The following is a 51,654-nucleotide window of genomic DNA, read 5'->3' on the forward strand; positions in this document are numbered from 1 at the left end:
GTTCTCGCCAAAGAGAACCTGTCCGGCATCCGCCGCCTCGCGAATCGCCTCGACCGGAAAGGTCTTCGACACGGCCAGCAGGTCCACGGAGGCAGGATCGCGACCGCTGCGCGCGGCGGCGGCGTTCATGCGTTCGCGGATGGCCTGGAGTCGGGCGTGGATGTCGTTCATGCTTTGTTGAATGGAGAAAACGGAAGATGCGCCGTCTGCGCAACGTTTTTTCGTGCTCAACCATTCCATCCCACATGCAATCACGCCGCCATTTCATCCGCCAGTCCGCCGCCACGCTGTTCGCCGCCCCCTGGGTCACCACCGGTCTGCGGGCCGCCTCACCGAACGGCAAACTGCGCCACGCGGGCTTTGGAGCGAGCGGCATGAGTTTTGGCGACATGACCACCATGGCCAATCATCCGATGTGGGAGCTCGTCGCCGTGTGCGACGTGGACACGCGCAACTTCAAAAGGGTGCAGGAGAAGTGGCCTGACGTGAAGGTCTATCAGGACTGGCGCGTGATGCTCGACAAGGAAGCGAACAACATCGACAGTGTGAACGTTTCCACGCCCGACCACATGCACGGGATCATGGGCATCTCGGCGATGAACCTTGGGAAGCATCTCTACGGCCAGAAGCCGCTGGCGCAGAACCTGTGGGAGTGCCGCCAGCTCGTCGAGCGCGCACGCGCGAAGGGCGTGATGACGCAAATGGGCATTCAGGTTTCCTCGGACTTCTCCGAGCGCCTCGCTGTGGAACTCATTCACCTGGGTGCCATCGGCAAGGTCAAGGAAGCCCACACCTTCTCGCACAAGAAATGGGGCGACATGGAACTGCGTCCGCAGAAGAGCGATCCAATTCCTGCGGAACTCGACTGGGACGGCTGGCTCGGTGTTGCCTCCGAGCGCAGCTACATTCAGGGCTACGATCACCCGGGCAACTGGCGTAAGCGTCGTGACTTCGGCACCGGCACGCTCGGAGATATGGGCTGCCACATGTTCAGCGGCTGGTTCCGCTCGCTCGGCCTCGCCGCTCCGATCTCCGTGAAGTCCTCCGGCCCTGCGCCGAACAAGGACAACTGGGCCACCAATGCCGTCGTTGAATACACTTTCCTCGGCACCCAATACACTTACGGAGAGAGCATCAAGGTCACCTGGACCGACGGAGATGCGCGTCCGCCCGCCGAAGTGATGGCGCTCACCGGCGAAACCAAGTTCCCGCAGCAGGGCACGATCTACCTAGGCACCGACGGTGTCCTGCTGCACCCGCACGGTTCCACGCCGATGCTCTTCCCGCGAGACAAGTTCACGGGCTACAAGTATCCGAAACTCGAACCTCGCGAGCATCGCGCCGACTTCATCGACTGCTGCCTCCGCGGTGGCGACCAGAAGCCTTCCGCCAACTTCGACTACGCAGGACCGCTCACCGAGGCTGTGCTGCTCGGCTGCCTCGCCAGCGTCTTCCCGAATGAGCAACTCACCTGGGACGCTCCCAGCTTGAAGATCCCAAACAACGCCGAAGCCGACAAACTGGTGCGCCGCGAGTACCGCAAAGGCTGGGAGATTGTGTAGGACCGTTTACGGGGTGGGCGGCTAACGCCGTCCATCCTGAAACTTATTCCTCATCGTCGTCATCACGCACGGAGTTCACCGGACGTTTCTTCTTCACGGAGGAAATGTTCCGGTGCACCCAGACGCTCTGAACCATTCCCATCAGGAAAAGTGTGACGACGACGAAGGTGCCGCCGTAGCTGATGAAGGGCATCGGAAGGCCGATGACCGGCAGCATCACGAGGTTCATCCCGGCATTCTGGAAGGTGTGTACAAAAAACATCGCCACAACGCCGACGACGATGAGACGGCCGAGTTGGTCACGCGCGCAGAATGCGACAAACACGCTCTGCAGCAGCAGCAGCGCCATGCCTGAGAGCAGCAGCACCGAACCACGAAAACCAAACTCCTCGGCGATGACCCCGAAGATGAAGTCATTGATGGACTCATGAGGGAAGAAGGTGCGGTGAATGGAGGCCTGGTCGGGCACTTTTTTGGACTCAGGCCCCTTCCCTTCCAATCCCCCGGTGGCAACGGCGATCTGCAGATGCTTGGCCACCCAGCCTTCGTTTTGAAGGTCCACCTTGTCCAACTGGTTGGTGGCCATGTACCAGGTCGAGTTGATACGTGCCTGCTGGTAGGGCTTGAGCGCAAACACATAGACCAGCGGAACGACGCTGACGACGGCGAGAAGCATGGTGATCAGGTAACGAAATGGAATGCTACCCACGAGCATCATCGAGAGAAACACCGGGCCCCAGACGAGACCGGAGCCCAAGTCCTCCTTGATGACCATCAGGGCCGGCACGCCGGCAATCGCTCCGGCAGCGATGATACGCAGCCAGGGGCGGCGGAACACCGGAAGCATTCGCGGCAGTTCACCAAAGATCACCGCCAGAATGAGAATACCGGACATGATGGCGAACTGCGAGGGCTGCACCATCATGCCGCCCACACGAATCCACGCCTTGTTGCCGCCGATTTCCACACCGATGGCAAGCACCGCCACGAGACCGCCGATACCGGCAAGATACATGGGCACACAGGCCCAGCGCACCCATTTGTAGTCCAGCAACGATGCCGCAAAGAAGAATGGCAGACCGATCATCACCCAGCGGATTTGGTCGCGCCACTTGAACGCAAACTCAGCTTCATCCTTGTAGGAGGATGCATTGAAAATGGCATAGACGCCGAAGACAATGAGCCCTGTGATGTTGAGCACCAGCAGCCAATTCATGCCGAGGAATTTCTTGAAAAGCGGTGTCATGGAACGTGAAAACGAAGGTCAGTCGAGGTGCGGCACGGCATCGAGCAGCTTCTGGGTGTAATCGTGGCGCGGATTCTCGCAGATTTCGTCCGCGTCGCCCTGCTCGACAACTTTGCCATGATGCATGACGACGATGCGGTCGCTCATGTGACGCACCACGGCGAGATCGTGGGCGATGAACAGCAGCGTGAGCTGGAATTCCTCCTGCAGATCTTTGAGGAGGTTTAAAATCTGCGCCTGAACGCTGACATCCAGCGCACTCACCGGCTCGTCGCAGATGAGAAATTTCGGCCGCACAGCCAGCGAGCGCGCGATACCGATGCGTTGCCGCTGCCCCCCGCTGAATTCGTGCGGATAGCGCTGCAATGCATCCGCCGGCAGGCCCACTTTTTTGAGCAACTCTGCGGACACTTCTCGACGTTCTTCACGCGACTTCTCCTTGAAGTGAATCTGCAGCGGCTCGCCAAGAATCGACTCCACTGTCATGCGAGGGTTCAGGGAACCGATGGGATCCTGAAACACCATCTGCATTTCTTTGCGCAACGGACGGAACTCATTCTCCTCCATCTTCAGCAAATCCTGGTCACGATAGTGAACGCTGCCTCCCGTGACCGGAGTCAGCTTGAGAAGCGCCCGTGCCACGGTGGATTTGCCGCTGCCGCTCTCTCCAACCAGACCGACGGTGCTGCCTTCGGCGACGTCGAAGCTGACCTTGTCCACCGCCTTGATCACATCACCGGCACGACCAAACCAGCCCCCGCGGACGGGAAAGTGGATTTTGAGGTCTTGAACGCGAAGCAGCGACATCGTGGAAAGCACGAATTTTAGCACAGGTGGTGAAACGTGCGAAAGTTTCATTGCGCGAATGACTGAAAGTGTCAGCATTCGCCCCCAGATGAACGAACGCTATGAATTACTCGCCCCGATCGCCGAGGGAGGTCTGGGTACTGTTTTCAAGGCACGGGACAGGCAGCTGGGACGGGAAGTCGCCCTGAAGCGCATCCGGGCCGACAAAGCGGGTGACTATGGTTCCGCCGTGGAGTCCCTGATCCGCGAGGCGCAGCAGCAGTCACTCCTGCAGCACCCGAACATCGTCACCGTGCATGATGCCGGAGTGGATGACGACGGCGGGTTCATTGTCATGGAACTGGTCAAAGGCGAGGCGCTGGAGGACATCATTATGCGCGGTGCCCTGACGGCGGAGGATTTCGATTCTCTGGTCCGGCAGACGCTGGGCGGCATGATCGCCGCGCACGAGCAAGGAATCATCCACCTCGACCTGAAACCTGGGAACATCATGATCACCTGGCTGCCGAGCGGAGGCTTTCAGGTCAAGATCCTCGACTTCGGTCTGGCAAAGACCGCCAACCAACCGGTGCAGCAGGACACCGACTCCCAAGGCGCACTCCTTGGCTCGGTGCACTTCATGGCTCCGGAGCAGTTTGAACGCGCCGACGTCGATGTGCGGACGGACATCTATGCCTTGGGCTGCATCTTCTATTATGCACTGACGCAGAAATACCCCTTCAGCGGGGACACGATGCCGCAGGTCATGGTGGCCCATTTGTATCATCGCACCAAGCCGCTCGCCCCTCTGCGTCCTGATCTTCCGACGCACACCGTTCAATGGGTCGAATGGCTCATCAACCGTGTCCCAGCCAACCGTCCGGCCTCTGTGGCCGAGGCGCTGAAGGTTTACGAGGAAGGTGCGCCCCGGGGAGGCGCGGCCCCGGTTGCCGTCGTGGTCGAAGAAGCTCCTCAAACACCGAATCGTGCAATGACCGGCCCGATCGACGTCGGCACCAAAAAACTCATCACCAGCGCACCCGCCGGAACGACCTCCACACGTCTTGTCACCGGTGGTGGAGGCTCGCTCCCTGCCGTTCCTTCGCGGCCGGCCAAACCCGGGTTCCCCAAATGGGCCGCAGTGACCATTCCCTTTCTGGTCGTCCTCATTGGAGGATTTGCGGTGAAACGGTTTATCGAGCGCTCGCATGAGGCCGGACGCCAGCAGCGCTTTGCCGAAATCGCCGGTGCTGAACACGCCCAGGTGACGGATCTCGACATGCGCCTCCTGTTTGACTATCTCGAGAATCCCAAGACCACCGCGGCTGCTGCCCAGGCGCTCAGCCAGGTCGAAGGCGGTGACTACATCGACGCGATGCTCGTGCAGCATCTGGACGGAGCGAAGCACCCCATGGCCCGGGCCAATCTCGTCAAGGTCATCGGACTGCGCGGAATCGGCGGCACCTTTGCCCAGATTCTTCCGCTGGTGAAGGATGCGGACTCCAACGTGCGCCGTGCAGCGTGGACTGCGCTCGGGATAGTCGCAGGTCAGCAAGATTTGCCCAAATTGCTGGCCCAACTCCACGAAGTGCCTGCTAAGGAGGCTGACTTCGCAGAACAGGCCGCGGTGTCCGCCATTCAGACTCAGGGTGATCGTGATGCAGCCGTGGCCCCGGTCATTGCCGCCTATCGCAACGACAAGAGCAGCGAATCTGACCGGGCGCTCTTCCTCCACATCCTCGGCCGCGTCGCCGGAGCAGAATCGCTCAAGGTGATTCTCGAGGCCATCGCTGATCCGGATGTAGGTGTCCGCAGGGCTGCGCTCACCGCAGTCGCTCAATGGCCTGCATGTGATCCCCTGCCAGCCCTGACATCTCGCCTGCCGCGTGAGACGGACCCCGCCAGCCGCCTGCTGCTGCTGAACGCGGCCACGCAGCTTTGCTCGCAGTCCGGCACGCTGCCGCAGGCTGAGATCTTTGCGCAGGCAAAGCGCCTTCATGAAGCAGGCAAGGATGTGCGTGAAAAGGATCTCGCGCTCGCCGCCATCAGCCGAATCACCGATCCTGCTGCGGCGGCCTTTTTTGATGCACTCGCAGTGAGCGAACCTCAGCGCAAGGCGCAGGCTGAGGCGATCAGCAAGAGCATCAACGCCACCTTGGCCCGCGTTACCACAGTAGCCGACAACACGACGGCCTCTGCCGACAAGGCCGACTATCCCAAACTCGGTGGCATGGACCTCATGGCCGGTATTCTGGTGAACTGGCTCGACGAAGGCGACTGGGCGGCGTGGTTCCTCAAATTCGAACAGCCAGGAACGTATGAAATCGCGGTGCGTCAGGCGTCTGCTTCGCAACGGGAAGGTGCCTACGAAGTGGTCCTCGCCGGACAGAAACTGCGCGCAAGCGTGGTGCGCACCGGCAGTGCCCAGGAATTCAAATCATGCATTCTCGGCAACGTCGAAATCAAACAGCCCGGCATCTACCGTCTGCGAGTCGACGCAGTCGATATTCCCGAACGTGAGCAGCTTTTCCGCCTCAAGGCGATCGAACTGGTCAGGAAGTAACCGGCCCGGCTGGTGAAAGCTTCTTGCGATCAGACAGCGCACCTCCATCATGGCTGCTCTCCTATTGTCCCTTCCGATGCGAGCCAACCTCAAACTTCTCCTTTCCGGCCCGGCGCTGTTCGCCCTCTGCTCCTGCGGCATGATTCAGGCCATTTCGCCTGATTTTAAGATGCCAAAAATCCCGCTGCCGAAGTTGCGTATGCCCAGCATGAGCACCGTGGCCAAATACATTCCCGGCATGCCTGATCGGGACAAAGTGGATTCGGACGATCCCACCGTTCCCTTCAACTCGCGCGGCACGATCGGTTTCGGCCATACGATCAGGCTGGAAGTTTATGAAGGAGCGCGCAGCCCGGATCGGATCTATAGCGGCATTACCATGGTCAACACCGAAGGGCTCCTGCCTCTGGGAGAAGCAGGAACGGCCCGTGTCGGCGGCCAGCACCTGCCTCAGGTCGCGGAGGCCATCGCCACCGTCTTTCGTCTGGCGGGACGCAACACCCGGCCCATCACGGTGCAGATTATCTCCGTGGAAAACACCCCGGTCATCTCCATCAACGGTGATGTGCGCGAAGCCGAGTTTATTCCCGCCTTTGAAGACATGACCGTGCAGCAGGCCGTGACCGTCACCGGCGGACGCAAGCAAGGTTCCACTTCGCGCGGCATTTACATCTCCCGCGAGGGGCAGCGCAGCTTCTTCCGCTCGATCGAAGCTGCCGATCAAAAGTGGTCGCCACGCGCCGGCGACATCATCACATTGTCTCCAGACATCTGATTTCCCTGCCATGCTCGAATACACCGGTTCCGGTCCCGCTGCCGCACAGAGCCCCCTCTCTTCCCTGTTTCAAACCGCCGCCATCCTCCGCATCGGCACAGGTCTCGTGCTCATGATGCGCTACGGCATCAGTGCCGTGGAGCATGCCTACCAGTTCTTTTGGAATGAGCAGCCTTGGGCTTGGGTGCCTGCGTTTCATGAAGCGGGCATGCCCTACGCGCACCTTCTCGCCCCCTTTGTCGCAATCCTTATCGTCGGAGTTGCGCTCAGCTGGGTTCTCGGCTTCCTGACGCGCCTGTTTGCCTTTCTTTTCCTGCCCGTTGTCATCACCACCCTCGTCGTGCTGCAGAACGCCGGCTCCCCCAGGGTGGAGGCCGCCTGGCTCTACCTCATCATCACTGTGACACTGCTGCTGTTCGGTTCGGGCTCCGTATCGGTCGATCAACTCTTCCGGCTCGGCCAGGGCGGGCGGAAAAAACATCGCCTCTGATGGCCCGCATTCTCCGCAGCGCCGACGAGTCACCTGCCTCGAATGCGGTCGAACGCGTTCTCGCCATCGACCCCGCACTGCGCAAAACCGGCTGGGCCGTCGTCGAAAATGCGAGCGGCCAACTGCGGGCGGTTGAATGGGGCGTCATTCACAACAAACCCGCCTTGCTTCCCTCCGGATGCCTCGTCGCCATCCGTGCCGGGCTGAACGATGTCATCACCCGGCATGCGCCGACCGTGTGCGCCATTGAGTCAACGATCTTCGTGCAGAGCTACAAAACCGCCATTGTGCTCGGCACCGCACGCGGCGCCTGCCTGATCGCCGCCGCAGAACACGGCCTGCCCATTTACGAATATGCCCCTCGTGAGATCAAACAGGCCGCCGTCGGGCGTGGAGCCGCTCAAAAGGAGCAGGTGGCCTTCATGATCCGCGCCCAGTTGCGTCTGCGTGAGACGCCGGAGGCCGATGCCGCCGACGCGCTCGCCACTGCCATTACTCATTTCCAGAACAGCGCCGCCGCGCGTGCGACGGAGCGTGAGGCACGACGGGTATAGTCCGGCTCAGGCGCGCTTTTTCTTCTTCGCAGGCGGTGCGCTGTGGCCGTTCGAACCGTTGAGCTTCAGCTTTCCGTTTTTGGCATCACGCTCCACCTTTTCCAGCTTGCGCAGCAGCTTCGGCCACTGCTTTTCATCCACGATGAACCCCACACAGCGGTCTGTGCCACAGCGGCAGGGATGCTCGTCCCAGGTGTCCACGTCGAAGCCGTAGTTATAGGTCAGTTCTTCGCCCGCCTTGATGTCGCGCAGGGAGTAAATCCAGATGCGACCGCGGATGATGAAAGCCTCGCAGTTGGGATCACACGAATGATTGATGTAGCGCGCGGGGTTGCGCCCCTTGGCCCCGTCGATGTCATAGCGCTGGTTCAGCGTGAACACGTAAACAGCCGCGCAGCCGGTTTTTTTCGACTTGTCGATCAGAGCGTCACCTCGCCGCGCTGACTCTGCCTTGGTGATCTTTTCCCCCGTGTACTCGATGATGGGCACATCGTTGGGAATGTCACAGCGGGCGAAGATGCCTCGGTTGTGGATGGAGGAGGAGCGTACGGTCCAGTAACGTTTCGTGGGGGCTTGGGGCATGAGGAGAAGCTGACTGCAAAAAAGGGAGCGCATGAAGTGTGCCGGGTGCCACCAATGTCAAGGAACGAGGGCCATTGTTTCGCTGTAGCGTCCTCCGGTGCGAGAACACCACTTTCCGGTTGCCGCTGCGTCCCCCGGTGCCTTATTGCGCGCCCTTCAACCGCCCGTCCTCTCATGCTCGAATTCTTCCGCCGCCATCGTGGCGCCTTCCTCATCACCCTGACGATCATCATCATCCTCTCCTTCTCCGTGTGGGGCGGCTGGCGCAAAAGCAGCGGGTATGAAAAGAAGGCTCAGATCACCGATGTTGCCGTTACCGTCTTTGGCAAGGATTACACCATCGGCGATGTCCAGCGCGCTCAGCGCTCCTTGCAGTTCGCCCAGTATTACATGCAGTCCTATGAACTGCCTTCTATGCTCATGATGCTGTCCTCTGACGGCGGCTTCGGCGGTGGTGGACTCAACACCCTCACCAACCTATTCGTGGCACGCCACCTGATGGAAGAGCTCGGCGTCCGCCCCAGCGACGAAGAAGCCCGCGCCGCCCTGGAAAAGCTCCCTGCCCTGCAGGACAACGGCAAGTTCGACGTCTCCCGCGGTCAGATGCTGGAAGAAAACGCCAACTCCATGGGTTTCGAATCCGCCGACCTGCTCGGCATCATGAAAGACACCATCGGCCTGCAGAAGCTGCAGGACATCGTGGCCAAAAACTACGTGGCTTCTCCTCTAGCCGCCGAAAAGCAGTACGCAAGCAGCTACCAGACCTTCAAAGGCTCCAAGATCACCTTCGAGACCGAAGCCTTCAAAAAGGCCGCATCCGTCACCGACGAGGAGATCAAAAAGTACTACGAGGAGAACAAGGAGAACTACAAGACCGTCGAAAAGCGTGCGGTTAGCTACGTCCTGTTTGCGAATCCCAAGGAACTCGACAAAAAGCCCCTCGAAGAGCGCCAGAAGGAAACGAATGCGCAGGTCGAACGTGTGAACGCCTTCAACAAACTCACCGCCGGTGGCGTCAAGTTTGCCGAGGCCGCCAAGCAGACAAAAGAAAAGGTCGAATCCGTCCCTGCCTTTGCCATCGGAGAGCCCCCTGAAGCGCTCAAGACTGAAAACAACCTGATCGACCTTGTCTTCGCCCGTGACAAGGATTCAAAGAATCCTCCAGAAGCAGTCGAAGGAACTAACGGCTGGTATGTCTTCGACGTCACCAAGATCGAAGAGCCCAAGCAGCAGACGCTCGATCAGGTGAAGGACAAGATCAAAGACATCCTCCTCTCGCAAAAGGCGGATGAAAACCGCAGCAAGGCGGTGAATGAAGCCCGCCTCTTCCTCAGCGACGGCCTGAAGGCCGGCAAGAAGATCGACGCCCTCGTGAAGGAAAAGAAACTCACGCTCGAAGCATTGCCGGACATCGAAACTTCGAATCCCCCCCAGGATGTGCCAAACGCTTTCCTCATCGCACGCGAAGCCGCCAAAACACCCGTCGGAGGCATCTCCCATGCCGTGGACTTCGACAAAGGCACGATGCTCATCTACGTCAGCGCCAAGGAACTGCGCAAACGTCCGGACTCCGCCGAAGTGCGCCAAAGCCAGGTTGAATCCCTATCCCGTCAGGAGCGCATGGGCCTGTTCCACGCCTGGTTCGCCAAGCAGCAGGCCGCCGCCCGCATCGTCAGCAAACTCGGCGTCTCCTGATCCCCTCGTCCTGCTTCGACACGCATGAGCGACACGCCGGCCAACGTCGAAGACCTGTTTGACGACGCCAGCGGTCACGTTGCTCTCGGCGAACTGCCGGAGGCCATTGCGCTCTATCGCCGCTGTGTCGCGCTGCAGCCCGACCATTTTGAAGGCTGGCATGCCCTTGGCATGGCCCTGCTTCGCAACGGCGAGATCAAGGAGGCAATCGGTGCCGGTTTGATGGCCACGACGCTGCAACCCAACGATCTCCTCGCATGGACTGCCCTCTCGCAGATGTACGTCGCGAACAAGCAGATCGCCGAGGCCGAGGATGCCAAAGGCAAAGCCCGCATCCTCTCACTCGGTGGCAAGGTGGTTAAATAGACCTCCCGAAAAGATTCACTTCCGAGCATTCGGTCCAACAGCCTTCCCCAATCAGTATCGAGCAACCGCTCCTTTTCGCGCATACACCTTGCGCTGCTGCCAGGCCTTGTAATAACGCGTCCGCCCCTCCATCCACTGCTTCAGTCGATACCCTCGATAAATACCCAAAATCGGTCGCCCCACCCACTCGATGCATTGGGCCGAAGAGGACAGCCGCAGTTCAAAGGTCGCTGAGGGAGGAAAGAAGCCCCCCATCAGCGCAGGCCCAGTCGGACAGAGATAGTCGAAGCCATAGTACTCCTCCGCCACGTGCCGCACAATCTGGTCGATGCATTGTTTTAGGATCGGATTCCCCGCGCGGCAGACGAGGATGGCGTTGTAGATGCCGAGCGTACCCCGCCCGGTGACGTCCAGATCGCGGCAGAAGTACTCCTTGTCCTCCTCCAGCACGCTGAACCGAAATCCGTTCAAAGGGCGGAACTTGATGTCCAGATAAACGCCGCCGTGGATGTAGAGTGCGCAGTAACGCCAAAGGTCGGCCTTGTAAGCCCCCGGCACCAGAGCATCGAAGGCATCCACGACCTCGACGGGGAAATTCGCCTCAATGAAGGCACGGCAGTCCGCGTCATCGTAAAAGTGATGTTCGTAATCGGGATTGGCCGCCTTGAGCGCATCCACGCAGTCCCGCATCCGGGAAGAAAGAACTTTGGAGTGCCAAGTCTGGAAGAGTTTCTTGGGAATCATCGGTCAGGACCGCGGCACAGAAGCATTTTACCGCGATCCAGGCAAACGGGGGGACTCCAGAAGACCGTTGTCCGGCATGGTCATGCCCGTGCTGCGCCCGTACGGATAACTGCGTGACCGATGTTCACTTCGATGCCCCATTGGATCCACGGTCTCCCACGCGGCGTCAAACTTGGACCGCATTCCCGCAGTGCACCCCGTCAGCATCAAGCTGTAGCAAAGCAGTCCCAACAATCCGAGGTGGCAGAAGGCGTGCATGGCGCTCAGAAATACCCCTTCACCTTGAGCTTGCGACCGAAGATCTTGTCTCCCGCAGCCACATAGAGGATGTCGTGGTCCTTGCCCGCAAACTCGACGCTCACGATCTTGCCCATCGGATCCGGTTTGGCGATGATTCCCGCCAGTCGTCCCGCCGGGTCGAAGATTTGCACGCCGAGTTCGGTGGTGACAAAGAAGCGACCGTTTGCTTCGGTCGTCGAGCCATCGCCTGAGGCGCTTTCCTTGCCCACCGGCAGCCACATCGTCATGTAGGGCGCTCCGCCAGTCAGCGTGCCATCCTCTTCGATGCGCCAGGCCCAGACGTTCTTGCCGCCGTATTCGGAAACCACCAGTGTTCGCTCGTCGGGCGAGATCGTGATTCCATTCGGTTTGATCACGTGCCCTTCGTCTGCCACGACGTGCTTCTTGTCCTTCGTGATCAGATGGATGCGCTGCGTCGGTGTCTCGGTGAAATACAAATTGCCGTTCTTGCTGACGACGAGGTCGTTGCACTTCACGTCCGTGAGCAGCACCTCGACGTCGCCCTTCATCGTGATGGCGATGATGCGGCCTTCCTTGTTGTGACAGGCATAGAAGCGGCCATCCGGTCCGATCTGCAAACCGCTGATGCCCGGCAGGTTGTCGAGAAACAGGTCCGCCTTCCCCGTCGCCACATCCAGCTTGTAGATCCCCTTCCCGCCCTTCACGTCCGTGAAGAACAGATTGCCGTCCTTGTCACAGCACAGCCCGTCCGTGAACACATAACCACCCGCGACTTCCTTCCACGGTTCCCCGTCGATGAGATAATCGTGCAATGAAGTGTCTTGCGCCATCAACGGCGAGGACAGGAGGCAAAGGGCGGTTAGGAGGCGTTTCATGGTTCTGCTGAGTTCTTGGTTCTTAGTTCGTGGTTCTTGGTTTCCAGCAGCTCCCCGCGAACAACGAAGAACAAAGAACCAGGAACCAAGAACAGTTCGGTCACTTCTTCCACAGCCAGCGCAGCGTGTCCGGCAGCATTGAGCCGCCGTGCTTGCCGTTGTGCGTGCCTTCGCCGAGGACGAACTGGTAGTCGTAGCCCGCGAACTTCAGCGCGGCGGCCATGTCCTGGTTGGCGAGCGGCCAGTTGCCGAACTGGTTGTCGAGGTCGTTCTTGCCGTCCTGGAGGAAGATCTTGAGCGGCTTCTTGTCCGTCTTGCGGATCAGCGCGGGATACACATGACCGCCTCGGATGTTCGTAAAACTGCCGATGTGGCTGATCACCTTGCGGAACGCGTCGGGCCGCTCCCACGCCACGGTGAAGGCGCAGATGCCGCCGCTGCTGTTGCCGCAGATGCCGCGGCCTTCAGGATCGTCCGTCAGCTTGTAGCTCTTCGCCACTTCGGGGAGGATTTCCTCGATCAGGAAACGCGCATGCAGATCGCCCAGCGAGTCGTATTCAAAGCTGCGATTGCTGCGCGGCTTCCCCTTCGGATTCGAGGTCGGAAACACGCCCGGATTGATGAAGATGCCGATCGTCACCGGCATCTCGCCCTTGGCGATGAGATTGTCGAACACCACCGGCACGCGAAACGCCCCGTCCGCCTTCACAAAGCCGCCACCGTCGCAGAACACCATCACATTCGCCGGCTGTTCCGGTTTGTATTGCGCCGGCACGTAAACCCACCAGTCCCGTGTCGTGCCCGGATAAATCTTCGACTCCGTCCACGCCGGCATCTGCGTCACCTTCCCCTGCGGCACCCCTTCCTGCACCTGCGAATCAGGTCCGAGCACGTATTGATCATCCTGCGGAGCGGATTGAGCGAGACTGACGAGACATAACGAAAGAGCGGCGGCGGTGAGAAACTTCATGGGTCGAATCCGAACGAGGGAGCGGAAGGGCATCTTGCAGGCCTTGGCAATACGGCACAATAGGAAGAGAGAACTGCGTCACCGAAGCCATGCCAGGAAGCGGAGTCAGAATTCGTTCAAGTGGAAGACGAGTTCGATCCAGAGGTGTGCCAGCCGTGATGAGAGCAGGCAGGGGATGTTGATCTCCCCTTCCTTCTCCGCTAAACGGTCTGGGCGTCATGCCGAACCGCCAAACGACGTCCAGAATAGTCACACAGTGGATTTACCCTCTTATGCCGTTGCAAAGTCACATTTTTGTTGCCCAACAACGGCATAGGAGGGTAAAGCGACACCCCTGAGCGCCTCAACCCGTACTTTTCCGACAAAACCGTCGGCTATAAAGCCGCTGACAAACCTCACGATTTGGTAACCATCTTCACTGTTCGGCTAACAGCATGAGCGCCCTCCTACATCGGCTAGTCTGGCTATCTTTCGCATTGCTCTTGTCGTCCTGCATGACGGCTCGAAAGGATTCTCTTGCAGTTGCCTCTTGTTGCTCACCACTTCCCCTCAGCAAAATTGGAAAGGACTTGGGATTTGAGATGGAAGACCTTGGAATGCATCAATATCATTTCTTCAATGCACACTGTGAATTCGATTTGCTGGCCTCATCGGACACGATTCATCTGGTGGACGAATCCAGCGATAAATCGTCCGGCTTTTCACCGCTATGGACGTTGAGTGGCGACATCACCGAGCAAACGTTAAAGTCAAAACTGCGAACCTACCTTTGTGGAAACAAAGCCGAACAAAACGCTGGTGGCAACGGCTCGTAGCCGTCGGTCGCCTGAGCGGAGTCTTGTGCTCGGCGTCGCCACAGCTTAGACGTTATGATGGTTCAAGGCGCGAGATTTCTCCTTCACGCCACGTTCGTGATTCCCGAATGCGTTTCGTCCTTCTCTCCCTTCTCGGCTTCCCCATCCTCTCCGTCCGCGCAGCGGTCGATTTTTCTCATCAGATCGTGCCGATCCTCCGCGAACATTGCGCGGAGTGTCATGCGGGGGAGAAGAAGAAGGGTGGGTTCTCGTTCAATGATCGCACGTCTTTGATGGAAGGCGGGGAGGACGGGCCGGTCGTGATCGCGGGCAAGAGCGGGGAGAGTGCGATGATTCAGGCGATCCTGTCGAAAGATCCCGATGATCAGATGCCGCCGAAGGGCAAGCGCGTGCCGGCGGAGCAGATCGCGCTGCTGAAGGCGTGGATCGATTCGGGCATCACCTGGGAGGAAGAATTTGCTTTCAAGAAGCCGGCGTATGAGCCGCCGCTGAAACCGCGCTCTCCCGCACTGCCTGCGGCGGTGGACGGACGCACGCATCCGATCGATCGCATCCTGGATGCGTATCTCGCCGCGAAGAAGCAGCTGCGTCCGGCAGCGATTGACGATTCCACCTTCCTGCGCCGGGTTTACCTCGATCTCATCGGCCTGCTGCCGACGCCGGAGGAAGTGGCGGCCTTTGAAAAGGACCAGGCCGCTGACAAACGCACGCGCCTCGTCGAGGCGTTGCTCGCCCGTGACATCGACTACACGGAGCACTGGCTGACGTTCTGGAACGACCTGCTGCGCAACGATTACGGCGGCACGGGCTTCATCACCGGCGGGCGCAAGCAGATCAGCAACTGGCTGTATCATGCGCTGATCACGAACAAGCCCTTCGACCAGTTCGTGCGCGAGCTCATCGCGCCGCCCAACGACGAGAGCCGCGGCTTCATCGACGGCATCAAGTGGCGCGGCGATGTGAGCGCGGGGCAGACGGTGGAGATTCAGTTCGCGCAGAGCGTCTCGCAGTCGTTCCTCGGCATCAACATGAAGTGTGCGTCCTGCCACGACAGCTTCATTGACCGCTGGAAACTCAGCGAGGCCTACGGACTCGCGGCGATCTACTCGACACGACCGCTGGAGATCAGCCGCTGCGACAAACCCATCGGCGAGCAGGCGGTGGCGTCGTGGTTGTTCCCCGAGATCGGCCAGGTGGATGCCAAGGCCGCGCAGCCGGAGCGCCTGAAGCAGCTCGCCGCACTGATGACGCATCCGCAGAACGGCCGCACGACGCGCACGATCGTGAACCGCCTGTGGCAGCGCCTGATGGGACGCGGCATCGTGCATCCGGTGGACGCGATGCAGACGGAGCCGTGGAGTTCGGATTTGCTCGACTACCTCGCCACCTACCTCAGCGAAAACGGTTACGATTTGAAGAAGACACTCGCGCACATCGCCACCTCGCAGGCTTATCAATCGCATGCGCAAGTGGTGACGAAAGGTGCGGATGATCACGGTTACGTCTATGCCGGACCGCGCGCGAAGCGTCTCACGGCGGAGCAGTTTGTCGACGCCATCTGGCAGCTCACCGACGCCGCGCCGACGAAGATGGATGCCAGCGTGCTGCGTGGGAAAGTGGATCCCGCTTTGGCCAAGACCATCACCGTCAAAGGCCAGTGGATCTGGAGCGACAACCCGAAGCCCGCCGCGGGCGAAACGATCACGCTGCGCAAAACGATCAAGCTCGACGCCGATCCCACCAGCGCCAGCGCGGTGGTGACCTGCGACAACGGCTACACGCTCTACGTGAACAACAAGAAGATCAGCGAGGGCGACGACTGGACCAAGCTCGCCGCCGTGCCGTTGCAAACCGCGCTGCGCAAAGGCGCGAACTCGATCATCGCCATCGCCAAAAACGCGGGCAATGGTCCGAATGCGGCCGGCTTCTTCTTTGATGCCCGCGTGCGTGATAACGATGGCAAACACACCGAGATCTTCAGCGACGACACTTGGGAGTGGTCGGCCAAAATCCCCGGCGGCAAGGAAGGCCGAATGGCCGCTTTTGATCCGAAGGACTGGAAGAAAGCCACGGTGGTCAAGACGCTGGCCGTCTGGCAGAAGACCATCGACGCGCAGGCCCCTGCCCTGCTCGCGCAAGGCGCCGCCGCCAGCGGCAAGATGATCCGCGCCTCGCTCATTAAGGCCAACTTTCTCATGCGAACCCTCGGCCGTCCAAACCGCGATCAGATCGTCACCGAGCGTCCGAACGAACTCAGCACGTTGGAGGCAATCGATTTGGCGAACGGCAGTATTTTGGCCGGCACCATCGCCCAAGGCGCTAAACGCCTGCTGGAGACGGCGAAGGGTGATTTCATCACGCCTCTCTACCGCCACGCCCTGTCACGCGGTCCGACGAGTGCCGAACTCGCAACGGCGAAGGAGATCGTGGGTGCCAAGCCCACGCAGCAAGGACTCGAGGACCTGCTGTGGGCGGTTTGCATGCTGCCGGAGTTTCAGGTGGTGCGGTGAGCCCTCCCGTCACAGACAGCGATTCACTGCGCAGTCACCGAACCCCAGTGGAACAACCGCCTGATCACCGCAGCGGTCCTCGTGGGAGGCAGGGGCTCTTCGACGACGTCCACTTCCGCCCCCGGTTTCACCCAGCGGCATAAATGGATGATGTCGGACGACCCCATGCGCACACAGCCCCAGGAGACGGGCTTCTTCAGCCCCATTTCATCGGTGGTCCCGTGAATGTAGATGAGACGCTGAAAAGCGCGCGCATTACGGGGTTCCGTGCCACGCAGACGAATGATCCGAGTGACGATGGCATCACCGACCGTGGTGTTCGGTTTCAGGATCTCTCCGGTGGGTTTGCGAGAATAGAGCCGCATGCCTTTGGGCAGCCCCTGGCCAATGATGTCCACCACTTCGAGGCGGCCCAGCGGCGTCAGGTTGGAACGCAGCTTGTCGCCCAGTCCGAAACGCGAGGTGCTCACCGGATAACGCCTTTTCATCTTTTCCCCTTCATAGGTTTGCATTTTTTGATCGGGGATGCTGACCACCAGGCGCTGAGCTGGCACCTCTTTGACCGCCAGAGAGACTTTTTGACAGCCGCAGTCGCAGCGGGAACTGCTGCAGCTTGCGAGTGCGACCACAGACGGAAGCAGAAGAATCGCGGAAAACGTGACTGACGCACTCATGAATGTCACTTCAGGGCCCAGTAGAACTATGCCTGATAGTCGGCGCGAATTCAAGCAGCCCGCCCCAAACCTTGAACCGAACCGACTGCAAGATGCCGCCAACGCAGGGCGTTCACCCATCCCCCATTGACGCCGGTGCCGCCTCCCCTGCGAAAGGTATGAAAATCGCATTGAAGCGCGGCGCGTGCTCACGATGTTTTGTTTCCATCTTCCCCACCAAACCATGCATCACCGCCCCCGCCCCTCCTTCGGCTGTCTGTTTGCCGCTACCCTGGCCCTCACCGGAATCTCCCAAGCAAACGACTGGACGAACTGGCGCGGTCCGTTGCAGAACGGCGTGAGCCTCGAGCATTACACCGACGCCGGGAAGATCGATGAGAAGCCCGCCTGGACCTATGACGTCCACGCGCGTGGTACTGCGACGGTGTTTGATGGCAAGGTGATCCTGTGGAGCTATAAGGGCGAGACGACCGATCTCATCGAGCTGATCACATGCATGGATGCGAAGACGGGGAAGAAGTTGTGGGAGCACGAGATGCCCGACTACCTGAGCGACTCGATCTACAACCGCTATTCGATCGGCGCACCGACCGTGGATCCCGAGACAAAGCGCATCTATCTGGTGAGCAATGCAGGCCTCTTCTATTGCTGGGAGCTGGATGGCACGAAGGTGTTCGAAATTCCGATGATGGAAGATCTGGGCCGCATGACCTTCCCAAATGCGCGCGTCGGCAGCCCGGTGATCGAAGGTGATCTGGTCATCACCCACTTCATCTACTCCAATTGGGGCGCCGACGGCCCGGCGGCAGACCGCGCCTACGCCTTTGACAAAAAGACCGGGGAACTGGTCTGGTGGTCGCGCCCCGGCGTCGTGCCGCCCGTGGACAGCTCTTTTTCAACTCCGGTGTTGGAAACCCGCGATGGCAAACGCGTGATGTATTACGCAACCGGCTGCGGTCACCTCGTGTGCGTGAACGCACGCAACGGCGCGCCCTACTGGAAAATGCCAATCAGCAAGAACGGCGTGAACGCCTCGGTGGTGATCCACAATGGAACGCTGATCGCCATTCACGGTGACGAGAACATCGACAATTCCGAAAAGGGCCGCATGCTCTGCATCAAACTCCCGGAAAAGCTCACTGAGGCGGAAGGCCCCGAAAGCACTGTGCTAGATCCGGAGGTCGAAGTCTGGCGCCAGCCGCTCTCCGCCACCAGCAGTTCACCCGTGGCCGTGGGTGATGTGGTCTATCAGCTCGATGATGGCGCCACGCTCTATGCCATCAATTCCACCACGGGTGTCGAGATGTGGAAAAAGAAGCTCAGCAACGCCAACCTGCATTCCTCTCCGCTCTATGTGGACGGTCTTCTCTACATCCCGCTGATGGAAGGCAAGCTGGTGGTGCTGAAGCCTGGTGAGAAGGACGGCGAGATCGTTCAGGAGATCAAACTCGACGGCAGCTGCCTCGGTGCCCCGAGCGTGTGCGACGGCATGCTTTATGTGACCACCACGAACCATTTCTACGCCTTCCCCATTCCAAACAAAGGCATCAAGGTGGATGAAGCCCCCAAGGTCGAAGTGCCCGCCGCAGGCAAAGCCGTGGCGTTGCAGATCGTCCCAGCCGAGACGCTGCTCATGACGGGTGACAAACAGGCTTTCCGCATCCGCAGTGTCGATGCGAACGGCTTTGTGGTCGCGCGCGACATCCAAGGGGTGAAGTGGGAGAGCTTCATTCCTCCGACCGCCAAAGTTAAGGCAACGATGGACGCAAAGTTCAACGATAAGGGTGAACTCACCGCCGCCGCCGATGCCAAATCCAGCGCCGGTGCTTTCAAAGCCACCGCACCGGACGGACTCACCGGCACCATCCGCGGTCGCACACTGCGCAACCTGCCCATCAAGGAGGACTTCGAGAAATATGACCTGACGGTGGATCAGCCGGATGAGAAGATCAAATTCTCCTACCCGCCGCTACCATGGATCGGTGCACGCTTCAAATTCGATGTGCGTGAACTCAACGGCAACAAGGTCTTCGCAAAGACCTTTGACCGCCTCCTCTTCCAGCGCGCCACGGTGTTTGTCGGCGCCTCACATTTGTCCAACTACACGATGCAGGCGGACGTGATGACGGACGGCAGCGCCCGTTCCAAATCCGACATCGGTCTCGTGAACCAGCGCTATCTCATCTGCCTGCGTGGCAATGCAGGCAAGATGGAGGTCAGCTCCAATCTCGAACGTCTCAAACAGGAGGCGCCATTCAAGATGATCGCCAACACCTGGTATACTCTCAAAACCCGTGTCGATGTGGCCAAGGATGGCAGCGGTGTCATTCGTGCCAAAGCCTGGGACAAGGCGCAGCCCGAACCCGAGGCATGGACCATCGAAGTCAAAGTGCCACATGCGCATCCGAACGGCTCCCCGGGCATCTTTGGATTCACCCCGCTGAATCAGAAGCGCGTCTATCTCGACAATCTGAGCATCACTTCGAACAAATAAGTCAGCGTCATCATCTCACACCGTTTCCTTCTCGATCACATGACCACCAAACCCACCCTCATCCTCGCTGCGGCGCTCGTCGCCGCGGCATCGCTCCACGCCGCAGACTATCCGCAATGGGGCGGCGGCAACACCCGCAACATGGTTTCCGATGAAAAAGGACTGCCGACGGACTTTGATCCCGGCAAGAAGTACGGCCCCAAGGCCGCGCCAAAGATCGCCGGACGCCTCCGTCCGGACGCACAGGAGGCCAACAAGGGCCCCGGCGCGGAAGACATCGACATGAGCACCACAAAGAACTGCCTCTGGGTGGCCAAGCTAGGCTCCCAGACCTATGGAACACCGATGATCGCCGGCGGTCAGGTTTATGTGGGCACCAACAACGAGTCTCCGCGCGATCCCAAGCACATCGGTGACCGCGGCATCATGATGGTCTTCGACGAGTATACCGGCCAGTTCAAATGGCAGGTCGTCTCCCCGAAGATGGGCAGCGGCAAGGTCAATGACTGGGAATATCTCGGCATCTGCGCCAGTCCGACCATCGTCGGCGACAAGGCCTACGTGCCGAGCAATCGCTGCCAGATTCTCTGCATCGACATCAATGGCATGTCGAATGGCAATCAGGGCATGCAGGACGAGGCCTCGTTCATGGCCCCGCTCGACAAAGACGGCAAACCCACCGCTCCCATCACGCCCGGCAACACCGATGCCGACATCCTCTGGGTGTATGACATGTACAAGGAGCTTGGCGTGTTCCAGCACAACGCCACCGCGGGTTATCCTCTCGTCGTGGACGGCAAGGTCTTCGTGCCCACCTGCAACGGTGTGGACTGGACCCACACCAACATTCCTTCGCCGAACTCCCCCAGTTTCATCATGCTTGATGCCGAAACCGGTGAACTGCTCGGAGAACAGGATCATGTGGCCTCCGAGCGCGTGCTGCACTGCTCCTGGTCCTCCCCGAATTCTCTCATGGTCAACGGCAAGCTTCAGGTCATCTTCGCCGCTGGCGACGGCTGGGTTTACTCGATGGCGCCTGAGACGCACAAAGACGCTGAAGGCCTCGACATCCTCAATGAATTCTGGCGCTACGACGCCAACCCTCCCGAGTATCGCAAGAACTCAGCCGGAGAACCCATCAAGTACGTTGAGTACGACGGCCCCAGCGAAATCATCGCCACACCCTCCATCGCCGACGGCCTCATCTATGTTCCCATCGGACAGGATCCTGAGCATGGCGAAGGTGTCGGCTGCCTGAGCTGCATCGATCCCAAAATGAGCGGTGACATCTCCGGCAAGGCTGTGTGGACCTTCAAAGGCATCGAGCGCACCATCTCCACACCTGCCATCAAGGACGGTCTCGTCTACGCAGCCGACTACACCGGTCGCGTGTTCTGCCTAGATGCCAAGACCGGCAAGGAATACTGGAAGTTCGACACCAAAGGCCACATCTGGGCCAGCCCGGTCGTCGCTGATGGCAAAGTCTGGATCGGCAACGAAGAAGGCGAACTCTTCATCCTCGCAGAGGGCAAGGAGCTCAAGGAAATCAAAACCATCGAGTTCCCCTCCCCGCTCCTCAGCAGCGTCGTTGCCGCCAACGGTGCGCTCTACGTCACCACCCACACGCACCTCTACTGTTTCAAGGAAGGCGCCAAGACTCCTGAGGCCAAGTAGGCGTTCCTGACATATCTCGACGAATCACGAGGCGGACCTGTCATGGGTCCGCCTTTTTCGTGGCAATCACGCCGCCACCATCTCTTCGCGATGCTTCCAGCGCTTTTCGTGCGTCACCAGTGTGTTGAAGAAATCCTCTTCTTTCTTCGGTTCGAACGACGGATCGAGAGGAAGGCTCAGCTTGAGTTCCAGTCCACGTGGCTCGAGATGACGCGCCTCGGCGAGGCCGCCATGGAGATGCATTGTGACATAGCATGCCATCATGTTCACCCCGAAGTCATCCGGTTTGCGACTGCGGGTGTAGAAGGGATCAAAAAGATTCACGGGTTTGTCCTTCCCCTCCCATGCGCCCGTGTCGCGCACATACATCACCACTTGTGACTGACCTCTGGCATCCTTCCGAACCATGGCGCTGATTTGAATGCTGTCCCCCGGGCTGAGATGCGTGAGCTCCTCCATGAAAATGAGCCTCCACATCTGGCGGAAGCGCGGGCCATGAACCATGAGCGGCGGCAGATTCGGATCGATCTCGATGTCCACGTTCAGGTTCTTTTCACCGAGCTCCGCCGAGAACACATCAATCATCTCTCCCAGCACCGTGGTGAGATTGCATTGATCGGCCCGGTTCACCCGTTTGGCGTGGGAGGCCTCGGCCAAACGTGCCAGCAAGGACTGGATGCGTTCGAGCTGTGACTGCGCCTGACTCTGCACCTCAAGCCAGAATGAGGGATCCCGCGGATGCGCGCCCCCAATCTCCTCCATCAATTTCATCGGAGCCAGATCAATGAAGGCACGGACGACGGTCAGAGCGTTGCGCAGATGATGATTCAAACCTTCCGCCAGAATGCCCAGACCCGAAACCTTGTCGGCGGAGAGCATGTTGCGCACCGTGTCCGCCTTTTCTGCCAGCAGACGTTCGCGTTCGATCATCGCATGATAGTAGTCCAGCGCATGCTTGATCACCACGCTCAGCTCGTCGGGGTCCCAAGGCTTGTGCAAATAACGAAAGCAGCGGCCGGAGTTCACGGCATCCACGGCGGCCTGGTAGTCGGTGTAGGCGGTGACGAGGATGCGGACGAGGTTGGGATTGAGCTTCTTCGCGTGCTCCATGAGCTCCACGCCGGTGTGGCCGGGCATCCGCTGATCAGTGAGAAGCAGTCCGATACGTGGTCCATACTGCTGGAGAACGCTGAAGCCGTCCTTCGCATTGGTGGCGGTGTGGATGGTATACTCGTCCCCGAAGATCTCCTTGAAGTAATGCAACGCCTTCTCCTCGTCATCGACGTAGAGGATGTGATAGGGCGAAAGCTTCTGGCAGGACATGGATTCAGGCGCTGGCGGGTTTCTTCAGAGAGAGGATGAACTGGGTGTGGCTGCCCACGGCGGTGTCGATCTTCACCTCACCGCCCATCTGCTGGATGAGGCGGAAGCAGATGCTGAGGCCCATGCCCATGCCCTGCCCCACTTCCTTGGTGGTGAAAAAGGGATCGAAGACCTTCGAAAGATGTTCCTTCGGAATGCCGCTGCCGTTGTCTCGCACGATCAAGTCGATGCCGCTGTCGGTCTCATGGCAACGCAGGCGAATGGTGGGAGTGTCACGACCGACGAGGGCGTCGAGGCTGTTCTGTATGAAGTTCAGGAGGATCTGAATGAGGGAGTTTTCATCGCCGTGCACCATCACCCCCTCGGGGATCTCATCCTCAAGCGTGACCCCGCGGTCGCTGATCTCCTTCGCCAGCAGACGCAGGGCCTTGCGCGAGGTTTCGTAAAGGTCCACCGGACGGCAGCCGCGGTTCTCCGGATGCGCGAAGGTACGCAGATCGGAGACGATGGCCGCAACGCGGTCGATCCCCTCGCCGATGTCGGCAGCGATGCGATTGAAGGATTCCGCCACATCCGGTGGCAGATTTTTGCCCTTCTTCTTCAGCAGGAAGACGGCGGACTTCACGTAGTTCAGCGGATTGTTGATCTCATGCACGATCCCTGCCCCAAGACGGCCGATGGACGCCAGCTTCTCGCTCTGGGCGAGCTGGGCCTCCGTCTCGCGCAGGCGGTTCAGCGTGGCGACGAGTTCATCGTTCCGTTCTGCAAGCTCCTCACGTTGGTCCTCCACCTTGCACCGGCTGGCAAACTCCCGCACGCGGATGGCATGATGCTGGCGGCTGCCGATGTATAGCACGACGCAGTTCAGCAGGATGAAGCCTGTGTTGTTCACAAAGATGCCCAGCGTCCGCGGATCGGCGCCTTTCCCTAAGTTGGGGAGGGTGCAGGCAAAGTAGGCCAGCAGCACTAGGCCGAGCGTGATGCCGATCTCGCGGAAGGTCCAATGGAACACGAAGGCGGTGGCCACGATGCAGAGCGTGAGCCCGGCATAGTAGCCGGAACCCGGATCTCCGCTGATGAACATCATCAGACAGATCATCAGCGTGGGTAGAAGCGGCAGGATGATCGGATAAGCCCGGCAATACCTCCGGCCCAGCGATCCGTTTAGCGCCAGCAGCAGAGGCACGCAGCTGGCGGCGCAGGCCAGTCGAAGAATCAGGAACTCCAATTTCCGCTCCGGGTAGGCCATCCAGTCGAGAAACCAGCACAGGGGTACCAGGATCATCACAAACCACGCACCCAAGCGGGCATTGCGCAGGTTCAGCTCCAGTTGCTCCTGCTCAAAACGATCCGATTTCGGCAAAACAGCCCCTGATTCGCCTGCGGCAGGGCGAACGTTTCTAGGGGAGGTCAGCGGTGAGCCGACTTCTGCTAGGGCTGCTATAGACATAACTTTTGTATTTTTAATAATTAACCACAGCTGCCAGCCCCGTCAATCAGCGCATTTTACAGTTTTCTGACAACTTGTCCCACTTCCCGCGATCGAAAACACACCCCCGCTTGGCAGTCGCCTCCCTCTTGCCATGGTGCCTCCGCTCATGCGTGTCCTCATCGCCATCGACAAATTCAAAGGCTCCCTCCCGGCCCCCGTGGCGGCCCAAACCATCGCGTCGATCCTCGGACCGTTGGGACTGGAATGTGATCCTTGCCCCATCGCCGACGGCGGCGAGGGCACTGCGGAAGCCGTGATCGCCGCATTAAGGGGCGAATGGTGTGTGGCTGCGACCTTTGATGCCCAAAACCGCCCGGTCACCACCCGCTATGGGCTCGTTCAGGATGGAGACCGCCTCGAAGCCATCATGGAAATGAGTGCGGCGTCGGGATTGGCGATGGTCAGCGATCTTCCGCTCGATCCGGCCTCCGCCACCACTCACGGCACCGGTTTGATGATGCTCGACGCCCTCGATCGCGGTGCCAGCCGCCTCGTCATCGGAATCGGCGGCAGCGCCACGAACGACGCCGGCATTGGCATGGCTGCCGCGCTGGGTTTTCGCTTCCTTGATGCACAAGGACAACCGCTGGAGCCGATCATCGCCCACATGGACCGCCTCGCCAAAATCGAACGCCCGGAGCGCCTGTTCCCGGAAATCCTCGTCGCCTGTGATGTAACCAATCCCCTGCTCGGTCCGCACGGCTGCACCCGTGTTTACGGACCACAGAAGGGCGTGACGGACTTCGAGTTCTTCGAATCCCGCCTCGAACGCCTCGCCCAAATCGTAGAGCGCGACCTCGGAGTCGATCATCGCGACGTGCCCGGTGCCGGAGCCGCGGGCGGGCTTGGCTTTGGCCTGATGAGCTTCTGCGGAGCCAGACTCACCAGCGGCTTCGACCTGATCGCCGATCTCGTCCACCTTCGCGACCGCATCGCCGCCGCCGACCTCGTCATCACCGGCGAGGGCAGGCTCGACGCGCAGACGCTTCACGGCAAAGGCCCCATGGGCGTCGCCGACATGGCGCGCGAGCTTGGAAAACCCGTCGCCGCCTTCGCCGGAGCCATCGAGGCCGAAGAGCAGCTCCGCACCCGCTTTGACCTCCTCTGTGCCATCAAGCCAAGGGAAATGCCCCTCGCCGAGGCCATGCAGCGTGGCCCCGAACTTCTCGCGGCTGCCGTCACACAGCAGGTTCCCGCTTTGCGAGCACTTGCACAAGCATCCTGACCGTGCTCATTCCCTGCCCCTCTCATCCCTGATCCCTCATTCTCCCTCCATGAAAGCAGTTCTCCTTTTCGCCGGCCAAGGCGCCCAAAAAGTCGGCATGGGCAAAGACCTCGCCGAAGCCTATCCCGCCGTCCGCGCTCTCTTTGACCAGGCCGACGCCGCCCTCGGCTACTCGCTCACGAATGTGATGTTCGAAGGCCCCATGGAAGAGCTCACCAAGACCAGCCGCTGCCAGCCCGCGCTCTACGCCCACGGCCTTGCGATCCTCGAGGTACTTAAGAGCAAAGTGCCTTCGCTGGAGATCGCCGCCACTGCCGGTCTCTCGCTCGGTGAATTCACCGCGCACGCCGCCGCAGGCACCTTCGATTTCGCCACCGGCCTCAACCTCGTCTTCCAACGCGGCAGCTTTATGGAGGAAGCCTGTGAGAACACCAAAGGAGCCATGCTCGCCCTCCTCGGTGGAGAAGAATCCGCCATCCGCGAACTCGCTGCTGAGTGCGATGTCGATGTCGCCAACTTAAACGCCCCCGGCCAGATCGTCCTCAGCGGCAGCGCCGAAGGCATCGCCGACGCCGCCGCCAAATCGAAGGACAAGGGCATCAAGCGCGCCATCCCCCTGCCTGTAGCCGGCGCTTATCACAGCCGCTTGATGAAGTCCGCGCAGGACAAACTCGCCGCCGTGCTCGCCAGCGCGCCCATCCAAAGCCCCGGCATCCCCGTCGTCTGCAACTTCGAAGCGCGCCCCGTTTCCACGCCTGACGAAATCCGCGCCACGCTCACTAGCCAGGTCACCGGCTCCGTGCGCTGGGTTGAGTCCATGCAGCATCTCATCGCCTCCGGTCACACCACCTTCATCGAACTCGGTCCCGACGCCACACTCGCCGGACTCATGGGCAAGATCGACAAATCAGTGAAGGTCATCAGCATCAAGGACGCCGCGACGCTCGATGCCGCCGTCGCGCAGCTGCAATAAGCTCATGCGCTGGCTCCTTCTCGCCTCCCTGTTGTTCAGCGGCATCGCTTCCGCGCTCGAACTTCCCGCCACCGACGGGAAGAGCTACGATCCGCTGGCCGCTGGCGGGAAGAAGGCCGTCGTCCTCTTCTTCGTCTCGCCCTTCTGCTCGACCACCCGTTCGTTCATGAAGGAGATCAACCAAATCGCCGTCGACTATGGCGACCGCGTCGCCGTTTATCTCGTCCATTCCGATTCCGAGATCACTCTCGAGGTCGCGCTCGAGCACGCCGTGCTCTCCGAGGTGAAGGCCACGGTGCTGGTCGACAAAACACAGGCGCTCGCGAAGCAGGTCAAAGCCACCATCACGCCCGAAGCTGTCGTCCTCTCACCCACAACAGAAACCCTCTATAAAGGCCGCATCAACGACCTCTACCTAGGCCCCACCAAGCGCCAGCGTGCCGCGACCACGAAGGATCTCCGCGATGCCCTCGATGCAGTCCTAGCCGGCAAACCCGTCCCTTCTCCACAACACGAAGCGCAAGGCTGCAAGATCGGTGGCGTCAAATAGCCCCGCGCTCGCCGAGATTGGCTCAGTCTTCATCAGTCTTCATTGAGACACTCACCGCATGAACCGGCTGTTGAACCTGATACGTGCTCAGAAATCACTCCGCGAGGCACAACAGATGACACGGGCCGACATGCTGGCCCTTCAAGAACGACGCTGGAGGTCTATGATGCGGCATGCGCTGGCCACCAGCCCGTTTTACCGACGCCACCTGAAGGGACTCGACCCGGAGTGTTGTGCTCTCACTGACATTCCCCCGCTGTCCAAAACGACGCTGATCGAACACTGGGATGAGATTGTATCGGAACCTTGCCTGCGACGGGAAGCGTTGGAGAAATATCTCGAAAACCCTGACAACTGGAACCGGCTCCTCAAGGGCCGCTGGCTCGTTTGCCAGACCTCAGGCACCTCGGGTATCTCAATCACAACCCCACATGATGTGACTGCGGTGGACTGGATGCACGCAGCCCACGCGGTGCGCAATGGCTCTGATCCAGCAACATCCCAATCGCCTGGGTGGAATCCTCTTCGCCGAAGGCCACGCATGGCAGTCTTCATCTGGGAGACCGCCCCCTCGGCGTCAGCGGTGCTGTTTCACACCCGCCCCTGGGTGGGGGCGATTTTTTGCAGCCATCACGCCATCAACGCAGGTGCCTCATGGGAGAAGATTCTGCAGCAACTGAACAAACTTAAGCCCGACATTCTCATCTGCTATGCCTCCATCCTCGAACGGCTAGCGTGGGCGCAACTGGATGGAAGACTTCAATTGGACTTCACTGCACCCGGATCTGGCATTTCGACCGGTGGTGATGTTCTTTCGCCGGGCATTCGCACACTTTGCGAGCATGCCTTCCACGTGCAACCGCTCGACGGCTACGGCTGCGGCGAATCCCCCGTCATCGCGCGCCAGTGGTCCGGCATGGACCGCCTCATGTTACTGGAAGACCTCACAGTGTTTGAAGCTGTTGACGCACAGGACCGACCTGCGTGCGAGGGGGCGATTTCAGACCATGTATTGGTGACGCCTCTCATCAATCGCGCTTTCCCGCTCCTTCGCTATCGGCTCACTGACCGCGTACGTCTGGGGGATGTGCATGCACGCTGGCCCTTCCGCGGCATTGATGAGATCCTCGGCCGCAGCGGCATGACCTTCACCTTCCACACGCCTGAAGAGCGTGTCATTGTCGGCCTGAATGTCTTCGGCATTCACGAAACAGACCCGCGTGTCGTCACCTGGCAGGCACGCCAGACAGGACCGTCCAGCGTGGAGTGCCTTTTCACCGTGTTCCCTGGAGCGGACGCGGCACGACTCACACGCGAGATCACCGCCAATACGCGCGCGCACCTGGACTCGTGCGATTGTCATCAGGTGTCGTGCTCGGCTCATTGCGTACCTGCCATCGAGCCCAACCCGCGTTCGGGCAAGGTCGACATGTTTGTTCCCTTGCCAGCGCACGGCGGCGCACCGATTGCCTGACGCTCAGGTTCCCCCGTCTTTCACCAGACCAGCACCTCTTCTTCAGGCTCTTCTTTGCGCACCGTCGTCCAACGATACATGATCGGATAGATGGGACGCTTGTCCTCGAAGAAGTCCGAGACAAACGGCGGGCCAAACGTGGTGAATCCGAAGTGCTGGTAAACCGACAGCAGGTGCTTGCCCGTCTTGGTGATCAGATACTCGGCGCCGTTTTTGACCGCATACTCATTGACCCCCAGGCAGATCCTCAGGAGATGCACCCCGCCGCTCCCCTTCACGGTGCAGGAGCGTGAGCCTTCCAGGCTCAATTTGGCCGACGGCAGCACCAGATCCTTCAGTTGGGACTCCCTCATCATTTCAAACTGCTTCACTTCGTCGCTGCGCAGGACACGTGTGATCCCCAGCACATCCCCTTTTGAGTTGTAGAGCGCAAAATGGTGGGCCTGCTCATCAAACTCATCGAGAACGTGGGTAATGGTCCCGCCATAGGAGCTGCGGCGGAATTTTTCGATGAGGGGACGGTTGGAACTGAAATCAATTTCTTTAAACATGACGACGGAAGCCGGGCATCCTCGAAGTCTTCCCGGCGCGGTGGTTGAGGTCCTCTGGAAAGCTAACGTCCGGCGAACACGGAAGCGACAAAAAAAACGCCCCGTTCTTGACGCGATGTTGACTCTTGCCTGCCACTAGGTCTATGCGACTGCTCAGCGATGGGCAGACTGTTCAACCTCATACGTGCATCCAAATCCATCCAGCATGCTCAGAACCTGGACCGGCCCGGCATGCTTGCCTTGCAGGAGCAGCGCTGGCGCGCTCTGACCCGCTACGCACTGAGCACCAGCCCGTTTTACAGACGCCACCTCGCAGGCATTGATGTGGACCGCTGCTCACTGGAAGACATCCCGCCGCTGACAAAGGCCATGCTCGTAGAAAACTGGGATGAGATCGTGTCAGACCCCCGGCTGCAACGCCGCAAGTTGGAAGCCTATCTCGACGACAAGCGCAACTGGGGCAAACTGCTCCATGGTCGCTGGATGGTTTGCAAGACTTCCGGCTCCTCAGGTCCCGCCGTCACTCTTGTCCATGACCTTGAGTCTTTGGACTGGATGCATGCTGTTCATTCGGCGCGCAACGGACCTTCGGCTGCGCAGTCTCATCCACGGGGCTGGAATCCATTCCGCCGCAGGCTTCGCCTAGTGGCTTTTGTGCGTGAGGGATCGCCCTCGGCATCTGCCTCTCTCTTCCGCACCCGCCCATGGGTTGGCGCTCTCTTCACGCAGAATTACTGCATCAATGCGGGCCTTCCTTGGGGGCAGATACGGCAGCGTTTGGAGCAGCTCCAGCCTGATGTGCTGATCGTGTACGCCTCAATGCTGGAGCGTCTGGCCCACGCTCAGCTAGCGGGAGAGCTTCACCTCGACTTCTCCCGGCCCGGAGCAGCCATCTCCACGGGTGGAGACATGCTCACACCAAACACACAGAAACTCTGCCGCCGTGCTTTTGGCCATGAACCGCTCAACGGGTATGGCGCAGCTGAGTGTCCTGCGATCGCACGGCAATGGAAGGGAGTGGACCACCTGACTCTGCTGGAGGACCTAACCGTCTTCGAAAACGTCGGTAAGGATGAACATGCCGTGCCGGAGGGCGAGGCCTCCGATCATGTGCTGGTGACTCCGCTCTTCAACCGCGCCATGCCGCTCCTGCGCTACCGCCTCAACGACCGCGTCCGCCTCGGGCCGGTTCAGCCTGGCTGGCCCTTCCGGCGCATCGACTCCATCGTTGGCCGTACCGCCATCACCTATGAGTTTCAGGTGCCTGAAAGACGCATCCTCATCGGCTTGGATCTGCTCAAAGGTCTGGATGGTGATCCGCGCATCACCGACACTCAGGTGCGCCAGACCGGCCAGGCCAGCATCGAATGTTTGTTCTGTGTGGCTGACGGCATCGACGGCACGCAGATTGCCGCCGAACTGACGGCCAACATGCGTTCCTATCTCGATGAACGCGACTGCCAAAAAGTGTCCTGCGCCACCCGGCAGGTGCCCTTCTTGGAACCCGATCCCGCCACCGGCAAAGTGGAACGCTGGCTTCCCTTCAAGGCATGAGTCATGCCCATGGTCGTTCCTTGAGATTTGCTTCCTGCTGACCTGGGAACCAGCCGCATCTTCGATCAAGTCACCGCTTGGTCAGCTCAAAAATATAACCGGCGGCAAAGAACTTCAGTAGAAGCTTTCGTCTCAATCCGGATGCTGTCGCACAGCTAACATAAATCTTTTTCCGCAGATCCAATTTCAGTCCTGCAGCAGCAAACGCGGCCTTGTAATCCGCCTGGCGGTGCCGGAAGCCAGACGTTGTGAAATCTGGAAGAATCCGGATTCGCTTCTTGGTGCACCACCAGTGATCCGAACGCATGTCGGAGATCAGGATCCGACCTCCCGTCTTGGCAAGGCGCGAGATCTCTCTGATGGCTGCATGCAGGTCTTCCACGTGATTCAAAACCAGGTTACACGTCACCATGTCAAAGGACTCGTCGATCGGAATCGATCTCAAATCCGCCTGGACAAACCTGACCTGAAGGCCTTCAGCCTTCTTCCTCGCAACCGCCAGCATCTTGTCTGAAAAATCAACACCCGTGACCTCCGCCCCCGCTTGAGCCAAGCGGATCGTGTGCCGCCCTGTGCCGCACCCGACATCGAGGATTTTCTTTCCAACCACATCAAATGCCAGTCGCCCTAGAGTCTTCTCTTCGGCCTTCACCAACGGATTGACGGGCTCATCATAGCCATCTGCCCACAGCTGATAAAGATCATGTACTTCAAGGTGCTGTGTTTGCATTGATTCAGGAAATGGAGCGAAGCCGCTTGGCTGTCAACTGGCTACGGTGCAGCGGCTTCAACGGCCCGCCTAACGTGAATCATTTCTCCGCCTTTTTGCCTTTGCCACTCCCTTTCGCTTTGACGGCGGGTTTGGGTCCGGCCTGCGCGACGAATTCCTTCTCCAGCTTCACCCAGCGCTCGGCCATCGCCTTCACGCGCTCGGGATCCTTGGCGGCGAGGTTGTTCGATTCGGCGCGGTCGGTGCTCAGGTCGTAGAGTTCCCACACATCGTTGTTGTCGGCGGCGCTGACGATCTTCCAGTCGCCTTCGCGCAGCGCGTGGTTGCCGGAGTGATTCCAGAAGAGGTAATCGCGGCTGATCGTCTCATCCTTCGCAAAGGCGGGCACCAGACTCCGCCCCGGATACGGTGGCGCGTTGTCCGGCATCACGGGATGCTCGTCGCCCGCGAGCGCCAGCAGCGTGGGCACAATGTCGATGACATGTCCCGGTGTATCGCGCAGTTCGCCCTTCACAGCGATGCCTTGCGGCCAATGCGCGATCAGCGGTGTACTGATACCGCCTTCGTGCGTCCAGATCTTGTGACGACGGAACGGCGTGTTGGAAACCGTCGATCCTCCGGGCCCGAGGCAGAGATAGGACAGACCTGACCCCATCGGCACCGTCTTGTCATGGCCAAGACCGCGCACCATCACCTCCGCGCTCGCACCATTGTCGGAGAGGAACAGGATGAGCGTGTTCTCCATCGCGTTCATCGCCTTCAACTGTGCGAGCACGCGCCCCACCTCTTGATCGAGGCGATCAATCATCGCGGCGTGGATAGCCTCCTTGGTCGCCTGAAACTGTTTCTGCTCCTCCGTCAGACTTTCCCATGGCACGGCGTGACGCGTTTCACCGGGGCCAAGAATCTCCAGGTCGCTCTCCTTGCCGCTCGGCGCGGTGATCTGCGGTTCGGGATCGGACAGGGTGGTGTGCACCAGCCCCACCTCCTTCTGCTTTGCGAAGCGTGCCGCGCGTGTCGCTGGCCAGCCCTTGGTGTAATGGTCCTTGTATTTGTCGATGTCCTCCTGCGGCGCCTGCACCGGGAAATGCGGCGCGGTGAAGGCCAGGTAGGTGAAGAACGGCGTGTCCGCATGCTGCTGCGCGTGCTCCTTGAGGAAATCGATCGCGTATTGCGCCATTGCCGTGCTGGAATACCAAGGCCCGTCCGGCTCCGGCAGCGGCTTATCATCCAGCTCGTGCCGCTTCGGATGGAAGTGATTGTCCTGCTGCGCGACGTAGTAGGAGCGCGTGAAGCCGCCATCGGCCACGACCTTGGGTGCGTTGTTCACGTGCCACTTGCCGGAGTGGTAGCTGCGGTAGCCGAGCTTCGACAAACGCTGCGGCAGCGTGCGCACCCAGTCCGGAAACCTGCCATACTGCGGATCCATCCCCACCTGCTGGGCATAGTGTCCTGTCATCAGCACACTGCGCGTCGGCCAGCAGCGCGCCGTGTTGTAAAACTGCGTGAAGCGCAGCCCCTCAGCCGCGAGTTTGTCCAGATTCGGCGTCGCAATCTCGCTGCCGTAGCAACCGAGATCCGAGTAGCCTAGGTCATCCGCGAGGATGAGCAGGAAGTTGGGTTTCGACGAAGCTGCGTGCAGCGAGGTGACGGCGAGCAAAAGAACGAACAGAGGCAGGCGAATCATGACGGACATCCAAACGACGTCCGCGACGATTTCCTGCCTCTAAACCGTTCAAGCCACATCAGGAGCAGGTGGATCGCCTTCAGCGGTGGCTTCCTCTGTTTCTCCGGCAGATTCAGCCTCATCGGAGACGACGGTGGAGACGTCCTGGATGGTTTCACCTTCGTTGAGATTCATGAGCCTGACCCCCTGGGCGTTGCGACCGGTTTCGCGGATGTCCTGCACGCGGATGCGCACGCTCTGGCCCTTGGTGGTCATGAGCATGAGCTCGTCGGTTTCATGCACGGACTCGGCCGCGACGACTTTGCCGGTCTTGTCGGTGACATTCATCGTGATGACGCCCTTCGTGCCGCGGTTGGTCATGCGATACTCGTCAAACTTCGTGCGCTTGCCGAGACCGCGCTCGGAAACGACGAGCAGCATGGTGTCTGCATCGTTCGTGAGACAGGCGACGAGGAAGTCGCCGTCGTCCAACGTGATGCCACGCACTCCGGCGGTGGCACGACCGATCGGACGCAGGTTCGGCGATTCGGGATTGTCGCCGGTCTCATGGAAGCGCACGCACATGCCCTCATGGGTGACGAGGCAGATCTCCTTGTTGCCGTCGGTGAGGACGCATTTCACGAGATCATTGCCTTCATCGAGCTTGATGGCGATGATGCCGTCCTTGCGGTAGTTTTTGAACTCTTCGAGCGCTGTTTTCTTGATGGTACCGTCCTTGGTGGCAAACAGGACATACTTGTCAGCGGCCCACATGGCCTCGTCTTCCGGCCCCTGGGCCTCCAGAATGAGCACGGCGGCGATCTTCTCCTCAGAGCGGAGATTGAGCAGGTTCTTGATGCTGCGTCCCTTGCCGGTTCGCGGCGCTTCCGGGATCTGATACACGCGCTCCACATACATGCGGCCTGTGTTGGTGAAGAAGAGCAGGAAGTCGTGCAGATGCGCGCTGAAGAGGTGCTCGACGAAGTCGTCGGCCTCGTCGTCGCTCTGTGACTCGCGGGTTTCCATCCCCTTGAGTCCCTTCCCGCCACGCCCTTGCAGCCGATACTCAGCGGTGGCTGTGCGCTTGATGCTGCCAAGGTGCGTCATGGTGACGACGGCGGGATCGTTCGGGATGAGGTCGATGCTTTGGATCTCACCTTCAGCGGCCTCGATCCGGGTAAAACGCGGCGTGGCATGCTTGGCCTTGATGGCCTGGAGCTCGTCCTTGATGATCTGCAGCACACGGATCTCGCGGGCCAGAATGTCCATCAGGTCGCGGATGCTCGTGAGGATGTCATCGTAGTCGGCCTTGATCTTGTCGCGCTCGAGTCCGACGAGCTGGTAGAGCCGAAGTTCAAGGATGTCATCGACCTGCTTGTCGGTGAAGACATAGCGGTCGCCCTGAATGCTGGCCTGGCCGCGGATGAGGATGCCAAGTTGCTCCGCAGTGGCGATGCTGAAGTTGTAGGCCTTCAACTGCGCACGGGCATCGTCACGCGTGCGACTGTCTCGGATGATCTTGATGAAGTCGTCCAGATGACCCAGCGCAAGAAGCTGCGCTTCCATCTTTTCCGCCTTCTGCTCCGCCTGCTTCAGCAAATAACGCGTGCGGCGTATGATGACCTCGCGGCGATGCTCGATGTAGCACGCAATCGCGTCCTTCATGCTTAGCACACGAGGCTTGCCACCGTCGATGGCCAGCATGTGGATGGAGAAGCTCGTCTCCAACTGGGTGTGCTTGTACAGGTTGTTCAGCACAACCTGCGCACGCGCGTCACGCTTCAGATCAATGACAACGCGGGTGTTCTCGTCGGATTCGTCGCGGACACTGCTGATCTCGGTGATGACCTTCTCGTTGGCGAGCTCGGCGATGCGCTTCACCAGCTCGGCGCGGTTCACGTTGAACGGAATCTCGGTGACGATGATCTGCTCGCGGTTGCCATTCTCGACCACTTCGGCCTGGCCGCGGATGCGCACGGCACCGTGGCCCGTTTCCATGTAGTCGTGAATCCCGCTGGTTCCCTGAATCACACAGCCCGTGGGGAAGTCCGGCCCCTGAATGAACTGCATCAGTTCGGCGCATGTGATCGCGGGATTGTCCACCTGCGCGCACACCGCATCGACAACCTCACCGAGATTATGCGGCGGCATGTTCGTGGCCATGCCGACGGCGATACCCGTGCCGCCGTTGACGATGAGATTCGGAAACGCCGCCGGAAACACCGTCGGCTCGGTGAGACGTTCATCGTAGTTCGGGACAAAATCGACGGTCTCCTTGTCCATGTCGGACATCAGCGTGCCGCCGAGATGCGTCATGCGGGCTTCCGTATAACGCATGGCGGCCGGAGGATCACCTTCCACCGAGCCGAAGTTCCCCTGTGGGTCGATCAACGGCTCGCGCATGGCCCAGGGCTGGCCCATGTGAACCAAGGTCGGGTAAATCACGGCCTCGCCGTGCGGATGGTAGTTACCGGAGGTGTCACCCGCGATCTTCGCGCACTTCATGTGCTTCTTTGGCGGATAGAGCGAGAGCTCGTGCATCGCATAAAGGATGCGTCGCTGGGAGGGTTTCAAACCATCACGCACGTCCGGCAGCGCACGCGAAATGATGACGGACATCGAATAGTCCAGGAACGAGCTCTTCACCTCGTCGGCAACGGAGATGGGGCGAATGTTGGGATCTTGCATCGAAGGAAACGGTAAGGCGTTAAGTGAACGGGTTCAGGTGAGAGCGGACTACACGTCCAGGTTGCGCACGTTGAGCGCGTTCTCTTCGATGAAGTGTTTGCGTGGTTCGACCACATCTCCCATCAGGATGGTGAAGATGCGCTCGGCCTCGTGGGCGTTGCTCTCGTCGAGCTTGATCTGAAGCAGCGTTCGCTTGTTCGGGTCCATGGTGGTCTCGAACAACTGCTTGGCGTTCATTTCCCCCAGACCTTTGAAGCGCTTGATCTCCATGCCGCGCTTCCCGATCTCCATGACTTTGTCGAGGATGCCGGGGATGCTGAAGACGGGATGCACCTTGGCGTTGTCACCGTCGCCTTCGATGATCTCGAAGAGCGGCTTGTCCTGGCTGCTGAAGTGATCGACGTGCAGTCCCAGCTCGTCGAGCTGCTGGAAGCGGCGCTTCATGCCGTGGGCCTCGTGAATCTCGATCAGGCGGGCACGGCGCGTGGTTTTGGGCGCTGCGCCATTGCCATTGGCTTCGTCAGACGTCTCCGGCTTGGCAAACAGATGCAGGTCGCTGTTCTCGCGGGCAAAGGCCGCAAGCTGCTCGTTGCCGAGGAAGTAGTGCACCTCCTCCTCGTTGCCGTCGCGGATCATCACGAGGTAATGCGGCAGATTGCCGGTGGCTCCGTCACGCGCCTGAAGGTAGTTTTCAAAATCGCCACCGTGACGACGGATGATGTCGGCGAATTTGGCCAACGGCACCAGCAGTTCGAGGATCGATTTGAGTCTCTCAGCTTCGATCTTGCTGCCATCGGCCATGTTGCGCAGGCTGATTTCTCCAGAACCGAGCTCGAGCAGGATGGCGTCCATCTCGGCGTCGCTCTGAACATACTCCTCGCGCTTTTTGCGTGTCACCTGATAAAGCGGCGGCTGGGCGACGAAAATGTGGCCTCGTTTCACGAGTTCCGGCATCTGACGGAAGAAGAACGTGAGCAGCAGCGTGCGGATGTGGCTGCCGTCCACGTCGGCGTCGGTCATGATGACGATCTTGTGGTAGCGGAGCTTCTCGATGTTAAAGGAACCCTCCACCTCGCTGTCGCCACCGATGCCGGTGCCGATCGCGGTGATCATGGTCTGGATTTCCTTGTTCTGCAGCACCTTCTCCAAACGCGCCTTCTCTGTGTTGATCAATTTACCACGCAGCGGGAGAATCGCCTGATTGTGGCGGTTGCGTCCCATCTTGGCAGAGCCACCGGCGGAATCACCCTCGACAATAAACAACTCAGTCTTCGCCGGATCGCGTTCGGAACAATCCGCCAGCTTGCCAGGCAGACCACCGCTGCTCATCGCATCCTTGCGGATCGCTTCACGGGCTTTGCGCGCGGCTTCGCGGGATTTCGCGGCGATGATGATGTTGCGAATGACATCCACCGCGGTGTCGGGATTCTCGTCAAAGAATCGCAGCAGACCTTCATACACAACGGAGTTCACCACGCCTTCAACCTCGCCGTTCACGAGCTTCACCTTCGTCTGTGAATTGAAACGCGGATTCGGCAACTTCACGCTGAGCACGCAGATCAAACCCTCGCGGCAATCATCGCCTTCGATGTCGGGAAGCTTCTCTTTAAATGCCTTCGGGTTGTTGTTGATGTACTGCTTCACCGCCTTGGTGAGCGCGGTTTTCAATCCGCTGTAATGCGTGCCGCCGTCCGGATTCGGGATCGCGTTGGCAAAGCAGAGCGTCTGCTCGCTAAGCCCCTTGTTATACTGTAGCACGCAGTCCACGAGAATGAACTTCGGCTTGTCATCGATCATGATTTCGCGGCGGCCCGCCAGCGCGATCGGCTCTGGATGCACCTTGTCTTTGTCCGCACCCATCTCGCGCACGAACTGCTTCACCCCCTCGGTGTAGAGCAGCGTCTCCGTGCGGGCAGGAGTCACCCGCTCGTCGGTGACGGTGATGTTGATGCCGGGGTTAAGGAAGGCGAGTTCACGCAGACGGACGAGCAAACGATCGAAATTAAACGTCGTGGTGATGGTGAAGATCGTCGCATCGGGGAAGAAGGTAATCTTCGTGCCGGTGCGCTTCGGATCATCCAGATCGCCGAGAACAGTCAGCGGCTCCGTGGTAATGCCGCGCTCAAAACCGATCGCATGAATCTTTCCGTCGCGATAGACCTCGCATTTGAACCAGTCGGAAAGCGCGTTCACGCACTTCGCACCGACCCCGTGCAGACCGCCAGAGAACTCATAAGCACCGTCACCGAACTTGCCGCCCGCGTGCAGATTCGTCAGCACGAGCTCCACGGTGGGGATGCCCTTCGCATGCATCTCGACCGGAATGCCACGGCCGTCGTCTTCGACGCTAAGTGAGCCATCCGTATGAATCGTGACGCTGACGTTTTTGCAATTGCCCGCGAGATGCTCGTCGATGGAATTGTCCACCACTTCAAACACGCAGTGATGCAGACCGCGTTCGTCGGGATCGCCGATGTACATGCCCGGACGGAGGCGGACAGCCTTGAGTCCTTCGAGATGCTGAATTTGTTCGGCGCCATATGCCTGCCCTGCGGCTACATGCGTCGTGCTATGGAGGTCGTTGTTGTCGTCTGACATGAGTCTGTTCTAACGGGGTGATCCATCGACTGAGTCCGTCCAAAAACCGCTACCGGAAACGTTCTCGATGAAGGTGCGTTCAGACTAGCAAGCCACGAGGGCGAGCAAAGGTTTTTTTGCCACGAAACGAAGTCTTTTTACAGCCGCCAGAACGGCTCAAACCACGTCCTGCAACCCCAGCTTCTCGATCACCTCCGCCGGAACCCCCGGATAGGGCCCGCCAACACTAATGTTGCCGATGTAGCCGAGGCTCCTCCAAGTCTGGCTGTGGCTGTAGTAGCCGCCCACACAAAGCTGCCGGAAGCGCCTGAAAAAGGCCGCGCCGACGCGGTGCTCGAGGCTGGCTTGGGAGAGATCGCAGATGTCATCGGCGATCTGCGATTGCTGCGCTGAGGTGAGTTCCTCGAAGCGCTGCGTGAAACGTTTGAAGCTCTCGGTGCTCAGCCAGCCGAGGCCGCCCCGGATGACTTCGCGATCCTCCTGATGCTCCGGGTAATCAGCACTGATCCATTCGTTGATGAAATCAGGAACCCCGACCTCGGATGCGGCGGGTGAAGTTTCGTCCTTGGGGAGGATCAGGTCCGCCAAAGCCGTCGCGACGGCAAGCTCCTCCGCCGAGAGCAGCTTCTCCCACGGAAACTTCACCGGCTGCGTGAAATCCGGATCGTGGAAAACAAACCGCGAAGCATGCACCGGCGGAGCAGGTTCGGTATGATTCGGTGCGGCAATCGCAGGTGCCGCCGCGACACCCGCCGCCCCGCCGATGAGCCCTCTGAGAGCGTGACGACGTGAAATGGGAGAAGAATCAGACATGACGTTGAGCAGTTAGAGATTCCCTCGTTTCATTTCCTCCATCAGCCATTCGCTGGAGCGCCAGGCGAGAGCCAGAATGGTGAGAGTCGGATTCTTATCAGGGTTGCTGGGCAAAACAGCCCCGTCCATCAGGAAGAGATTCTTCACGTCCCAGGTCTGGCAGTATTGATTGGTGACGCTGTCAGAAGCCTTGTCGCCCATGCGTGCGGTTCCAACCTCGTGGATGATTTCACCGGGCCTCTGGATGGCATCCGCCCCGCTTTGAGGCTTGGCCTTGCCTCCCATTCCTTCAAGCAGCGCGGCAAAGGTTTGTTGCATGTGTTCGGCCTGCTTGATCTCGTGTTCGCTCCACTTCCAATGGAAACGCAGCACGGGAATCCCCCACTGATCAACGACGTTGGGATCGAGCTCCGCGTAGCAGTCCTTGTTCGGGATCATTTCGCCGCGGCCGGAGAAACTGAACTGTGAACCGTAGTAGCGACGGGCTTCCTCCTTGAGCTTTCGGCCATACACGCCGGGCGACGTTGAATCGAGAAAGCCGAACGTCTTCACCTCGGGCATCTGACGACCGCCGCCCATCTCGATGTGATAGCCGCGAGCAAAACCGAGTTTGGCGTGATCGTTCACCAGCCACCACGGCACGTAGGTGTGCAAGCCGCCTGCTCCGTCTTCATTCATCGGCGGCAGATCTTCCATCGCAGGAATGTGAGCGCCAAGACGCGTGCCGACACTGTCCATCAAGTTCTTGCCGACTTGCCCGGAGGAGTTTGCCATGCCCGCAGCGTCGCGTGACTTCGAGTTCAGCAGGATGCGCGAGGTCTCACAAGTGCTCGCCGCGAGAATGACCACACGCGCCTTCGCCACGGCATCACGTCGCGTAATCTTGTCGATGTAATGCACGCCAGTTGCCTTCCCACTATCGTCCATCGTCACCTCGCGCACCATCGCATCCGTGATGATGTCGAGGTTCCCTGTGGCGAGCGCGGGTGGCAGCAGCACGGTCGTGCTTTGGAAATTCGCACGGATGCTGCAACCGCGCACGCAATGCGTGGCCCAAAAGCACGCGGCGCGAGACATCATGTCCTTGCCGAGGATTTCCTGCGCCTTCGGATTGTTCGGAAACAGTATCTTTGGCAGGTTTTTCCAGTCCATCGGCTGACTGAGCACCGCGCGATGGGCGGCTACCACGGGCACTCCAAGCTTCCTTCCCGCCTTCTTGGCCAGCAGTTCACCCACGCGCGGCCTAGGCGGAGGCAACAGCACTCCGGGAGATGAATTGGGCGCATTGGCGATACCGTCATTTTCTCCGTAGACGCCGATTAACTGCTCCACGCGATCATACCACGGCGCGATGTCTGCGTAGCTCATGGGCCAATCGACACCAAGACCATCACGCGACTTCGGTTTGAAATCGAACTCACCGAAACGCAGCGAAATGCGGCCCCAGTGATTCGTGCGACCGCCGAGCATGCGGGCACGCCACCACCAGAAGTCTCCTTCACTGCCCTGTTTGTTGGTGTAAGGCTCACCCGGCACCTGCCAGCCACCGATGTTCGAATCATAGAAGCCAAAATAACGATCCGGAGTCGGCGCACCACGCATCGGAGCCATCTCCGGCGTATTGAACATCGGCGTCTCCTTGACCGGTTCGTAATTACGACCGGCCTCGATCATGAGCACCTTCACACCGTTCAAGGCGAGAATTATCGCCGCCATCCCGCCACCAGCCCCGGAACCGACGACAATCACATCATATTGAGGCTGTGTTTTGCGTTCGGTGAGGACAGGCATGGCAAGAGGTCAGAATTCGCCGCGGAAGATGCAACGGGCGCTGGGAGTCTCGTGCAAGACGATCTCACAGAGGCCGGGAAGCTGAGGAGAGAGCTTTTTCCACAGCCAGGCGCACATGTTTTCAATGGTGGGATTCTCAAGACCATCAATCTCGTTGAGATAGGAATGATCGAGCTGATCCATGATCGGCTTCATGGCCTTGGAAATTTCCGCGTGGTCGTAGACCCATCCGATGTGCGGGTTGACCTCGCCTTCGATGGCGATCTCCAGCTTAAAAGAGTGCCCGTGCATCTTGGTGCACTTGTGATCGCAGGGAAGATTGGGCAGCGTTTGAGCCGCTTCGAAGCGGAAGTCTTTAATGATGCGTGCGCGCATGTCAGTTGGTTTTGACACCAGATTGGTGCGGAGGGAGGAGGGTGAGGTTGAGGCGATGCACCTGGCCGTCAAACGGCGTGCTGTTCGGGTGCTTCGCACCTTTCAAGATGCCGAAACTTTGACCGGCCGCGATGCCTGATTTCGGTTCTTGAGGAAATCCCTGCTCAAACGGCGCCACACCCAGCACCTCGCTGTGCCCGGGCACGGCAATGGTGACTACTCCACCAGTATCGATCTGGGCACGGATATTGACCCGTCCAGGTTCAAGCACCGCGCCGCTGATGGTCGTTTCCTTGCCGTTGGCAAACACTGTCAGCGTGGGCTGGGAGGCAACCAGATGCAGGGCATAACCGGACTTCGCATCCCCTTGACTGAGCAGGGTACTGTCTTGATCAACCTGCGGGTCGAACTCGAAAGCTGCATCGATGAAAACACCCCTGCCCTGCAGTTTCGGTGCTTCATCGGCGCTGAGTTCATCGCCGATGTTCAACACGAGATCGACCGATCCTGAAGGACTGGCGGGCTTCACCACCTCGGAGGCCGGACGTGCGGCGTTTTTGAATTCCGCCGGGAAAAAGCCTGCAAGACGAATCTTTTCGGCGACCAGATCCGGCCTTCCCGCGAGATTGGTCCATTCATTCGGATCGTTTTGATGATCGTAAAGCTCATCACTGCCATCGGAATAGCGGATGTAACGCCAACGTTCGTCCCGGGCCGCATAACCGGCGTTTTTGCCTCCGTTCATGCACGTGACGGCCGGCTTCTCACGTTTCGCCGTCGGATTAAGCAGCAGCGGCTTGAGGCTGGAGCCGTCGAGATGCTCGGGCAGCGGCAGTTTAACGAGATCGCAAAGCGTGGGATACAAATCTACGAGCGCCACCGGCTGAGATGATACTGTATCAGGCTTGGTGACTTCAGGAGCATAGATCGACAGCGGCACCCGCGTGACCGGCTCCCACAACCTGCCTTTATGCCACATTTGTTTCTCGCCGAGATACCAGCCGTGGTCCGAGGTGAAGACGATGATCGTGTTCTTTGCATTCGGTCCTTTTTCGACCGCTTCGAGGATCTGCCCCAAACGGGCGTCGCAGAACGCAACGTTTGCGAGATAAGCGCGCACAGCGTCTTTCCAAAGATTCTTTTCAACGATCTTTTGATGATGCCCCTCTTTGAGATGCGTCTTCGCGATCGCCGGCACGTCATCGAGATCATCCGCCTTCACGTCCGGCAGCTTGATGGAATCAAGCGGGAGCGAGTCAAAATACTTCTGCGGCACATACCACGGCGAGTGGGGCCGGTAGAGACCAAGCGCGAGGAAAAACGGCTTCTTCTGCTTTTTCGAGAGAAAGTCGGCAGCGAAAGCGGCGATCTGACCGTCGTCGGTCTTTTCATCCTCCACCGGAATACCACCCCAGTCCCAGTGCCAGATGTTTAGGCCGTTGAAGTTCTGACCGGTGTGCACGGGGAGATCCGGAATCTGCACGCCGGGTTGCGGGAAGCGCTGCTCCCACGCCGCATCCTGCTCAAACCCTCGACGTCCGCCGTGCCAGCCTGCGAGACGTCCTTCCGGCCCGCCGTGGTTGGCATGGAACACTTTTCCAGCGGCCGCCGTCGTGTAACCCCGCGCCTTGAAATGCTCAGGCAATGTCGGTTTGCCCGCGACCTGCACACTGCGCCGCCAGTCCTGTTCGTTGCCGAACACCCCGCTCGAAGACGGCAGCATGCCGGAGAGCAGCGACGTGCGCGACGGATTGCAAAGCGCGTAATTGCAGTGCGCATTGGTGAAACGCATGCCCATTTTCGCCAGACGGTCCATGTTCGGCGTCACCGACTGGGGATGACCACCCATCCACCCGACATAGTCACGCAGATCATCCGCGATGATGAACAGAACGTTCGGTTTGCCATAGGCGGAAACAGACCGGGATTTCGTGGCGGCACTGGCAGAAAACGACAGCGCAAGCATGAAACAAATGAAGCGAGAGGCGGACAGCATCACACGAACGCTCGCATGCCGCAGCACCAATGTCGAGCACGTGTCTGAATCAGCGCAGAACCTTTCTATCTGTCGTTTCAGAGTTCGACATCCGCCACTCAGCTAAGAGCTCTGTAGAGCCCTTTCACGTCGACAAAACCGGGGCCTTGCCGACTTTGTGAAATTTTTCACAAATAGCTCTTGCCTCTCCTCTCACCTGTGGCTAGAAAATGCGCCCCTTCCTCCCGGACGGACCCTACGTCCAGCCTCCCCGGGAGACCCTACTCACATGTTGTCCTCACTCTCCCAACAAGCTTCCTTTTCGCCGCTGCTCGCGAACGTGCACAGCTATGCGTCCGGGTTGTTTGGAGAGAGCAGCACGCTGGCTTTCCTGACCAATTCGGTGCTCGTCGCGCTCGTTGTGATGAGCATTGTTCTTTGGTTCTCGCGTAAGGCGACGAAGAACATGACGCTCGTGCCGCACAAGGCGCAGAACTTCCTCGAATTCATCGTCGAGTTTCTCTACAACCAAGTGGTGGGAATCGTCGGTGAAAAGCAGGCCAAGCTCGCGTTCCCGCTGTTGGGCACTCTCTTTATCTACATTCTCGTCTCCAACTGGTTCGGCCTCTTCCCGGGCGTGGGAACGATCGGCTGGGGCGAGTCCACCGGTTTCCTCTCGGTCAAAGCCGCTCATGATCCGCTGCTGCGTCCGCCAACAGCCGACTTGAATGCCACCATCGGTCTCGCTGTTTCCGCTTTCCTCGTCTGGCTGTTCCTGACCATCAAGGAAATCGGCATCTGGGGTTTTGTCGTTCACACCTTCGGACCTAAGGGTGGTCTTAAAGGCGTGATGGGCATGGTGGTCGCCGCGGTCTTCCTTTTCGTCGGTGTCATCGAAGTCGTTTCCATCATCATCCGTCCGGTCACGCTCTCGATCCGACTGTTCGGTAACATCTTCGCCGGTGAAAACGTCATCCACACCATGAGTGACCTGATGGCCGGCCAGGGCGCCATTGGCAGCTTCCTCGGCAGCGTTGTTCTTCCTCTTCCCTTTTACTTCATGGAACTGCTGGTCGGCCTGCTGCAGGCGATCGTGTTCACCCTGCTCTGCGCGGTTTACATCCAGCTCTCCACCACTCATGACGATCACGGTCATGAGGAGGCGCACCACTAAAATCGAATTTGCCTGCGGGACCATGCGCAACGCGTGGACGTCGGCGACACAACAAACAAAACACGACTAACACTATGACAATGGAACTTATCTCGATGGCTCAGGAAGCAGCCGCTCACGCCCCTGCAGCCGCAGCCGGCATCACTGGCAGCATCACGATGGGCCTCGGTGGCGGCGGTGCCGCGATCGGCGTGGGCCTTGTCGGCTCCAAGGCTGTGGAAGCCGTCGGCCGCAATCCTGGCGCTTTCGGCAACATTCTGACCCTTGGCATTATCGCCATGGCTCTTGCTGAAGGTCTTGGCATTATCGCCTTCCTCGGCGGTTTCTAATCTGCCTTTCAGCGGCGGATCACTCCGCGTGGTCCGCCGCCCTTTCTCTCCTTCCCCCTCTTTCAAATCTCACTCGTTCCGATCACCTCCGTTCCACTTATGATCTCTGCCATGCCTACCATCATCGCTGCGGGCAAAGTTGACGCGATTGTCGAAAAATTCGGCCTCGCCTGGCCCAAGTTTTTCGCCCAGGTGATCATCTTCTGGGTCGTCTTCACGATCCTCAAAAAATACGCTTTCGGCCCGATCCTAGGCATGCTGGAGCAGCGTCGTCAGCGCATCGCCGACGGTGAAGCCAAGCTCGAAAAAATCGCCAAGGACGCCGCCGAGGCCAAACAGAACGCCCAGGCGCTTCTTGACAAGGCGGAGGCTGATGCAGCCCGCCTCGTGAAGGAAGCTGACGAAGCCGCCAAGGCCATTCAGGAGCGCCGCCAGCAGGAAGCCGTTTCTTCCGCCAACACCATCATCGCCAAGGCGCGTGAAGCCGCCCAGCTCGAACAGGAGCAGCTCATGTCCCAGCTCAAGCGCGAATTCGGCCGCATGGTCTCTGACGCCACCAGCCGCGTCACCGGCAAGGTCCTCAACACCGACGACCAGACCCGCATCAATCAGGAAACCGCCGCCCAGGTCTCCGCTTAATTCTCTCGCCGCTTCGCCACCATGAAGATCACCAAGGAAGCCCGCCGCACCTCCCGCCAGCTTTTCCGCGCCTGCCTCGCAGATGGAAAGCTGGACGAGTCCCGTGTGCGCACCGTGGTCAACAGCGTGGCCAGTAGCAAGCCCCGTGGCTTTATCGGCATCCTTGATGCTTTCGCACGCCTCGTGGCGAACGAAGTCGATCGTCAGCGCGCCGCCGTCGAAAGCGCCACCGCCCTGACACCTGCCACGCAGACCGAACTGCAGGCCAGCCTCTCGAAGAAATACGGCCGCCCGCTCACTCTCGAATTTAACGTCAATCCCGAGCTCCTTGGCGGCATCCGCGTCAAGGTCGGCTCCGATGTCTGGGACGGCAGTGTCAAAGCCCGCCTCAAAGCTCTGTCCGATTCCCTTTCCGCCTAACACCCCGCCCTTCCCTCTCAGCTTTTTCAAACCCGCAATACCATGAGCAACATCCTCCAGGAGATCGAATCCCAAATCGCCGGCCTCAAGACCGCCGTCACGAAGTCCAATGTGGGCATCGTACGTGAAATCGGTGACGGCGCAGCCAAGATTGAAGGCTTGAGCGATGTCATGCTCAACGAAATGATCGAGTTCCCTGGCGGCGTCTATGGTCTCGCTCTGAACCTCGAAGAAACCGAAGTCGGCTGCGTGCTTCTCGGTGCAGGCGAAAACGTCAAGGCTGGTGACGAAGTCAAGACCACCGGTCGTCTCCTCTCCGTGCCTGTCGGCAAGAGCCTCCTCGGTCGCGTCGTGAACGCTCTCGGTCAGGCCATCGACGGCAAAGGCGACATCAAGGGTGAAACCCAGTATCCGGTCGAAAAGCTCGCTCCTGGCATCATCGCCCGTAAGTCCGTGTCCGTTCCGGTGCAGACCGGCATCATGAGCATCGACGCCATGATCCCAATCGGCCGCGGTCAGCGTGAGTTGATCATCGGTGACCGTTCCACCGGCAAGACCACCATCGCCGTGGACACCATCATTTCCCAGGCGCAGCAGAACAAGGCCGCCGAACAGGGCAAGCTCAAGGGCCACAAGCCTCTCTACTGCATCTACGTCGCTATCGGACAGAAGCAGTCGAACATCGCCCGTGTGGTGAAGACTCTGGAAGACGCCGGCGCAATGGAGTACACCACGATCGTCAGCGCTTCCGCTTCCGACTCCGCGGTGAACCAGTATCTCGCTCCCTACTCCGGCTGCGCCATCGGTGAATGGTTCATGGATCAGGGCGACGACGTCCTCATCGTGTTCGATGACCTTTCCAAGCAGGCCGTTGCCTATCGTCAGGTCTCCCTCATCCTGAAGCGTCCTTCCGGTCGTGAAGCATATCCGGGTGACGTGTTCTACCTCCACTCCCGCCTCCTTGAGCGCTCCTGCCGCGTCAGTGAAAACTACGGCGGTGGTTCCATGACCGCACTGCCGATCATCGAAACCCAGGCCGGTGACGTGTCCGCTTACATTCCGACGAACGTGATCTCCATCACCGACGGTCAGATCTTCCTTGAAACCGACTTGTTCTATCAGGGCATCCGCCCCGCCATCTCTGTCGGTCTCTCCGTCTCCCGTGTGGGTTCCGCCGCCCAGACGAAGGCCATCAAGAAAGTCTCCGGCACCACGAAGCTCGACCTCGCCCAGTTCCGCGAACTCGCCGCTTTCGCCCAGTTTGGTTCCGACCTCGACGCTGGCACGAAGGCCAAGCTCGACCGCGGTGCCCGCATCGTGGAACTCTTCAAGCAGCAGCAGTATCAGCCAAAGAGCCTGCCGATCATGGTTTGCAGCCTCTACGCGATGCAGAAAGGCTACTTCGACTCCGTCGCTGTGGACCGCGTGAAGGAATTCCAGGCCAAGCTCGAAGAATACCTCTCCACCCGCAAGAGCGAACTCATGGACCAGCTCGCCAACGAGAAGACCCTCGACAACGTCGAAGCAGGCATCAAGTCCGCCCTCGACGATTTCAAAGCCTCCTGGAAGTAAGCATTTCAGGCTACCCGCCCTCCGCACTTAGCTCTCCGCTCACATGCCCTCCACCCGCGACATCCGACGCCGAATCAAATCGGTTAAAAACACGGCCCAGATCACCAAGGCCATGCAGCTCGTCGCGGCTGCGAAGATGAAGAAAGCGCAGGACCAGGCCAGCAACGGCCGCGCCTACGCGGAGATGATGAACAAGGTGCTCGTGAACCTCAAGGAACACGCGGAGGAAGGCGTGCATCCCTTCTTCTCCGAAGGCAAAGGCGACAAGACGCTCGTTCTTCTCATCGCTTCCGACAAAGGCCTCTGCGGTGCGTTGAACACCAATCTGTTCAAGAAGCTCGTCACCTCGAAGATCGAGGGCGAAGTCGAATACGTCACCATCGGCAAGAAGGCCGTTCAGGCCATCAACCGCCTGCGTCGCACACTCCTCGCCGACTTCCCGATCAAGGACCCCGCCAAGTTCGCAGAAGTGCGCGCCATCGGTCGCTTCATTCAGGAGAAGTTTCGTACGGGCGACTACAAGAAGGTGCTCGTCGTCTTCAACAATTTCATCAACACCGTCACCGTTGTTCCGACCATCGAGCAGCTTCTGCCTGTGAATCCGGTGACCCTCGGCGGCAAGCGTGATTTTGCCCCTGAAATTGAGACGGCAACCGTCACGACCGAATACACCTTTGAACCCAGCGCCGCCGTCGTCTTTGAGACCGTGCTGCCGCAGTATGTGAACGACACCGTTTATCAAATGGTGCTCGAATCCCGCGCCTCCGAGCACTCCAGCCGGATGGTGGCCATGAAGAACGCCACCGACAACGCCAAGCAGATGATCAAGGACCTGAGCCTCGAATACAACAAGCTGCGTCAGGCCGCGATCACCAACGAACTCCTCGAAATCACCACCGCCAAGATGGCCCTCGAATAAACCCCATCCGCCATCCCCTCCCAAATCTCCCAAGTCTTATGAGCAACATCGGCAAAATCGTTCAAGTCATCGGTCCCGTGGTGGACGTGGATTTCTCCGCCTCCGGCAACCTGCCCGCCATCTACAACGCCCTCGAGATCAACTTCGAGCAAGGTGGCAAGGCCGCACGCCTTACCTGCGAAGTGCAGCAGCATCTGGGTGACGGTTGGGTCCGTTCCATCGCCATGATTTCCACCGAAGGTCTCAAGCGCGGCATGGACGTGAAGGATACCGGCGGCCCGATCACCGTTCCTGTCGGCGACGAAGTTCTCGGTCGTATCTTCAACGTCACCGGCGACGCTTGCGACGACCAGGCCGCCCCGACCACCGAGAAGCGCTACGCGATCCATCGCCCCGCTCCGGCGCTCGTTGACCAGAATCCTTCGGCTCAGATCCTCGAAACCGGCATCAAGGTCATCGATCTTATCTGCCCCTTCACCAAGGGTGGTAAAGTCGGTGCATTCGGTGGTGCGGGCGTCGGCAAGACCGTCGTCATCATGGAGCTGATCAACAATATCGCCAAAGGCCACGGCGGTTACTCCGTGTTCGCTGGCGTGGGTGAGCGTACCCGTGAAGGGAACGACCTCTACCATGAAATGATCGAGTCCGACGTTATCAAGGTGAAGAAGGACGGTCACAACATCGTGAAGAACGACCAGGGTGGTTACATCAGCGAGCCAGGATCGAAAGTGGCCCTCGTGTACGGCCAGATGAACGAGCCTCCAGGTGCCCGTCTCCGCGTTGCCCTCTCCGCCCTCTCCATGGCCGAGTACTTCCGCGATGAGAAGAACCAGGACGTGCTCTTCTTCGTGGACAACGTCTTCCGTTTCTCCCAGGCCGGTTCCGAAGTGTCCGCTCTCCTTGGACGTACGCCTTCCGCCGTGGGTTACCAGCCCACCCTCGCCGCAGAAATGGGCGCCATGCAGGAACGAATCACCTCCACCAAGACCGGTTCCATCACCTCGTTCCAGGCCGTTTACGTTCCTGCTGACGACTTGACCGACCCTGCTCCGGCCAACACCTTCGCCCACCTTGACTCCACCGTCGTGCTTGAGCGTTCCCTCGCCGAGCTGGGCATCTACCCTGCCGTGGATCCTCTCGCCTCCGTGTCCAAGGCCCTCGCACCTGAAATCGTCGGTGAAGAACACTACCGCGTCGCCCGTGGCGTGCAGCGCGTTCTTCAGCGCTACAAAGACCTTCAGGACATCATCGCCATCTTGGGCATGGACGAACTCAGCGAAGAAGACAAGCTCACCGTCTTCCGCGCCCGTAAGCTCCAGCGCTTCCTTTCCCAGCCCTTCCACGTGGCCGAAATCTTCACCGGCACCAAAGGCGAATACGTTTCCGTCAAAGACACTGTCAAGGGCTTTGCCGAAATCCTCGACGGCAAGCACGACAACGTTCCTGAAGCCAACTTCTACATGAAGGGCGGCATCGACAGCGTGAAGAAAGACTGAGTGCGTTAAGCCATCGTCGTTCGTTATTTAGACCATTCCTTCCATGCCCCTCAAACTCGAAATCGTCACCCCTGAAGCCCGCATCTACTCTGATGAGGTCGATACCGTCGTGCTTCCGGGTTACGAAGGTGAGATGGGAGTGCTTCCCGCCCATGCCAACTTGGTGACCACGCTGCTCCCTGGTGAGCTGCGCATCACCAAAGACGGCAAGACGACCGAAATGGCCATCGGTGAAGGCTTGGTGGAAGTGACCGGCACTGTAACACGCATCCTGACGGATGTGGCGCTTGATGCGGACAAGATCGACGAGAAAGCTGCTGAAGAAGCCATTGAGCGCGCCAAGAAAACGCTCGCCGAGCTCAAGCCTGGCGAGCATCAGGAAGAAGTCGCCGCCGCCATGGCCGCGATCCAGCGCGCCACCGCTCACCTGCATATCAAGCGCAAGCGCCGGACCGTTTGACCGGTGTCATCGTCCTTGAGACGAACGGAGCCGAGGTGAATCGACATCGACTCGTCGGAGTTGTGGCTTATGCCTTGAAATACCCGCCGAGTTCCCCATCAAAATGCTCCAGTGCATTCTTGATTGGCAGTGGCACACCGCCGCCGAGGGCGCAGAGGCTCGTCTGCTCCATCGTGTCGAGCAGGTCGTTGATGAGTTCGCGGTCGATCTTGTAGCTACTGTCGCCGCGTGCTTTGGCGATCAATTCTTTGCCGCGCGTGCTGCCGAGGCGGCACGGGAAACATTTGCCGCAGCTTTCGTCGGCGGTGAACTGGAAGAGATGCTGGATGTATTCGATCATCGGCATCGACTCCGGAATGCTGACGACACCCGCATGACCAAGAAGGAAGCCGGCCTTCTTGAAGCTTTCGAAATCGACGGTGAGCTGGCCGACATGCGACATCGGCACAATGCCGCCGAGCGGACCGCCGATCTGGATGGCTTTCACTTTTGTTTTGAATCCACCCGCGAGGTCGATGACTTCCTGCAACGGCGTGCCCATGGCGACTTCGTAGATGCCGGGCTTCACAAAATGCGAATCCAGAGAGAGCAGCTTCGGTCCTGTGGACTGCGGAGTTCCAATCTGCGCGTAGCCCTTGCCACCAAGCGTGAGGATGGCGTGGATGGTCGAGAAGGTTTCGACGTTGTTGACGATCGTCGGCTTGCGGAAGAGCCCCTCGATGGTCGGGAACGGCGGACGCGTGCGCACTTCGGGACGCTGACCTTCGAGGCTGGCGAGAAGGGCGGTCTCCTCGCCGCAGATGTAGGCACCAGCACCTTTGATCGACTTCAGCATGAAGTTGAATCCCGTGCCGAGGATGTTCTGACCGAGCAGACCCGCGGCGCGCAGATCTTCGATGGCTTCGTTGATGATGGTGACCGAGTCCGGATACTCGGCGCGGATGTAAAGGATGCCGTTTTCGGCGCCGGCGAACCAACCCGCGACCATCATGCCGAGCAGCACACTATGCGGCTGCTTTTCCATGAGGTATTTGTCGATGTAAGCGCCCGGATCACCTTCATCCGCGTTGCAGACGATGTACTTCACCGCGCCTTCAGCAGCGCGGCATGAGGACCATTTGAAGTGCAGCGGAAAACCCGCGCCACCGCGTCCACGCAGGCCGCTGTCTTTGAGTTCTGCACTCAGAGCGTCGCGGCTGCCTTCGGTGATCAGCTTCTTGAAAGGCGCGTA

At 59.5% G+C, this 51,654-nt stretch carries 43 protein-coding genes and 1 pseudogene; 24 read left to right on the forward strand and 20 right to left on the reverse strand.

The window, feature by feature from the left end; all coding sequences use genetic code 11:
• Window positions 1-171, reverse strand: a pseudogene (locus tag KDL09_RS25165) (YggS family pyridoxal phosphate enzyme); the annotation flags it as partial.
• Window positions 172-245: 74 nt separating this feature from the next.
• Between KDL09_RS25165 and KDL09_RS09975 the strand changes: the two are divergent.
• Complete coding sequence (locus tag KDL09_RS09975) at window positions 246-1,562, forward strand: Gfo/Idh/MocA family oxidoreductase (RefSeq protein ID WP_294384385.1); 1,317 nt, start codon at window positions 246-248, stop codon at window positions 1,560-1,562.
• Window positions 1,563-1,605: 43 nt separating this feature from the next.
• On the opposite strand, the gene KDL09_RS09980 is transcribed toward KDL09_RS09975, so the two are convergent.
• On the reverse strand, window positions 1,606-2,808 hold the full coding sequence (locus KDL09_RS09980; protein ID WP_294384387.1) for an FtsW/RodA/SpoVE family cell cycle protein: 1,203 nt from the start codon (window positions 2,806-2,808) through the stop codon (window positions 1,606-1,608).
• Between the two features lie 18 nt (window positions 2,809-2,826).
• Window positions 2,827-3,666 (reverse strand): ATP-binding cassette domain-containing protein, encoded by an 840-nt coding sequence (locus KDL09_RS09985; RefSeq protein WP_294384388.1) that lies wholly within the window; start codon window positions 3,664-3,666, stop codon window positions 2,827-2,829.
• A 7-nt stretch (window positions 3,667-3,673) separates the two neighbouring features.
• Here KDL09_RS09985 and KDL09_RS09990 point away from each other — a divergent pair, with 7 nt between their 5' ends.
• From KDL09_RS09990 to ruvC, 4 genes are all read left to right on the forward strand, one after another.
• A complete protein-coding gene (locus KDL09_RS09990; RefSeq protein WP_294384389.1) occupies window positions 3,674-6,157 on the forward strand; it encodes a protein kinase in 2,484 nt (827 codons plus the stop codon).
• Between the two features lie 76 nt (window positions 6,158-6,233).
• A complete protein-coding gene (locus KDL09_RS09995) occupies window positions 6,234-6,932 on the forward strand; it encodes a hypothetical protein (protein ID WP_294384391.1) in 699 nt (232 codons plus the stop codon).
• Between the two features lie 10 nt (window positions 6,933-6,942).
• A complete protein-coding gene (locus KDL09_RS10000; RefSeq protein ID WP_294384393.1) occupies window positions 6,943-7,422 on the forward strand; it encodes a DoxX family membrane protein in 480 nt (159 codons plus the stop codon).
• Complete coding sequence (gene ruvC / locus KDL09_RS10005; RefSeq protein WP_294384394.1) at window positions 7,422-7,976, forward strand: crossover junction endodeoxyribonuclease RuvC; 555 nt, start codon at window positions 7,422-7,424, stop codon at window positions 7,974-7,976. Before KDL09_RS10000 ends, ruvC begins: the two co-directional genes overlap by 1 nt.
• Before the next feature lie 6 nt (window positions 7,977-7,982).
• Here the strand turns inward: ruvC and KDL09_RS10010 are convergent, their stop codons facing one another.
• Window positions 7,983-8,558 (reverse strand): SET domain-containing protein-lysine N-methyltransferase, encoded by a 576-nt coding sequence (locus tag KDL09_RS10010; protein WP_294384396.1) that lies wholly within the window; start codon window positions 8,556-8,558, stop codon window positions 7,983-7,985.
• A 174-nt stretch (window positions 8,559-8,732) separates the two neighbouring features.
• On the opposite strand from KDL09_RS10010, the gene KDL09_RS10015 reads away from it, so the two are divergent.
• A complete protein-coding gene (locus tag KDL09_RS10015) occupies window positions 8,733-10,253 on the forward strand; it encodes a peptidylprolyl isomerase (protein WP_294384397.1) in 1,521 nt (506 codons plus the stop codon).
• Between the two features lie 24 nt (window positions 10,254-10,277).
• Complete coding sequence (locus tag KDL09_RS10020) at window positions 10,278-10,619, forward strand: tetratricopeptide repeat protein (RefSeq protein ID WP_294384398.1); 342 nt, start codon at window positions 10,278-10,280, stop codon at window positions 10,617-10,619.
• A 51-nt stretch (window positions 10,620-10,670) separates the two neighbouring features.
• Here KDL09_RS10020 and KDL09_RS10025 read toward each other — a convergent pair whose 3' ends face one another.
• The 3 genes from KDL09_RS10025 to KDL09_RS10035 all read right to left on the reverse strand — a co-directional run bounded on the left by KDL09_RS10025 (window position 10,671) and on the right by KDL09_RS10035 (window position 13,469).
• Window positions 10,671-11,363 carry a glycosyltransferase gene (locus KDL09_RS10025; protein WP_294384399.1) on the reverse strand — a complete coding sequence of 231 codons (693 nt, stop codon included), beginning with the start codon at window positions 11,361-11,363 and terminating at the stop codon, window positions 10,671-10,673.
• Window positions 11,364-11,626: 263 nt separating this feature from the next.
• Entirely contained in the window at window positions 11,627-12,499 is an 873-nt protein-coding gene (locus KDL09_RS10030) for an SMP-30/gluconolactonase/LRE family protein (protein WP_294384400.1), read from the reverse strand.
• 100 nt (window positions 12,500-12,599) lie between these two features.
• Window positions 12,600-13,469: an alpha/beta hydrolase-fold protein gene (locus tag KDL09_RS10035; protein ID WP_294384403.1), complete on the reverse strand. Its 870-nt coding sequence runs from the start codon at window positions 13,467-13,469 to the stop codon at window positions 12,600-12,602.
• Window positions 13,470-13,903: 434 nt separating this feature from the next.
• Between KDL09_RS10035 and KDL09_RS10040 the strand changes: the two genes are divergently transcribed.
• Both KDL09_RS10040 and KDL09_RS10045 read left to right on the forward strand, forming a co-directional pair.
• Window positions 13,904-14,284 carry a hypothetical protein gene (locus KDL09_RS10040; protein WP_294384405.1) on the forward strand — a complete coding sequence of 127 codons (381 nt, stop codon included), beginning with the start codon at window positions 13,904-13,906 and terminating at the stop codon, window positions 14,282-14,284.
• Window positions 14,285-14,391: 107 nt separating this feature from the next.
• Entirely contained in the window at window positions 14,392-16,794 is a 2,403-nt protein-coding gene (locus KDL09_RS10045; protein ID WP_294384407.1) for a DUF1549 domain-containing protein, read from the forward strand.
• A gap of 23 nt (window positions 16,795-16,817) precedes the next feature.
• Here KDL09_RS10045 and KDL09_RS10050 read toward each other — a convergent pair whose 3' ends face one another.
• The gene (locus KDL09_RS10050; protein WP_294384409.1) at window positions 16,818-17,468 is read right to left on the reverse strand and encodes a L,D-transpeptidase; all 651 of its coding nucleotides are present in this window, start codon (window positions 17,466-17,468) and stop codon (window positions 16,818-16,820) included.
• A gap of 223 nt (window positions 17,469-17,691) precedes the next feature.
• Between KDL09_RS10050 and KDL09_RS10055 the strand changes: the two genes are divergently transcribed.
• Together KDL09_RS10055 and KDL09_RS10060 are read left to right on the forward strand one after the other, a co-directional pair.
• On the forward strand, window positions 17,692-19,962 hold the full coding sequence (locus tag KDL09_RS10055; protein WP_294384411.1) for a PQQ-binding-like beta-propeller repeat protein: 2,271 nt from the start codon (window positions 17,692-17,694) through the stop codon (window positions 19,960-19,962).
• Between the two features lie 39 nt (window positions 19,963-20,001).
• Window positions 20,002-21,636, forward strand: coding sequence for a PQQ-binding-like beta-propeller repeat protein (locus KDL09_RS10060; protein ID WP_294384413.1), 1,635 nt, complete (start codon window positions 20,002-20,004; stop codon window positions 21,634-21,636).
• Between the two features lie 66 nt (window positions 21,637-21,702).
• Here the strand turns inward: KDL09_RS10060 and KDL09_RS10065 are convergent, their stop codons facing one another.
• Together KDL09_RS10065 and KDL09_RS10070 are read right to left on the reverse strand one after the other, a co-directional pair.
• A complete protein-coding gene (locus tag KDL09_RS10065) occupies window positions 21,703-22,959 on the reverse strand; it encodes a hybrid sensor histidine kinase/response regulator (RefSeq protein WP_294384415.1) in 1,257 nt (418 codons plus the stop codon).
• A 4-nt stretch (window positions 22,960-22,963) separates the two neighbouring features.
• Window positions 22,964-24,409 carry an ATP-binding protein gene (locus KDL09_RS10070; protein WP_294384417.1) on the reverse strand — a complete coding sequence of 482 codons (1,446 nt, stop codon included), beginning with the start codon at window positions 24,407-24,409 and terminating at the stop codon, window positions 22,964-22,966.
• Window positions 24,410-24,557: 148 nt separating this feature from the next.
• Here KDL09_RS10070 and KDL09_RS10075 point away from each other — a divergent pair, with 148 nt between their 5' ends.
• The 4 genes from KDL09_RS10075 to KDL09_RS10090 all read left to right on the forward strand — a co-directional run bounded on the left by KDL09_RS10075 (window position 24,558) and on the right by KDL09_RS10090 (window position 28,673).
• Window positions 24,558-25,676, forward strand: coding sequence for a glycerate kinase (locus KDL09_RS10075; protein WP_294384419.1), 1,119 nt, complete (start codon window positions 24,558-24,560; stop codon window positions 25,674-25,676).
• Window positions 25,677-25,725: 49 nt separating this feature from the next.
• Window positions 25,726-26,649 carry an ACP S-malonyltransferase gene (fabD, locus tag KDL09_RS10080; RefSeq protein WP_294384421.1) on the forward strand — a complete coding sequence of 308 codons (924 nt, stop codon included), beginning with the start codon at window positions 25,726-25,728 and terminating at the stop codon, window positions 26,647-26,649.
• A gap of 4 nt (window positions 26,650-26,653) precedes the next feature.
• Window positions 26,654-27,199 (forward strand): redoxin domain-containing protein, encoded by a 546-nt coding sequence (locus tag KDL09_RS10085; protein ID WP_294384424.1) that lies wholly within the window; start codon window positions 26,654-26,656, stop codon window positions 27,197-27,199.
• A gap of 541 nt (window positions 27,200-27,740) precedes the next feature.
• Window positions 27,741-28,673, forward strand: coding sequence for a hypothetical protein (locus tag KDL09_RS10090; RefSeq protein ID WP_294384426.1), 933 nt, complete (start codon window positions 27,741-27,743; stop codon window positions 28,671-28,673).
• A gap of 20 nt (window positions 28,674-28,693) precedes the next feature.
• On the opposite strand, the gene KDL09_RS10095 is transcribed toward KDL09_RS10090, so the two are convergent.
• Window positions 28,694-29,224, reverse strand: a complete 531-nt coding sequence (locus KDL09_RS10095) for a GNAT family N-acyltransferase (protein WP_294384427.1) — start codon at window positions 29,222-29,224, stop codon at window positions 28,694-28,696.
• 231 nt (window positions 29,225-29,455) lie between these two features.
• On the opposite strand from KDL09_RS10095, the gene KDL09_RS10100 reads away from it, so the two are divergent.
• The gene (locus KDL09_RS10100) at window positions 29,456-30,778 is read left to right on the forward strand and encodes a hypothetical protein (protein WP_294384428.1); all 1,323 of its coding nucleotides are present in this window, start codon (window positions 29,456-29,458) and stop codon (window positions 30,776-30,778) included.
• Window positions 30,779-30,848: 70 nt separating this feature from the next.
• Here the strand turns inward: KDL09_RS10100 and KDL09_RS10105 are convergent, their stop codons facing one another.
• The 8 genes from KDL09_RS10105 to KDL09_RS10140 all read right to left on the reverse strand — a co-directional run bounded on the left by KDL09_RS10105 (window position 30,849) and on the right by KDL09_RS10140 (window position 43,405).
• Window positions 30,849-31,508 carry a class I SAM-dependent methyltransferase gene (locus tag KDL09_RS10105; protein ID WP_294384429.1) on the reverse strand — a complete coding sequence of 220 codons (660 nt, stop codon included), beginning with the start codon at window positions 31,506-31,508 and terminating at the stop codon, window positions 30,849-30,851.
• Between the two features lie 79 nt (window positions 31,509-31,587).
• Entirely contained in the window at window positions 31,588-33,195 is a 1,608-nt protein-coding gene (locus tag KDL09_RS10110) for an arylsulfatase (RefSeq protein WP_294384431.1), read from the reverse strand.
• Window positions 33,196-33,243: 48 nt separating this feature from the next.
• On the reverse strand, window positions 33,244-35,862 hold the full coding sequence (gyrA, locus tag KDL09_RS10115; protein ID WP_294384433.1) for a DNA gyrase subunit A: 2,619 nt from the start codon (window positions 35,860-35,862) through the stop codon (window positions 33,244-33,246).
• Window positions 35,863-35,910: 48 nt separating this feature from the next.
• Window positions 35,911-38,460 (reverse strand): DNA gyrase subunit B, encoded by a 2,550-nt coding sequence (locus KDL09_RS10120; protein WP_294384435.1) that lies wholly within the window; start codon window positions 38,458-38,460, stop codon window positions 35,911-35,913.
• A 156-nt stretch (window positions 38,461-38,616) separates the two neighbouring features.
• A complete protein-coding gene (locus KDL09_RS10125; RefSeq protein ID WP_294384437.1) occupies window positions 38,617-39,273 on the reverse strand; it encodes a gluconate 2-dehydrogenase subunit 3 family protein in 657 nt (218 codons plus the stop codon).
• A 12-nt stretch (window positions 39,274-39,285) separates the two neighbouring features.
• Window positions 39,286-41,064, reverse strand: a complete 1,779-nt coding sequence (locus tag KDL09_RS10130) for a GMC family oxidoreductase (RefSeq protein ID WP_294384439.1) — start codon at window positions 41,062-41,064, stop codon at window positions 39,286-39,288.
• 9 nt (window positions 41,065-41,073) lie between these two features.
• Entirely contained in the window at window positions 41,074-41,439 is a 366-nt protein-coding gene (gene queD, locus KDL09_RS10135) for a 6-carboxytetrahydropterin synthase QueD (RefSeq protein ID WP_294384441.1), read from the reverse strand.
• 1 nt (window position 41,440) lies between these two features.
• Window positions 41,441-43,405 carry a sulfatase gene (locus KDL09_RS10140; protein WP_294384443.1) on the reverse strand — a complete coding sequence of 655 codons (1,965 nt, stop codon included), beginning with the start codon at window positions 43,403-43,405 and terminating at the stop codon, window positions 41,441-41,443.
• Window positions 43,406-43,703: 298 nt separating this feature from the next.
• Between KDL09_RS10140 and atpB the strand changes: the two genes are divergently transcribed.
• The 8 genes from atpB to atpC all read left to right on the forward strand — a co-directional run bounded on the left by atpB (window position 43,704) and on the right by atpC (window position 50,423).
• Entirely contained in the window at window positions 43,704-44,588 is an 885-nt protein-coding gene (gene atpB, locus KDL09_RS10145) for a F0F1 ATP synthase subunit A (RefSeq protein ID WP_294384445.1), read from the forward strand.
• A gap of 80 nt (window positions 44,589-44,668) precedes the next feature.
• Window positions 44,669-44,917, forward strand: coding sequence for an ATPase (locus tag KDL09_RS10150; protein WP_345781086.1), 249 nt, complete (start codon window positions 44,669-44,671; stop codon window positions 44,915-44,917).
• Between the two features lie 111 nt (window positions 44,918-45,028).
• Entirely contained in the window at window positions 45,029-45,556 is a 528-nt protein-coding gene (locus tag KDL09_RS10155; RefSeq protein ID WP_294384448.1) for an ATP synthase F0 subunit B, read from the forward strand.
• A gap of 21 nt (window positions 45,557-45,577) precedes the next feature.
• Complete coding sequence (gene atpH / locus KDL09_RS10160) at window positions 45,578-45,976, forward strand: ATP synthase F1 subunit delta (RefSeq protein ID WP_294384449.1); 399 nt, start codon at window positions 45,578-45,580, stop codon at window positions 45,974-45,976.
• 42 nt (window positions 45,977-46,018) lie between these two features.
• Window positions 46,019-47,548 (forward strand): F0F1 ATP synthase subunit alpha, encoded by a 1,530-nt coding sequence (gene atpA / locus KDL09_RS10165; RefSeq protein WP_294384451.1) that lies wholly within the window; start codon window positions 46,019-46,021, stop codon window positions 47,546-47,548.
• A gap of 43 nt (window positions 47,549-47,591) precedes the next feature.
• Complete coding sequence (gene atpG, locus KDL09_RS10170; RefSeq protein ID WP_294384453.1) at window positions 47,592-48,467, forward strand: ATP synthase F1 subunit gamma; 876 nt, start codon at window positions 47,592-47,594, stop codon at window positions 48,465-48,467.
• 38 nt (window positions 48,468-48,505) lie between these two features.
• Entirely contained in the window at window positions 48,506-49,963 is a 1,458-nt protein-coding gene (atpD, locus tag KDL09_RS10175) for a F0F1 ATP synthase subunit beta (RefSeq protein WP_294384455.1), read from the forward strand.
• Between the two features lie 43 nt (window positions 49,964-50,006).
• Window positions 50,007-50,423, forward strand: coding sequence for an ATP synthase F1 subunit epsilon (atpC, locus tag KDL09_RS10180; protein WP_294384456.1), 417 nt, complete (start codon window positions 50,007-50,009; stop codon window positions 50,421-50,423).
• A gap of 67 nt (window positions 50,424-50,490) precedes the next feature.
• On the opposite strand, the gene KDL09_RS10185 is transcribed toward atpC, so the two are convergent.
• A partial coding sequence (locus tag KDL09_RS10185) for an NADH-ubiquinone oxidoreductase-F iron-sulfur binding region domain-containing protein (RefSeq protein ID WP_294384458.1) occupies window positions 50,491-51,654 on the reverse strand: 1,164 nt, incomplete at its 5' end.

The sequence above is a fragment of the Prosthecobacter sp. genome, assembly GCF_020439865.1.
Classification (GTDB): domain Bacteria; phylum Verrucomicrobiota; class Verrucomicrobiia; order Verrucomicrobiales; family Verrucomicrobiaceae; genus Prosthecobacter.

Coding starts and splice junctions, on each gene's coding strand:
- KDL09_RS09975 (WP_294384385.1), top strand. CDS start 246: ATGCAATCACGCCGCCATTTCATCCGCCAGTCCGCCGCCACGCTGTTC.
- KDL09_RS09980 (WP_294384387.1), bottom strand. CDS start 2,808: ATGACACCGCTTTTCAAGAAATTCCTCGGCATGAATTGGCTGCTGGTG.
- KDL09_RS09985 (WP_294384388.1), bottom strand. CDS start 3,666: ATGAAACTTTCGCACGTTTCACCACCTGTGCTAAAATTCGTGCTTTCC.
- KDL09_RS09990 (WP_294384389.1), top strand. CDS start 3,674: ATGACTGAAAGTGTCAGCATTCGCCCCCAGATGAACGAACGCTATGAA.
- KDL09_RS09995 (WP_294384391.1), top strand. CDS start 6,234: ATGCGAGCCAACCTCAAACTTCTCCTTTCCGGCCCGGCGCTGTTCGCC.
- KDL09_RS10000 (WP_294384393.1), top strand. CDS start 6,943: ATGCTCGAATACACCGGTTCCGGTCCCGCTGCCGCACAGAGCCCCCTC.
- ruvC (WP_294384394.1), top strand. CDS start 7,422: ATGGCCCGCATTCTCCGCAGCGCCGACGAGTCACCTGCCTCGAATGCG.
- KDL09_RS10010 (WP_294384396.1), bottom strand. CDS start 8,558: ATGCCCCAAGCCCCCACGAAACGTTACTGGACCGTACGCTCCTCCTCC.
- KDL09_RS10015 (WP_294384397.1), top strand. CDS start 8,733: ATGCTCGAATTCTTCCGCCGCCATCGTGGCGCCTTCCTCATCACCCTG.
- KDL09_RS10020 (WP_294384398.1), top strand. CDS start 10,278: ATGAGCGACACGCCGGCCAACGTCGAAGACCTGTTTGACGACGCCAGC.
- KDL09_RS10025 (WP_294384399.1), bottom strand. CDS start 11,363: ATGATTCCCAAGAAACTCTTCCAGACTTGGCACTCCAAAGTTCTTTCT.
- KDL09_RS10030 (WP_294384400.1), bottom strand. CDS start 12,499: ATGAAACGCCTCCTAACCGCCCTTTGCCTCCTGTCCTCGCCGTTGATG.
- KDL09_RS10035 (WP_294384403.1), bottom strand. CDS start 13,469: ATGAAGTTTCTCACCGCCGCCGCTCTTTCGTTATGTCTCGTCAGTCTC.
- KDL09_RS10040 (WP_294384405.1), top strand. CDS start 13,904: ATGAGCGCCCTCCTACATCGGCTAGTCTGGCTATCTTTCGCATTGCTC.
- KDL09_RS10045 (WP_294384407.1), top strand. CDS start 14,392: ATGCGTTTCGTCCTTCTCTCCCTTCTCGGCTTCCCCATCCTCTCCGTC.
- KDL09_RS10050 (WP_294384409.1), bottom strand. CDS start 17,468: ATGAGTGCGTCAGTCACGTTTTCCGCGATTCTTCTGCTTCCGTCTGTG.
- KDL09_RS10055 (WP_294384411.1), top strand. CDS start 17,692: ATGCATCACCGCCCCCGCCCCTCCTTCGGCTGTCTGTTTGCCGCTACC.
- KDL09_RS10060 (WP_294384413.1), top strand. CDS start 20,002: ATGACCACCAAACCCACCCTCATCCTCGCTGCGGCGCTCGTCGCCGCG.
- KDL09_RS10065 (WP_294384415.1), bottom strand. CDS start 22,959: ATGTCCTGCCAGAAGCTTTCGCCCTATCACATCCTCTACGTCGATGAC.
- KDL09_RS10070 (WP_294384417.1), bottom strand. CDS start 24,409: ATGTCTATAGCAGCCCTAGCAGAAGTCGGCTCACCGCTGACCTCCCCT.
- KDL09_RS10075 (WP_294384419.1), top strand. CDS start 24,558: ATGCGTGTCCTCATCGCCATCGACAAATTCAAAGGCTCCCTCCCGGCC.
- fabD (WP_294384421.1), top strand. CDS start 25,726: ATGAAAGCAGTTCTCCTTTTCGCCGGCCAAGGCGCCCAAAAAGTCGGC.
- KDL09_RS10085 (WP_294384424.1), top strand. CDS start 26,654: ATGCGCTGGCTCCTTCTCGCCTCCCTGTTGTTCAGCGGCATCGCTTCC.
- KDL09_RS10090 (WP_294384426.1), top strand. CDS start 27,741: ATGGCAGTCTTCATCTGGGAGACCGCCCCCTCGGCGTCAGCGGTGCTG.
- KDL09_RS10095 (WP_294384427.1), bottom strand. CDS start 29,224: ATGTTTAAAGAAATTGATTTCAGTTCCAACCGTCCCCTCATCGAAAAA.
- KDL09_RS10100 (WP_294384428.1), top strand. CDS start 29,456: ATGCTTGCCTTGCAGGAGCAGCGCTGGCGCGCTCTGACCCGCTACGCA.
- KDL09_RS10105 (WP_294384429.1), bottom strand. CDS start 31,508: ATGCAAACACAGCACCTTGAAGTACATGATCTTTATCAGCTGTGGGCA.
- KDL09_RS10110 (WP_294384431.1), bottom strand. CDS start 33,195: ATGATTCGCCTGCCTCTGTTCGTTCTTTTGCTCGCCGTCACCTCGCTG.
- gyrA (WP_294384433.1), bottom strand. CDS start 35,862: ATGCAAGATCCCAACATTCGCCCCATCTCCGTTGCCGACGAGGTGAAG.
- KDL09_RS10120 (WP_294384435.1), bottom strand. CDS start 38,460: ATGTCAGACGACAACAACGACCTCCATAGCACGACGCATGTAGCCGCA.
- KDL09_RS10125 (WP_294384437.1), bottom strand. CDS start 39,273: ATGTCTGATTCTTCTCCCATTTCACGTCGTCACGCTCTCAGAGGGCTC.
- KDL09_RS10130 (WP_294384439.1), bottom strand. CDS start 41,064: ATGCCTGTCCTCACCGAACGCAAAACACAGCCTCAATATGATGTGATT.
- queD (WP_294384441.1), bottom strand. CDS start 41,439: ATGCGCGCACGCATCATTAAAGACTTCCGCTTCGAAGCGGCTCAAACG.
- KDL09_RS10140 (WP_294384443.1), bottom strand. CDS start 43,405: ATGCTTGCGCTGTCGTTTTCTGCCAGTGCCGCCACGAAATCCCGGTCT.
- atpB (WP_294384445.1), top strand. CDS start 43,704: ATGTTGTCCTCACTCTCCCAACAAGCTTCCTTTTCGCCGCTGCTCGCG.
- KDL09_RS10150 (WP_345781086.1), top strand. CDS start 44,669: ATGGAACTTATCTCGATGGCTCAGGAAGCAGCCGCTCACGCCCCTGCA.
- KDL09_RS10155 (WP_294384448.1), top strand. CDS start 45,029: ATGCCTACCATCATCGCTGCGGGCAAAGTTGACGCGATTGTCGAAAAA.
- atpH (WP_294384449.1), top strand. CDS start 45,578: ATGAAGATCACCAAGGAAGCCCGCCGCACCTCCCGCCAGCTTTTCCGC.
- atpA (WP_294384451.1), top strand. CDS start 46,019: ATGAGCAACATCCTCCAGGAGATCGAATCCCAAATCGCCGGCCTCAAG.
- atpG (WP_294384453.1), top strand. CDS start 47,592: ATGCCCTCCACCCGCGACATCCGACGCCGAATCAAATCGGTTAAAAAC.
- atpD (WP_294384455.1), top strand. CDS start 48,506: ATGAGCAACATCGGCAAAATCGTTCAAGTCATCGGTCCCGTGGTGGAC.
- atpC (WP_294384456.1), top strand. CDS start 50,007: ATGCCCCTCAAACTCGAAATCGTCACCCCTGAAGCCCGCATCTACTCT.